Source organism: Acinetobacter johnsonii CIP 64.6 (assembly GCF_000368045.1).
GTDB classification, from domain to species: domain Bacteria; phylum Pseudomonadota; class Gammaproteobacteria; order Pseudomonadales; family Moraxellaceae; genus Acinetobacter; species Acinetobacter johnsonii.
In genome coordinates this window covers 115,344-173,014 of record NZ_KB849230.1, presented here as the reverse complement: position 1 = coordinate 173,014, position 57,671 = coordinate 115,344, and the positions used below count along the sequence as shown (strand labels likewise).

Sequence of the window (57,671 nt, the reverse complement as noted above, 5' to 3'; positions counted from 1 at the left end):
GCAGACTTTAAAGAATATGCTGAGCTGGTAAATAACCGTCCAGTGGCAACAATTCGCGACCTATTAAAGTTAAAAACTGATAACTCGATTGCTCTAGATCAAGTGGAGTCTGTAGAAGCGATTTTACCGCGCTTCGACTCTGCAGGCATGTCTTTAGGTGCATTGTCTCCTGAAGCGCATGAGGCGATTGCGATTGCGATGAACACCATTGGTGGCCGTTCAAACTCGGGTGAGGGCGGTGAAGATCCAGCGCGTTATGGCACCATTCGTAACTCGAAAATCAAACAGATTGCATCAGGTCGTTTCGGTGTAACACCTGCGTATTTAACTTCTGCTGAAGTCTTGCAGATTAAAGTAGCGCAAGGGGCTAAACCGGGTGAAGGTGGTCAATTACCTGGGGGTAAAGTGAATGGCTTAATTGCACGTTTACGTTATTCAGTACCGGGTGTGACCCTAATTTCTCCACCACCACACCATGACATTTACTCGATTGAAGATTTATCACAATTGATCTTTGACTTAAAACAAGTCAATCCTCAAGCGATGGTTTCAGTGAAACTGGTGTCTGAGCCGGGTGTAGGCACCATTGCTGCAGGCGTGGCAAAAGCCTATGCTGACTTCATTACCATTTCAGGTTATGACGGTGGTACAGCAGCATCGCCATTGTCTTCAATTCACCATGCAGGTTCACCTTGGGAACTAGGTCTTTCTGAAGCGCATCAAGCACTTCGTGTCAATGACTTACGTGGTAAAGTCCGTGTTCAAACCGATGGTGGCTTGAAAACAGGTCTAGACGTGGTAAAAGCTGCGATTTTAGGTGCAGAAAGCTTTGGCTTTGGTTCTACACCAATGATTGCTTTAGGTTGTAAATACCTGCGTATTTGTCACCTGAATAACTGTGCAACGGGTGTTGCAACTCAACAAGATCATTTACGTCAAGAACATTATATTGGTGAGCCACAAATGCTCATTAACTTCTTCACATTTATTGCTGAAGAAACACGTGAGTGGTTGGCAGCGTTGGGTGTTTCAAGCCTCAAAGACTTGATTGGTCGCACAGACTTGCTTGAAATGCTTCCAGGTGAAACGGAGAAACATGCGCACCTTGATTTGAGTGCATTACTGGAGTCACATCCTTCTGCGCAAGGTAAGGCGCAGTACTGCGAAGTTGAAGGTAACGCACCGTTTGATAAAGGCTTGCTTGCTGAGAAAATGGTGGCAGAAATGTTGCCAGCAATTGAAGCTGGGACCACTGGTGAATATCACTTCACCATTGGTAACTGTGACCGTTCAATTGGTGCTCGTATTTCTGGTGAGATTGCGCGTCGTTATGGCAACCTCAGCATGGAAGCACACCCAGTGAAGATGAACTTGATGGGGACTGCGGGTCAATCCCTCGGTGTTTGGAATGCGGGTGGTTTGCACATTCGATTAGAAGGTGATGCGAACGACTACGTGGGTAAAGGTATGGCAGGTGGTCGTGTGTCGATCTTCCCACCAAAAGGATCACCTTTCCAAACCCAAGAAACTGCAATTATAGGTAACACTTGTTTATATGGTGCAACAGGCGGTAAATTGTTCGCGGCAGGTACGGCAGGTGAGCGTTTCGCGGTACGTAACTCAGGTGCTTTTGCCGTGATTGAAGGTGCGGGCGATCACTGCTGTGAATATATGACGGGCGGTATCGTGACTGTACTCGGTAAAGTGGGGCATAACTTCGGTGCAGGTATGACAGGCGGTTTTGCGTACGTTCTTGACCTTGATAATGACTTCGTTGATCATTACAACCACGAGCTGATTGAGCTGAATCGTATTTCGACTGAATCGATGGAAGAACATAAAGAGTTCTTAAGCCGTATCTTAGATGAACACATTGCTGAGACTGGTAGTGCTTGGGCGTACAAGATCCGTAATGAGTTTGATTTCTACAGTCGTAAATTCTGGTTGGTGAAACCGAAAGCTGCCAACTTACAGACTTTGTTGAAAACCACTCAAGCTGATCCACAATAATTCCACTACTGCTGATACATAGGCAGGTGCAGACGATAGATAAACGGGCTGCACCTACCCACGGAGAGAGACATGGCAGAGCGCCTAAACAATGACTTTCAATTTCTGGATGTAGCACGCCAAGATCCAGAGAAAAAAGAGATTCAGGTCCGCAAAGCAGAGTTTGTGGAAATTTATAAACCTTTTACAGCGGAAGTGGCAGCAAATCAGACCCACCGTTGTTTAGGGTGTGGTAACCCATATTGTGAATGGAAATGTCCAGTACATAACTACATTCCAAACTGGTTAAAGTTGATTGCTGAGGGTCGTATTTTCCAAGCAGCAGAGTTGTGTCACCAAACCAACACGCTACCAGAAGTATGTGGTCGTGTTTGTCCGCAAGACCGTTTATGTGAAGGGGCTTGTACCTTAAACGATGGTTTTGGTGCAGTGACGATTGGTAATGCTGAAAAATATATCAATGACACCGCGTTTGCACTAGGCTGGCGTCCAGATATGTCTTCAGTCAAGTGGACAGATAAAAAAGTCGCGATTATTGGTGCAGGCCCTGCGGGTCTAGGCTGTGCTGATATTTTGGTGCGTAGCGGGGTGAAACCTGTTGTATTCGACAAACGCCCTGAAATTGGTGGTCTATTAACCTTTGGTATTCCAGAATTTAAAATGGAAAAAGATGTGATGAAGCGTCGCCGTGAAATCTTCACGGGTATGGGCGTGGAGTTCCGTTTAAATACTGAAATTGGGACAGATGTCACCATCGATCAACTGCTTACAGAATACGATGCGGTGTTCATGGGTATGGGTACTTATACCTACATGAAAGGTGGCTTTGCAGGTGAAGATCTAAACGGTGTCTATGATGCATTGGATTTCTTGATTGCCAATGTCAACCGTACTCAAGGCTGGGAAAAAGACCCAAGTGAGTACATCAGTGTTGAAGGCAAAAAGGTGATTGTTCTTGGCGGTGGAGACACTGCAATGGACTGTAACCGTACCTCTATTCGTCAGGGTGCAGCAGTGGTGAGCTGTGCATACCGTCGTGACGAAGAAAACATGCCGGGTTCACGTCGTGAAGTGCAAAATGCCAAAGAAGAAGGTGTGAACTTCTTGTTTAACCGTCAACCGATTGAAATCGTCGGTGAAAATGGAAAAGTCACGGGCGTGAAAGTGGTTACGACTCAACTTGGTGAGCCGGATAGTCGTGGTCGTCGCAGTCCAGAACCAATTCCGGGTTCAGAAGAAATTTTACCTGCAGATGCAGTTTTATTGGCATTTGGTTTCCGCACCAGCCCTGCGGATTGGTTTACAAATGTGAATATTAACCTTGATGGTTCAGGTCGTGTAGTTGCGGCTGAACAGCAAACCTATAAATTCCAAACCTCAAATCCGAAAATCTTTGCGGGTGGTGATATGGTTCGTGGTTCAGACCTTGTTGTCACAGCGATTTGGGAAGGCCGTCAAGCGGCTGAAGGTATTTTGGATTATTTAGACATTTAATCTAAATCGTCCAACACAAAAACCCGCTTCGGCGGGTTTTTGTATGATCACTATTTGCCTGAGATGATATGAAAGAGGTGGATCGGGATAAATCGAAAAAGATCTGGTGGAGAGTCTGATAAAAATGGACGAATTTGCAAACGTACTAAGCATTTTTGCCATATGTGAATGGTCTCTAAATTCAGATACTGAAGATCGCTCGGTTAAATGTTAGGAAATGGACATGACTCAAGTGACGACAGAAAAACTATATCAACATCGTCCAAAAGCTCAGGGTATTACGATTCGACGTTTGCAATTCAACCCCAAAGCCATTCGCCGGCATTATTTTGCCAATTCACCAGTCATGTCGCATTTACTGACGGCATTGTCTTCAACTTTTCCCATCGGTGAGCAGTTCTTTGTGCATAGCGTGCGCAATGTACGTGACCAAGTGAAGGATGAAAATCTTCAAGCGCAGATTGCGGCATTTATTGGTCAAGAGGCGATGCATTCTCAAGCACACACTGCATTTAATGCTGCATGGCGCCGTGATGATTATAATCTCGACCGTTTTCAGGCATGGTTGGCACGTAAAGATGATTATGTGAAAAACTTGCATCCTAAAATTCAGCTCGAAATTACCTGTGCTTTTGAGCATTTTACGGCGCTTCTAGGTGGCTATATCTTACGACACCCTGAGATATTGAGCACCTTGGATGATGATGCAGTGAAACTCTGGGTGTGGCATGCCATTGAAGAAATTGAGCATCGCGCGGTTGCTTTTGATGTTTATCAAGCTGTCTATGGTGATGACAAGATTCGCCGTTTAATTATGCGCAGTGTAACAACAGGCTTTGCCAGTTTAACTTTTTATTCAGCCAGCCGTTTATTTTTACAAGACCGTAAAAAGAGTATACCGAAATTGGGCGGGAATCTTTTTGGATTGTATTTATTGGCGAAGATGTTTGTGCAATTACTGCCTGAATATCTGTCTTACTACAAAACCAACTTTCATCCCTCAGATATTGATTACACCCAACTGTTGAAATACTGGAAAACCCGTTTGGTAGACGACTATCAACTAGAAGGTTTTCAGCAGGAATTGCAGGCGGCTATTTAGTTTAAGTATAAAAATAAATAATCAAAACCGAGTGAAAATCGCTCGGTTCTTTCATTTTTAGCTACTTTAACTAAAAGCAACAAAAGGATAATCAAATGTGTTTACAATCAGGTTATTGCAATAAATACAAAAGAAAGAGGATAGCTGAATGAATTTTATGAAAAAAACTGCTGTCGTTGTTGCCCTTGCGAGCACCTTAACCCTATCGGGCTGTGGTTATAATACCTTGCAGGTCAAAGATGAGGCAGTTACAGCTGCGTGGTCGGAAGTACAAAACCAATATCAACGCCGTGCAGATTTGGTGCCAAACTTGGTGAATGTGGTGAAGGGCTATGCTAAACATGAAGAGCAAGTCCTGACCGAAGTTACGCAGGCACGTGCCAATGTGGCAGGTTTAAAAGTCGATAAAAAAGTATTAGAAGACCCTGCATTATTCCAAAAATATCAAGACGCGCAGGCGCAAATGACGGGTGCATTGTCGCGTTTAATTGCGGTCTCAGAAAACTATCCAGACTTAAAAGCCAATGAGCAATTTCGTGATTTACAGGTCCAACTCGAAGGCACCGAAAACCGCATTGCTGTGGCGCGTAATCGCTATATTACTACGGTGCAAGACTTTAACTCCTATTCACGCCAGTTCCCACAAGTCATGACTGCCAAGGTGATTGGGATGGACACCAAACCAAATTTTAGTGCAGAGCAAAGCGCGCAAAAAGCACCAACGGTGTCATTTAACTAGCTGTGACTTAAAGTAATCGCAACCATAGGGTGAATGAATGATAGTACAGCAGCAGTTCTTACGGTTTTCGTATAAATGGGTGCTTGCATTCATTTTATCAGGACTGCTGTGTCTAAGTTCTTTAACATGGGCAGAGGTTGCTACAGCAACAGATGGTGGTGCTGAAACAGTTATCGCTGGAAAAATTATTCAAGGTCAGCAAGCGGAGAGTTCCAATAATGTAAGCTCGACAAATACTGATGCCGTGTCACAACCACCCGTTGCCAATGATATGGCAGAAGGTGAATCGATACGGGTGTTACCAACCTTAAATGAACCCGTGATTGATCAAGCACATATTTTAAGTGCTGAAGATAAGCAAGCCATTGGCCAAAAAATCCGTGCCTTGCATGACACAGGAAAAGCCCAAATAGGCGTGGTGATTGTCCCGACTACAGGTCAAGAGGATATTTTTGGTTTTGCCATGCGTATTGCAGACCAATGGCAGCTCGGTTCAGCAAAGCAGGACAACGGTTTGCTGATAGCAATTGCCGTTAATGACCGGCGTATGCAGATTCTTACGGGTTATGGTTTGGAAGGAGTTATTCCGGACATCATTGCGAATCGCATTATTAACCAACAAATCACACCGTATTTTAAGCAAGCTCAGTATGCTCAAGGGATCAATGCGGGGCTTGCTGAAATTGAACGGATTTTAAATCTTGATCCTGAAGTTGCAGCCCAAGCGGCGCAACAACTAGAAGAACGCCAAGACCAAGCTATTCGAGAGCAGGAAGCCAAAAGTAAAACGTTTAGTACTGCTATATTTATTTTAATTGCTGGCGCAATTGGCTCATTTGTGGTGGGGAAGCGTTTAAGTGCCTCGACGGCTGCAGTTGCTGGAACCGTGGCAGGCTTGGTCAATGGAGCTGGTTTAGTCACCAGTTTACTGATTGGTGGCGGTATTTTCTTTTTACTCATCACGACTTTAGCCCAAACGATATTTCAGCTTTTTCTCTCCTCAGGTGGGGGAGGTGGACGTGGAGGTCGTGGCGGCGGCGGTTTTGGTGGAGGTGGATATAGTGGCGGAGGCGGCGGCTTCGGCGGTGGAGGAGCATCAGGGTCATGGTAACAACAACTGAAACGACGGAAATCGTCACCAAACCAAAGCTAGATGAAGTCGTACAACCTAGTTTTAAACGTTGGCTAAAGCATTTATTACATATGCCAGCGAGTAAACGTTTCTTTAATCAGCAAGATCAACATGCGATTGCACAATCGGTAGCTGCTGCTGAACAGGGTCATGTTGGTGAAATTCAGGTAGTGATCGAAGGGCATATGCCTGCACGAGAAGCCTATTATTTAGATACTCGTGGGCGTGCGAAACAGCTCTTTGCTGAACTTGGTGTATGGGATACAGAGTTGAATAGTGGGGTGCTGTTATATCTAAATTTATGTGAACAAAAAGTTGAAATTGTGATTGATCGCGGAATTCAAAAAGCGACCGAACAAGTGGTTTGGGATCAAATTTGTCAGAATATCATTCAACAACTGGCAGCACAGCACTATAAAGTAGCCGTTATAAAGGGTGTGGAAAGTATTGGAGAGGTATTAATTGAGTTTTATGCACATGCCACAACAGATCGGCAGAATGAATTGAGTAATGACCCGATTATATTGGGCTAGAAAATAGTGTTTAAGTGACAAAAAATGTCATTTTTTTACCAAAAAAAACATTAAAACCACACTGTAACAATTTTATTTTTTTAAAGTGCTGTTTTTTCTGTTAATTTTATTATAATCACTCTTGGCATATTTAGTGCTATACATAAAATAAGCTAAATAAGTTTATAAAGCTTATAAATAAACAATAAACATTTGTGGAGAATGTTATGAAATCTATACAAAAGGGTTTTACTCTTATTGATACTCCATAAGTGTCCATATAAAATGAACATTCCATAAGTAAGCTCATATGGACATCATCGAATAAACGACAGACTCGTTCCCGCTATGAAGCAGAAATATTCCTTTGCTCTTCTTTTGTTTCTTCCTACATTGATTCATGCACAAGCGTTAGACTTAGATCAATATTCAGATATTTCATCAATTACGCAAATTGCTTCAAATCAAAAAATTCAAACAGAACTTCAAAAGCTGTTAAAGCATGATTATCAAAAATTTCAATCTCATTTTGAGCATTACTCAGCGCCTTATTTGTTGAAAACAGATGAGGCTTTGTACTATGAAGGTCGGTCTGCATCCAGTTTAGATGCTTCATCAGCGATTATTTTTGAAGATGGTCGATTGTTTGCTGCTATTTATTTTTATGAAACCAAGATACTAAAATACTTTAGTAATGATGCGAGTTGCTCAGAACAGTTACATCCTGCGATTCAAATTTTTGCTCAGCAGCGTGAAATTCAAAATATCGAGTATGTGACAGCTAGAGTAGATATCGCTTTAAAATATAATCTTGGTTTGCCTCCTCAATGCGAGGCTTATATAGAAAAACTAAAGAAAGGAGACTAATTTTAGTGATTGAACTTACATATATTTTTAAAAATAATTTTTTCTCAGTCCTGAGAGCAAATACTTGTCAGCCAATAATATCCACTAAAATATCTGCCAATTTTTGACCATTTTTACGATCTATCAATCTAGCAGACATGCCAAATGCTGTTGTCCCTGTAAAATCAGCCAAGAGCTGTGTCCCCAATAAATAAAACTTCTGAAGTTTGGCAACGTAGTTGGTCAATTAGCGATTGATAGATTTTCGGTCCAGGTTTAATTACACCAACTTCATAACTCCAAGCATAAGTATCAAGGGGAGGTAATAATGAAGAAAAAAATTTTCCATATGGCATAGCTAAATTTTAGCATAATCCCAATTTAATCCCCAATTTTTTTTAATTCTTCCAAAGTAGTTAAGGTATCTTCATATAGTGCAATAGACCGTAATTCTTCATTTAAATCATGTTCAAGTTCTTGCAGAAACTGGTCTGGAATATTTGCTGCTAATAGCTTTACACGTTCTACCAAATTTAAATTGCGGGATATAATAAATTTAGCATCATCAGGTTTTGGTTGTCACCCATTTTCTTTCAGCTATTTCATTAATTTTCTATATGGGAAACGTCTTTCTCCTATTTTATAAGTGTACCAAATACGTCAAAAGCAATGACTGATGGCTCAACATGACCTGTTTCTATAGATGATTCCATATTTTTAAAATCAATTAAATTAAGTTTCACTTTTAGTTGAGATTACCATAAGAGCATTGTCTCATTCTGAAGTAGATTGATGTAAAAAATTAAAGGAGATATTTATATCTCCCTTTGTTTGTTTTATTCACTAAAGTTTGTAAACATGATTTTAGGAAAATTTTTCATGAAGTGGCGACGAACTTGGTTGAAATCGTTAAGATCATGTTGAATTTTCGAAAAATTATTAACCCAAGCTAAAACGGCATCTTGATCATTTAAATTGGGGTTTACATTTAGAAACAAAGCTAAATCAAATGTCCGGTCAATATTAAACTCTTTGATGAGTGCAACGGCAGTCGAACGGACTTCTTCTGAAACAGATAATTTTGGGGAAAAGTAGTTATTCATCGCTAAAACTCCTTTGAAACAATATATAATGATATTTAAGAAGGTTAATTTGCTTCTTTGATATGTAAAATAACCTGTTGCAGGTTGAAATTAGCATAGATAGAACTTTGTATCAAGTTAAAATAACCTGCTATGGGTTTAAATGTTGTTTTGTGAGTTGTTATGATTAGATGTAGATTATCCGCTCTGATGGGCGAACGCAAAATTTTGAAGCTAAGTGATGTGGCGCATGCCACTAGTATTAACCGTAATACCTTGACGAATTTGTATTATGATCGTGCGATTCGAATTGAACTTTCGGTTGCAGATACCTTGTGTAAATATTTTAATTGTAATATGCAGGACTTGTTTGAATATAGTAATGAACCTGAAAAAAGGAATGACATTCAGTAATACGCCATCGCTATTTTAAAGCTGAATAGGATGCTTTAGATGCAATTCAGGATCATTCCAAATCGTCTGAATGTATTTCTCTTTAGCAAAATCTTGAATTATTCTTGCTCTTAATACATCAAAACCATTCCAATAGTCTAAAATTCCGTCAGGAAGTTTATCTGCTAAATCATCAATCCAAGGAATATGATGTAATTTTTCTACAATTGTTAAGGGATGAACTGTTCCAGTCAAAATAAGTTTAAACTGCTCTTCTGGAAGAAGGTGGCTATGTATAGATACATTGGGGTGGTAATATCGCAGTAACACTTTGGTCAATAAGCAAAAATATAACAATGATCTATATCCACCATCACCATTTACATTGCTAATATGGTATGGAGGTGAAAAAGTTTCAACTGCATAATTTTCATAGATTTTAAGAATAATTAATTGCCCCGTTTCTGACAGTTCTCGAATAAACTTTATTTCTTTCACCCTTGAGTTATTTAAATATTCATTATTAGGATTTGAACCTAAGAGCAGCTTTATATCTTTTTCTAAATACTCATTCAAACGTGTATGTTGAATATCATATGGAGTCTGTTTACCAAAGAGTAACCAGTTTGGATTTACTGAAGTATGTTGCGCTATTTTTTCCAGTTGTCCAAATGTAGGTTCTAATTCTGCCCTAAACCATGCTTCAGCTTCATCAGCCGTATCTTCACGTATCTCAAAAGCTAATTCAGCAATTGTAAATTCTCTAAAATGATAAATTTTTTTTAATTCGCTTAATACGAAATTTAAACGTTTAGCTACTACTTTTTTCCGTTCTGTAGGAGAGTGTGATCGTAAAAATTTTTCAACGATTTTTGCCGCTTCAACTTGGATATTATCATTCATGACGAATGAATCATAAAGCCGAGAAGTTGCTTCAGCATTGATGGAACGTTGATTGGCTTTCGCAGCATCATCCACTTTATTTTTTAACTCTTCTGGAATTCGAAGGTTAAATTGAATGTCTTTTTTACCCATACATTCCATGAATACTAGAAATTTTAGTACTAGCATTATGCTATAAAAAAAAAATTGACATAAGTGTTAGCATATTGCTATGTTAGCAATATGCTAACAAGTAGTTTATTGCATATGAAACAAACAAATCTTCGCTTACCCACAGATTTAGTTTCTTGGGCCAAACAAACGGCAAAGAAAAGACATCAGTCAATGAATGCTTTTTTTATTACAGAATTGGAACGATTAAGAAAGGAGGAACAGAGTGAATTGACAAAAAAGTAATTATTTTCATTCGGCAAAAAGTATAAAAGCCCATGTCGTAACCATGAGCTTTTATGGATGTCTTCATTGCTGATCAGACATTTGTATTTTGATGAATAGGGACATTTTTGTCAATCCTATCTCAAGATCACTTTTTGCCTGTTTTTAATAAACAGGAGGCTCAAAATGAGCACTAAACTTAAAAATGGTCAGTCACGCTACCAATCAAAAGCCAAAGTTGTGACCATTAAAAAATTTCAGTTATCGACGTTGAGAAAGGCAGCTGATCGTTTAAATGATGCAGCGTTCGAAAAACATGGTGATGCGTATCTCGAATTCCCTGTGATTATCCAGGGAGATGGCAACCCTTCTGAAATTTTTAATCTGTATTTGCTGAAAAAACTTGAGCAAACAATACAGTATGATTTTAAAACATTTGCATCTATTGCTCATCAGCTTGTTGATTTTCAGCGCTTTTTAGAAGATGAGCAGCTGGACTGTTTGAAATTTCATAAACTAAAACAGTTAAATGCGATTTTTAAATATCGTACTCGTCTTATTGAGCAGGCAAATGCAGGTCTAATTTCAGCCAGTTCTGCACGTGGTCGAATTAATGCAGTGGTGAACTTTTATCGATTTCTTGTAACGGAAGACTTAGTTGACCATCAACGTTATGGACTTCCATTTCAGGATGTCTATAAATATATTGCCGTGGATAATGAGTTTGGCGCACGTCGAAAAATGGCAATTAAGTCACATGATCTTGCAATTCATGTTCCTGCTAAAGCCCAAAACTCTGAAGCGATTTTAGATGGTGGTGAATTAAGCCCACTTACTGTTGAAGAGCAAGCTGTTGTATTAAAAGCACTGCAAAAATCATCACTTGAATATCAGTTGATGTTCTATCTTGCATTGTTCACGGGTGCTCGCCTGCAAACAATTTGTACTTTACGAATCAAGTGCTTATTCAACCGAGAGTCTGATAATCATGGCTTTATTCGTCTGCCTGTTGGGGCTGGGACAGGTGTGGACACTAAATTTCAAAAGCCAATGACGCTGCTAATTCCGCATTGGTTGGCGCTAGATCTTAAAATTTATATCAATAGTGAGCAAGCTCAACAGCGTAGACAGAAGTCAAACTATGCTGACTCGGATGAAAATTATGTATTTCTCACCAAGCTTGGTACACCTTTTTATACCAGCAAAGCAGAACAGCAAGAGCTGACCGATAAGATTAAAGCTTCTGACTCATTTGGGGCTAGGCTTAAGCTTTATGAAGGCGAAGCGGTACGCAGCTATTTAAAAGGTGTGTTATTGCCTGAAATTCGCTTGATTGATCCGCAATTTCAAAGTTTTAAATTCCATGATTTACGTGCCAGTTTTGGTATGAACCTGCTTGAAAGTCAGTTACAACACCTGCCCGAAGGGCACTCGGCGATGACAGCTGTCGAATATGTGCAAGCTCGCATGGGTCATCGCAACATCAGCACCACTTTACAATATTTGAATTACAAATCTCGTTTACAGTGGCGTAATAAAATTCAGCATGAGTATGAGTCAAGTTTAATGAAGTATGTGATGTCTTCTGTCAATCCAGTAGGAGATTTTTCATGAGCTTCACACGTACCCCATTGTTTGTCCATATCTCCGATATCAACAAACAAATTAATGAATATGAGCGACTTGTTCTCGTCTGCAAAGATAAAACTGCTTCTTTTGGTTTTAAGACATTAGATATTGGAACTCTGTTTTACCGTAAAAGAGTATCTGACGAGATTTTGTCAGAACAGCAGTTAGCTGCATCATTTGATGAAAAAAGGCGTTATTTTTTACAATGTTTGACCGACTATTTGCTGCAAATGAGCGGATCAGATTTGTCAAAAGGACTTTTTTACTATACTAGTAAAATGTTTCTAGATTGGGTGGATCAGCAAAAGAAAGTTTTTGATTTATCGAATCAAGATAGTGTGATTGATGCGTATCGTCGTTACAGTAAATATTTAGTTGATCGCACTTTGCTTGCGGATACTGAAGAGGAAAGTTTGGCTGCACATACAGCAAAGCAATATCAGCGTAATACAGCCAAATTAATCGCATATGTATTTGACTGTCATGAAATTGATATTGTTAGTCAAGCAATGCAAGTACAGTCCCAGCGTTATGATGTGCCTATATTACCGATTGCGGAAGAAGATCATCAAAAAACTTATGCGACTTTGCAGAATGTCTTTCTTGAAATCCATCGTATCGTTGTGCAAGAAGAGAGTTTTCCAGCGCATTTTAAATCGGTTGATGAAGAGAACTTTTATTTTTATTCCGGTTTTCATCATCAAAATGAAAAACAGCATATCCAGTTTGATATACAGAGTTATTTAGTCAAATATCCAGTTATTCCAGCTTTTTCCAAAATGCTAGCTGATTTTGAATTAGAAGAAGATAGTGAGCATCGAAAACGTTTACGTGAGAATCGCAATCAAGCGATTCGTAATCTTGAAAAACGTAATAAAGACAAACGACATACCGAGCGAGAACGACTCGCCTCCTATGGTCTTTGCATTGGCATGTTGTTATTTATTGCACAAACTGGGGCAAATTTAGACACTGCTCAACAGTTAGAACTCGATACGATGGAAATCCTACCAAGTACCCAAGGGCGAAGGTTTTCGGGAACAAAAAGCCGTGCAGGAGGCAAGACAGTATACCCAGAATTTGGGGCGAAATTTGAGCCAGTGTTTAGGAAGATTCTGGAACTTCGTGAATGGTATATTCAAGATGAAGCATGTGATTTCATCTTTCCATTACGCAACGAAATTCAACATTTGGGACCTGTCAGCTACAGCAGATTACAATTAATGAAAAAGCTTTTTCAGCGCATATTCCCACGAATGGTCTGGATTACACCACAACAGTGGCGTAAGCATAAAAGCAGTCAAACTGTTGAGTTTAGCGATGGTGATCTACTGCTTGAAGCTGAAGTAATGGGTCACTCACTCGATACGGCAAGAAATAATTATGCACGTACTTCATTCAAAGATGCAGCCCAGCAAATTTCACAGTTTTTTAATGAGCTGCGAGAAGTTGCGGTCGCAAAAACACGAACACTTGAGAGAATCGCTGTACAAATGTTAGATGAAACTGTTGATGTTCAGACCTTACCTGTCGGTGCATGTATTACAGCAGCTCCACATCCTGAAAAAGCTTTAGGTTTTACCGAACAAGCTCCTAAACCTAACTGTCAGCAATTTGAGCACTGTTTATTTTGCCAACATTATGCAGTTCATGCTGATGACGAAGATGTGCGTAAGCTTTTATCACTGAAAAGTCTGCTCGGCTACGTTAAGCAAAAAGCCACGGACTTAATCAAGTGGGAACAACAGTTCGGCGTTGTACTACATCGTATCGATGAAGTGATCGAAGAGTTATCAAATACTTATGGAAATTTACGTGATCGTATTTTTTTGATTCAGGAAGAAGTTGAAAGTGGTGATTTAGATGCCTATTGGCTCAATCATTTTGAGCTTTTAATCGATTTGGGGTGGGTCGCATGAGTTCATTTAATTCATATTTATACGGTCTTGGTGTTACTGAGCAATTCTTACCTGATGAGTACAACCTACAGAATAATCAGCTGACTGTTGCAAATACTTTTGTATTATCGCGAATGAAAAGCGGTGAAACATTATCAGTTTATTCAGACAATGTGTGGGATCTTTCTCCATATTTACCGAAGTGTCACTGTCGCCTGAATTTTGATAGCTGGCTTGAGAATTCCCGTGAAGATGACTTTCTCTTCTGCCAAATTCGGGCAGAAATGAAAAAAATCAGTTTTGCTTTGCTTTATATAAAATCTGGCAAGTCGATTATTAAAAGTATTGAGAAGCGGCATACTATTTTGCGCCAGTTTGCTGCTATCGCATACCGCAATGGCTGTACATTGCAGCAGTTATTTGGCGATGTTGCTTATATCTCAAAAGTAAATGATGCTTATGTTGGCGTGAGCCATCAAAAAGCACTCCAAATTAAAGCATTTTTAACTGATTGTTTTGCCTTACAACAGCAATATCCATTGCTCATTCCAGCATTTAATACATATCAACCGATTGAGCATTTAGCAAAGTTGGCTGCTCAACTCAAGTTGCAGTCGGGCAAAGTAGGTCCGCAAACTAAGTTGATTCCATCTCGTATTTATATAAGTTTAATTAATGGGTTAGCAGAGAAATTGAATGAGTTTAATCATTATGTACCTGCTTTACATCAGTGGTTTCAGCGCATTCAACAAGAGCCGTTTTTTGCGCGTATGCCACGTGAGTTTAAAGATTATAAAAATGCAGTGAGTTTTGTGGATGCTCGAGATTTGCTTGGCTTAACGGCACTGTTTGAAAATAATCAGATTCAAAAACATGCCAATCTCACCCGTTATATGACGTTGATTCAAGGTATGGCCAAGCTTTGGATTCATCTGTTTACAGGCATGCGGGATAATGAAGTAAATCAGCTGTCTTATGACTGTTACCAAACTGTTCAGAGCAATGAGCACCTAGTGCATGTGTTAATAGGCTATACCTCCAAGTTACATGGTGGCGGTAACAAGTCTACCTATTGGATTAGCTTTGAAGATATCCAGCTTGGGGTACGTGCAGCACAAAGCATAGGTGAAATCTATGCCTTGCTCAATCCGCATTATGATCTGTCTAATCCTGCTGAATACCCATTATTTCCAACCCTGTATTCGCAGAAACATCGGCATAAAAAGAATCAAAATATTGAAAATGAAACGGATTTTATTTCCAATTTTTCAGGTGCTCCGACTAGAACGCAGTCCAACTTTAACCAGTATCTAAACCGCATCTCGGCATCGTTTGGTGATGGATTGAGAATTACTGAAAGTGATTTAGCAGAGCTAGAAGCATTTGATGGTTTTCTTAATTGGCGAGAAGAAAAAGACTGTCAAATTGGTGAGTACTGGAATATCTGTACCCATCAATTTAGACGCTCATTGGCTGTCTATGGCGCTCGTTCAGGCATGATCGGACTTGGTGCCATGTCGGTTCAATATAAACATTTAACCGAAGCCATGACTTTGTATTATCGAGATAATGCGGTGTTTGCTCCAAACATTTTAGCCAGTGATAGCCAGAAAGAATTTATTCAAGAACTAGAATATCAGCGTTTGGTACATTCTTATGAACAATTTGAGGATGGTGTAATTAATAGTGCTAGCCGTTTGCTCGGTGGTGCAGGAAACTATTTGCAGCTGCAAAAAGACCGCGAGCAATTACTCACAGTATTTCCGAATCGTGATGAAACCATCAAGCGTATGAAAAAAGGGGAAATTGCTTGCAAGACTAGCCTGTTTGGTGCTTGTACTAATCCTGATTCTTGCGAAAAAATTTCATTTACTGCGATTACCAGTTGTTTGAATTGTGCCCATGCAATTTTCGATATTGCTAGTGCAGAGAAGATGAATAAAGCGGTTCAACGGCTACAGCGAGTTCGGGATGCGCAAGTGCAAGGTAGTTTGCTATACGGACAAATGGATAGCGATATTTTGGCTTTAAACAAGACCATTCAAAAAATTCAAACGATCAATATTGAGGTTTAAAAAATGAGTGCACTCAATGAATATTATGCTGCTTTGGAGCGATTAAAAGCCAACAAACCGATTATTCTACCGAAAGGCTCTGCCATTAATAACGATACTGTAGCACTGGAGGCAGGGCGTAAGCGGGGTTCTATTAAGAAGAGCCGCCATGCTGCATTGATTAATGCAATTGAGCAAGCTGCGCAGGCTGCGGGGCAAAATATTCTTTCGCCTGCACAACAGATTGAGCAGGCGAAAAACCGTACCAAAGCAGCAAAGACCAACTATGAGCAACTTCAGGAAGATTATGAAAAATTGCTGGAAAAGTGTAATTCGTTGTTGATGGAGAATTTTGAGTTAAGACAAAGTGCTCGAACTCTATAATTGAAACAGCCACTAAATTTTGTAATTTGTAATTTAGTGGCTATTTGATTTTAATTCTTTATTGATAAATGTTATTTAAAGACTGAAATTAAACGATTTTGTATGGCGATCTCTCGTTGCTCAATATCATTTTTTATCCAGTCATTTTGAGTGAGGGTACTTAAATCAAGAACAGTTTGAATTTTTACTGGGCATATCGCGCCTTTTTGATACCAAAATAACCATTCCCAGCTTGAATATTTAGTTTCTTTTCACAAATAACCTTATTCCCTAACTTTTCAAGAAACTCATCTGTATCGGCTCTAGACCAGCCATTATAGTTTGTATCTTGCCATTTTTTAGGAAAAATATGCTCTATATCTAAAGTGGTGGTAATTAATTCGTTTTGGTTTGGGGTTAGATAGGCATCAAGCAACAAGAGACTTCGAGTCAATTTCGATGAGTTATATTGTGATAGCAATGCCCTGAAATCATTTTCATTATGAATGATGAAGTTAAATTTTACGGGCTGTCCTTTGAAATTAATAAGCTATTTATCGTAATAAAAACTCTGCCATAAATGTAGCACTGGAAGCAAGGCGTAAACGGGATTCGATTAAGAAGAGCCATCATGCTGCGCTTATAGAGGCAATTGAGCAAGCTACACAGCAAGTTGGGTAAAATGTTCTTTCGCCTACACAATGGATTGAGCAGGCTAAAACTAAGACCAAAGCTGTAAAAAGTGATTATGAACAGCTTAGGGCTGATTACGAAAAACTGCTGGAAAAGTGTAACTCGCTATTGTTGGAAAATTTCGAGCTAAAAAAACGCATCTCTAAAGATGCGTTTTTTCTATTTAATTAAGCTCCAGTACGACAAGAAGCAGGTGCATATTTCTCCTTATCGGCTGTACAAACCCATTTAACATTAGATACGATGCCATCAGTAACTGTTGCAGTAGGAGTTAATTTAATAGTTACTGCACCTGCTTTAGCAGTAGTAGTTACTGAAACAACACCTAACGCACAAGTTCCAGAAGCTACGTTATCGGTAGCAGTGACTGTAGATATTCCAGAACATGCTGTAGCAGTAAGAGGGCTTGTTACAAGATTATTTGTAATAATATTTTCGCTAACTGTACTTTTCAAAGGAGCGATAGTAGTTAGAGCTTCTGAAACACGAGCACGAATTGTGTAATCCTGATAAGCAGGAATCGCAATTGCAGCCAAAATACCGATAATAGCGACAACAATCATCAGCTCGATCAACGTAAAGCCTTTTTGAGCGTTCATAACATTCTCCACAAATGTTTTGTTAATTTATTTATAAGCTTTGTAAGCTAGTTTATAGTTTGCACAAAGTGTGCCAAAGCATATTATCCAATGATTCAGCATGAAATCAATACATTGTTTAGTAAGTTAAAAAATGTAAAAAAATCATAAAGTAAGTTTTTGTAATTAAGTGACAAAAAACGTCAGTTTTATTGTTTTTATGAGATGCCATAATGCAAATTGTTTGTAGCAGGAAAAGTTAAATTCTTAGCAGCTAAGAAAGCAGATAACAATTGGTTGAGTTATGATTGCTTGTGTGGGGATGAAAGCAATCTGAAATTGAAAGTGCTGTTCTATGCGGAATGTTTCATATATGAGGAAATAATAGAATGAAACGACTAAAAGACTTCAAAGTAACTGAACAAATACCTCGTCCAGCTGTAAAATTTTTGTCTATGCAATTTGATGATGACGAAGCGACTCGTCGTATTGCTATTCATCATGTAAAACGTGTGATTCTTCAGCATAAAGAAGAAATACAGAAGTTGGCTTATAAATGAGGCTGGACTTTTTACTCTATTTTTAGCTTGTCAAAATTTTAAAATATCTCACGACCGGACTACATCTATAAAAATTCATCCTACCGCACTGAGTAAAAGCCATTTTCTGATATGGACAATTTAAAAACTTTTGTCCTTTTAAACCCATGTCCATATGGACAAACTGAATAATGAAGTAAAACAATAAAATTCAATGACTTGATGTATGTCTGTATAAAGTGACTTATGGAATGGCAAATATTAATGATTGTTGTAGCAATTATCGGTATTCTTGCTGCGATTGCTATTCCTGCTTATCAAGATTATATTGCGCGTTCGCAGGTTGCTGAAGCTTTTGCGATGACTTCAGCTCAAAAAACCGCTATTGCAGAATATGCACAAAATAATGGAGCTTATCCTACAACAGCAACCAAACCCGCAGTTGCTGATTTAGCTGTTGGTGGCACATATGCGGACTCTGCTGTAACTACTGCAACTGGTGTAATTACAGTAACTATGAAACCAGCTGGAACTGTAAATGCTAAAGTTGCTGGGAAAAAAATTATTTTAACTCCTCCTGCTGACTTAGCTGCAGCTGGGAATTCTTTCACTTTTGCTTGTACTACAGCTACAGGTGATGCAGGTATGCCTCAAAAATATTTACCTAAATCTTGCGTTGGTCTCTGATTTAGTAATTAAAAAACGCATCTATTTAGATGCGTTTTTATTATTTTTAATAATTTATTTAAACTAAGTTGAAAATTGAGTAAGGTGCTATACCCAAGATATCAAAGAATATTTATGTTAAGTTAAATAGACCTATTGCGTTAGTCAAAATTTAAACAGCCTAAAGCTACATTTAATAAGGTTTTAGCCAATTCAAAAATTAGGCAAAACGATACTTTCGCAAGAGGTCTAATATAATTTGCACTAATATATTTCTTATTTAATACAAGATAGTTGGTATTTAAAATATATTGAAATGAAATTAAGAAAATTTCCTAAGCGAATAAAATATTTTTTAAGTCATTTATTCCTTTCATTAATTGTAGCATTAGTCATTGTAGGTCTAACCTTTTTTATTTGGTATCCATCACCACTTGATGTGGCAGCAGACGTTACACATGTTTTTTTAATGCTGTTGGTTATAGATATTATTCTAGGACCAATCTTAGGATTGTTGATATATAAAGAAGGTAAAAAAAGTCTTAAGTTTGATCTCACTGTGATTATCCTCCTTCAACTGTCTGCTCTTTGCTATGGTATCTATAGTATTGAGCAAGGTCGCCCTGCCTGGTTAGTATTTTATGCAGATCGTTTTGAGCTGGTTCGAAAAAATGAAATTATTCAGGACAATATTGCAAACGCCTTACCGCAATATCAGCAATCCTCTTGGTTTAAACCGCAATATGTAACAGTAGAATTCTCTGAAGATGTAAATCAGCGTAATTATGATATGTTTACAGAGGTTTTTGGAGGTATTTCTCTTGCACAACGTCCAGAGCGTTATGTCGAGCTAAACAAAGCAAAAAAACAAATGCAACAACGCGCACAAAAACTTGAATTATTACAGCAGTACAATAACAAAGCCGATGTGGAAAAAATCTTAGCAAAATATCCACAGGCAACCGCATTTTTACCGATGAAAGCAAATGCTGTAGATATGACTGTTTTGATAGATCAAAAAGCGAATGTGGTTAAAATTGTTGATCTTCGCCCTTGGAAGTAAACCTAAAACCATAATAAAAAAACCTGCATATGCAGGTTTTTTAAATGATAGAAAAGTTTTAAATCTGACTCTGAATATAATTCTCTACACCGACGGTCTCAACCAAATCAAGCTGTGTAGTTGTCCAATCTAACCACTCTTCTTCTTTTTCTAAAATTTCTTGAACAAGATCTCGAGTAACGTAGTCCAACTGCTCTTCGGCAAGCTTGACAGCAGCTTGAATGGATTCAATATTCTCTTTGACTTTACGGACATCACAGTTAAGAACTTCCACTGTGTGTTGACCGATGTAGAGTTTACCCAAGTGTTGTAGGTTTGGTAGACCTTCTAAAAAAAGAATGCGCTCAATGATTTTGTCAGCATGCTTCATTTGACGGATTGACTCTTTATATTCAGCTGAACCGAGTTGTTCAATCCCCCAGTCATTAAACATGCGAGAGTGTAGGAAATTTTGGTTAATGGCAGTTAAATGATGATAAAGCACCTGATTTAACTGATTAATTACATCACGATTGCCTTTCATGAGAAAGCTCCATTCAAACTGCGACTTAAAAATAATATCAATAACTTATGAGAAATATCTTAAACAACAAAGTAGATTTTGGCGAGTAATTTATAGAACAGCAAATGAAAATCGCAATCAAAAGCATACGAGGTGGAAACTTGATTTTTAGACATTTAAAAAAAGAAAACCCGCCTAGAGTCATAAGCGGGGGAGGAGCTACTCATAAAGAGTAAGTTTATAATTATGGTTATTCTAGCAAATGAATCAAATATCTAGGCAGCAATGGCTAAGCGTGATGCAATAGCAGAGACTTCTGCGCTGATGATTGAGCGCGCTTCCGGTGCACAGCGGCCACAGCATGTGCCGAGATCCAGCATCTCGCGAACTTCGCGATAACTGCCCGCACCATTTTCAACAGCGTCTTTAATATCTTGATCTGTAATACCACGGCATAAGCACACGTACATTTCAGCAAGCCACATGAAAGAAATAAGATAAGTGATATTATTGATAATTGTTATCGTTTGTCAATAAAAATCATTTGAAATCTCATTTGTCTTTATTGGAGTTTCGGATAAAAAAAAGCCACTCAATCGGTGGCTTTTCTTAAAAAATATAACTTATTGATTAATAATCACAATACCATCCATTTCCACCAATGCATTTTTGGGTAGACTAGCCACACCGAGTGCAGCGCGTGCAGGGTAAGGTTGTGCGAAATATTCGCCCATAATTTGGTTGACCAGTTGGAAGTTTGAAAGATCGGTTAAGAAAATATTCAACTTCGCGATATCAGCCAGTGTTCCACCAGCAGCTTCACAGACAGCTTTTAAGTTATCAAACACACGACGAATTTGTGCTTCAATGCCTTCAACCAACTCCATACTGTATGGGTCTAAACCGATCTGACCAGAAAGGTAAAGTGTATTGCCGACTAAGATTGCTTGCGAATAAGTGCCGATCGCAGCAGGGGCATTTTCAGTATGAATTACTTGGCGGGACATCGTGTTCTCCTATTATATTCACCATCAATCATAGCCTAGATTGGCATTAAAATGTGTGGATTTAAACAATTAACTCGCAATCGATGTTTCCGCAATACTAACAGGTTGAGCCAATCGACTGATACGTGGGAAGCCAAAATGCATACGTAGATCACGAATGATTTTTGCAATTTGCTTACGGTTGTGCACCACAACATTGACATAAGTCTTATCATCTTGATTACACACCATTTCGACCCCGATTTTTTCTTTACGGCATTGATAAATTAGGTCAGAAATTTGTTCGTCATCCATGGCCATGTTAATCAATAAATATGCAGTAAAACTAATTTCTTCTTCATTCTCGTTAGTCCACTGCAACGGCATGATATTTTCAGGGTGCAGATGTTGTTCATGTAGGAGGTTATGACAACGTGCACGATGCACAATAAGACCGCGGCGTGATAAATGTCCTTGAATTGGGTCACCCAACACAGGGTTACAGCAATGTGCGTATTTAACATCGACACCCTCAGTACCTTGAATGAGTCTGTCAGATTCCTGTGCACTTTGGTCATGCGCAAACAAATGATTCGCAACCAATTGCGGCAGTAAATCGCCCACGGCAATTTGTTCAAAGAGTTGGTCTTTACTTTCAATATGTCGCCATTGTAAAAGTTCTAACCAATCTGATTCGGTTAAATCTTTAATGGATACATTGAATAGCTTTAAAGCGCGATTTAAAGCTTGTTGTCCAACAAGGCGTTGTTCTTCGATGTCTTGCTCACGCAGTATATTTTGTAAGGCACGACGGGCTTTTTGCGTGTTGACAAAGCTGAGCCAATCCGGGTTTGGGGTGGCCAAGACATCAGTAATAATTTCAATCACCTGACCACTGTGCAATGGCGTAGAAAGTGGTTTAGTTTCCCCATTGATTTTCGCACCTACCGCATGGTTACCTAAAAATAAGCTAGCAGAGTAGGCAAAATCGACTACCGTTGCACCTTGTGGTAACTCGTGTAGATGACCTTGTGGGGTATACACCCAAATTTTCTCTTGGTGTAAATAATCGAGCAGTTCGCTAAAAGTGGTTTTAGCACAGGCTCCATCGATCAAGACATTCAAGTTCTGCATCGAGGCTTGAATCGCAGAGCGGCAAGCTTGCGGAGCACTGTCGCCTAGGACTACACCAAAACGCGCAGCTTTGCGCATCAGTTCGGTTTGAATGGTGACTGATAAGGTTGTGTTTTCACCTTTTAAACGTAGTAGTAGCGATTGGTTACCACCTGGGAGTGGTTTACGAATATGGTCTGCAAAGTGTAAAACTTGAAAACTCTCTCGCAACACATCGGCTAAGCGGTCACAGTCAGCAATACTATTTAGAATAATTTCAAAGGCATGACTATGCGTAAGTTCATGTAGATCAATGTCATTTTTTACAAAGTGACGTAACAGTTCGATATTATTATTTTTCTTTTTAATTCGACCTGAGATTTGATGGGTTTTTAATAGCTCGGTCAGATTATTTTCCCATTTGCTTTGATATTCACAGCGTTTGGGTTTAGTTTGGAGAAGGGCTTCTTGGACATTGTTATACATGTCGAGATCAAGATTTTGATAACACAAATGTTCGAGGTTATCGCCCATCTCATTCATACCAACAATACGTGCCATTGGGACAAAAATATCAAAGGTTTCTTGGGCAATACGTGCACGCTTATCAGGACGCAATGCATCCAAGGTGGTCATGTTGTGATAGCGATCAGCCAGTTTAATAATAATGACACGTGGGTCTTGTAGTGTGGCTTGCAGAATTTTTCGGAAAGAAGCGGCTTTGTTATATTCTTTATCGCTGGATTGGCTGAGTTTGGTGACGCCATCGACCAGTTCGGCGACGGTTTTGCCAAATTTTTCTGCAATATCTTCTTTGCTAAAGTCAGTGTCTTCAATCACATCATGTAAAAGTGCCGCCATCAGGGTTTCGGCATCTAGACGCATATGCGCTAAAATGCAGCTTACCGCAATCGGGTGCAAAATATAGGGTTCGCCACTTTTACGGGTAATACCATCATGGGCAATGTCCGCATAATCACAGGCCGCAAGCACTCGCTCGACGTCGCTTTCAGTTAAGTAAGCATCGATAATAGTTTTGAGCTGTTGTTTAGCTTGGCTGACCATTGGGCCTGGCATAAAACACCTTTAAGACGTAGCAATTACAAGAAAATTTTACTGATACTCTAATGAAAAACATATTGCCTGAATTGTCAATTTATTCATTGAGAGAAAAGCAAAAAAGACACACCTAAACCATGATGAATCCTATCTTCTAGTTATAACGTGTATTGCACAAATATAAAAGTTATCCAATAAAAAAGCCTAGTTAAAAACTAGGCTTTTAAACGATAAATTTTTTCTTATTGGAAAGAAAAATTATCTAAATTCAAATTGTTTGCAGACAGTGCAAGATCAAGACTTGAAGTTTGGTAGTCTTGTTCACGTTGTTTCAAAATATCTTTAGAAACATGACCGATTGCGATTTCACGTAATGCAACAACAGTCGGTTTGTCATTGTCCCACTCAACGGTAGGTTCAATGCCTTGACGTGCCAATTGACGCGCGCGTTTGCTTGCCACTAGTACAAGCTCAAAGCGGTTGTCTACATGGTCTAAACAATCTTCAACGGTTACGCGTGCCATAAGAGTTCTCGTTACAAAGGCTAAAATTAAACAGACTGTGCAGTATAAGGTGCTTTGTCTGTAGACTCAAGTTTTAATCACTTTTCAACAGGGGTGATCAGCTCAGAAATCATTTTCTGATGACGGCTCGCTTGCTGTGTAATGACTAAACGATTGGCAATAATCACAGACTCAAGATCGTGCAAAGCTTTGTTAAAATCATCATTAATAATCACATAGTCGAAGTTAACATATTGTTGCATGTCTTCAACTGCACAGCCTAAACGACGCTCAATCACATCAACCGAGTCTGTGCCACGGTTAGACAGACGTTGACGCAGATCAAACTGGCTTGGTGGTAAAATGAAAATTTGTTTAGAGTCAGGAAAAAGCTTACGAACTTGCTGCGCGCCTTGCCAGTCAATTTCTAATAGAACATCATGACCTTTCGCCAATTGTTCTTTTACTGTAGCTTGAGCTGTACCGTAGTAATTACCAAAGACTTCGGCGTATTCAATAAAACCACCTTGTTCAACCAAGGCCAAAAATGAGTCTTTTTCGGTAAAATGGTAATGTACACCATCAAGTTCGCCGGGACGTTGCCCACGTGTAGTATGAGAAACAGAAACGTGAAGATTCGTTACACGGTCAAGGAGGGCTTTTACGAGGGATGTTTTGCCTGTTCCTGAAGCTGCAGAAACGACAAACAAGAGACCCGACATGATATTTTTCCTGATATGATAAAATATCTTGGCTATTGTAGTGTAGCGTGCCATTAAACGAAATAGTTTGGCATAAATATTCAGATGATGAGAGGGGATGTTATGGAAATTGTACTCGCCAATCCACGAGGTTTTTGTGCTGGTGTTGACCGTGCGATTGCCATCGTAAATCGTGCGCTTGAGTGCTTTAATCCACCCATTTATGTACGCCATGAAGTGGTGCACAACAAGTTTGTGGTGGATGACCTACGTCAGCGTGGTGCTGTTTTTGTAGATGAGCTTGATCAGGTTCCTGATGATTCCATTGTCATCTTTAGTGCACATGGTGTTTCCAAGGCTGTACAGCAGGAGGCGGATCGCCGTGGCTTAAAAGTGTTTGATGCAACCTGCCCACTTGTCACCAAGGTTCATATTGAAGTGACCAAGTACGCGCGTGAGGGCACCGAAGCCATTTTGATCGGGCATGAAGGGCATCCTGAGGTTGAAGGCACAATGGGGCAATATGATAAATCTGGTGGTGGAAAGATTTATTTGGTTGAAGATGAACAGGATGTTGAGGCCTTAATGGTGAGACATCCTGAAAAAGTTGCATTTGTCACTCAAACGACGCTTTCGATTGATGATACAGCCAAAGTAATTGATGCCCTAAGAACCAAGTTTCCAAAGATTCAGGGACCACGTAAAGATGATATCTGTTATGCAACACAGAATCGTCAGGATGCGGTACGTGACTTGGCGGAGAAATGTGATGTCGTATTGGTCGTGGGTTCGCCAAACTCATCCAATTCAAACCGTTTGCGTGAACTGGCTGAACGTATGGGTAAATCAGCTTATTTGGTCGATAATGCAGATGAACTTGAAAAAGATTGGTTTAAGCCAGACAGTAAAATTGGTGTGACAGCTGGCGCATCTGCACCTGAAATTCTCATCAAGCAGGTTATTCAGCGATTACAGGATTGGGGTGCGACCCCTCCGCAAGAGCTTCAAGGGCGAGAGGAAAATATTACGTTTAGTCTACCTAAAGAGTTACGGATACAAGTGATTCAGGCCTAATTTGTATAGAAAAATGTGAACTCAAAACGGATGGACGACACTCCATCCGTTTTTTTATGATTCTTATCTGCTTTGTATTGGTTCTGTAAAAAATAAATTTAATATAGAGTAAGGAATTTTAAAAGAGTTGGGTGCAGGGCGATGGGAACAAGTCGGGGATTCACCTTAATTGAATTGTTGGTGACGATTGCTGTATTGGCAATTATTGCGATGATGGCGGCTCCGTCTTTTATCCAAATGGTTCGGAGTAATCAATTGCGAAGCGATACCCGTGATTTTGTGGATTTATTGAGCGAAACGAGATCAGAAGCGATTTTTAAACAAAGTGATCGGGTCGTAGCGTTAGATAGTAGTGTGGCAACACCTTTTAAAACTTGGGTGCCGACGCATGTCACAAAAACGAGTGGGGATAGCAGTGTGACTTTTAATCGTTTGGGGCAGACCAGTGTTTCCACAAACGGACAGTGCTTTATTTTTGAACACAGTAGTGATGCTGCGTTAAAAGCATATGTGTATGTACAAAAGGGTGGAACGGTTGTTTACAATAAAGCGGCAACAAGTTGTCCGACTTGAGGGGAAGGAATAATAAAAATGATGAAACGTCAAACGGGAGTTGGGTTGGTGGAGGTACTTGTGGCTTTAGTACTTCTAAGTATTGCTGTATTGGGGTTTGTGGCATTACAAATTAGAGCCATCACGGCTAGCAACGAAGCGACGATGAATGTTCAGGCGACCAATATTGCCCGAGATTTGGCGGAGCGGATGCGTATGAATCGGGATGGGTTGGTGGGATATGTTGCGAATACCGATACCACGAATTGCGCAACTGCATTTTGCTCCCCTGAAAATATGGCTAAATACGATTTTAGACTAGTAAGCAGCCGTGCAACTGACTTGGGTATGAGTATGGATGTGCTTAATTGTCAAGGGTCTACCTTAGTTCGAAAATGTATATATGTAGCGTGGGAAGGAACAACAGCGACCAATGGTACAAGTAGTTCTGATTGCACCAATGGTGCGGCTTATGTACCAAATGCGAAATGCATCATCATGGAGGTATATAACTATGGCTCATAAGCGATATACCTCAGGTTTCACCCTCATGGAGTTGATGATTGCTTTAGCATTAGGATTGTTAATTGTTGCCGCAGGTTTGGCGGTATTTTTGAGTAGTCAGCGTTCTTTGAGTTTACAGTCTGGCATGAGTGAGTTGCAACAAAATGCTAATTTTGGTTTATCACTGGTTACCCACGATTTGCGACATACCAATTTAAATACCCTTTCTTCACATAGAGTGAATAATTATACCAATGGCTCGGGAATTATTTTTAAAAAAGAAAATCTACCAACTGCATTGCAAGCAACAGCTAATTTAGAAACTGAATTGGTCAGTTTGCAAGACAAAGATACTGATAATACTACAGGTAAAAGTGACCGTATAACTATTCAATATACCCCTGAAACCGAAAGCATTATTAACTGTGAGGGAGCAACAATAGGAACTGCTGCTGCCCCTGCTTCAAATCTGGTAATTGTGCAGCGTTATTATTTGGCTGCTAGTCCACAACAAATTACAGGTGAACCAACGGCTTACTCCTTATATTGTGATGCCGGCTCATATCCTATGAGTGCACCCACTGCAATTGCCGGTTTAGATGTACATGATTCCAATAATGCACAACAAATTATGCAGCGGGTCGATGCGTTTAAAGTACGCTTAGGGGTAAAAAATCCTGCGGGTCGGTTACGCTATATGACGATTAATGAATATATTACTGCGATGGATGCAATTCGTGCAGCATGTGCGACTCCAATTGTTGAAGATACCTGTTCCAAAACTTATTTGAATGTTGTTTCTATGGATATTGGCATTTTGTCTCGTTCTACGGGAACAATTGGTGCAGATGCAAGTTTAAATACTCAAACCAGCTTTAATGTTGCTGGAACTCCAGTCACGCTTTCAGGGGATGTAGCAGTAAATAAGCGATATTTGCGTCAGGCGGTAAATCAAGTGGTCGCTATTCGTAATACTTTGGGAGCATCATCATGAAACAACAAAAAGGCGCAACACTCATTACGGTATTGGTCATTTTGATCGTTATCACATTACTGGGGACTATAGCGGTAAAAATGGGGATTGTGGGTTTAAAAATTGCAACCAATAGTCAGGTGAATGCGTTGTTGTTAGAAAACTCTGATTCAGCGTTGTTTAATATTGAAAATCCTGCTGAGGTTGAAAGACAACTGGCCTTGGATGGTATGTTTGCTTATTTTAACTCGTCTGCCAATGCAAATGACGAATTGGTATTTTGCTATCGCGCATCGGAAAATTCTTTCTTTAAATTATCTAAAGCTAGCGCGATTACAGAGGATGGATCAACGACCAAGATTGGTGTTGATGGCTTTTGTAAAGCCAACCAGTTTGCAATGGGGCGTTCTGCAGTGTTGTCACAAGTGTATTTAACCAAGAGTTCTACGGTTTCTGCCCCTTTTGGTTCAGTTCCCAAGGGGACCAGTATCGGGCAAAGTAATGTTCCTGCAACCAGCAACAATATTGGTGCGACTGTTATTTCAGTCTTACCAAGTTTTGCAGGTGCGACTCCTACGCAAATAGAGAACTGTTTTAAGCAGCGGGCTTCGGCCGTGGGGGCATGTTTTGATGGGTTAGGTATTCCCTATAACATGCAGCATTCGGACTATACCGTTGGCGGTCATCCGAAGTTGATATTACCGTAAAGAAAGAGGATTAAAAAATGAAAACATTAAATTCAAGAAATATACTTTCTACGGCAGTCTCGGCGCTGATGACGATGATGGTTTGTAGTAGTGTCTCTCGGGCGAGTGATATCGAGATCTATCAAAATGCCAAGCCAAGCACGATTACCCTGATGATGCTGATCGATATTTCAGGGAGTATGGACTATATGTCTTATGGTGGTCAAAGTGCATGTGATGCACCGAACCAAAGTGTAAAAAAGTATGCGCTGCAAAAAATTAATCCGCATGCAGATGCTCCAACCTATAGAAGGCAGTGGTGCGAGGTGACCAGTGGAGGGGTAACTACCCAATATCCAGATCGTATTACCCGCGTTAAGGACGGTATGATGGATTTGTTATTTGGAAATACTAGTAAAGGCATAACCGCCTTACCTGATAATAATATCATTGGTTTATCAACGCTAGGCTGGGTTCGGAATCCGCTGTTAATCGATCCTACAGAGTCCGATGGTCGGTTGCTTTGGGATGGAACACAGTCTAGCTCACCTATGAGAAATCAAACTAATATGAATAGTTTGGCTTATGGTAAAACGGGTGAATATAAAAGTGCGCGTGGTGGTAGTGAGTCGGATTGGGATAATATTGGTAATATTGCAGTGCCTGCACGACGACTAGATGCAACGATTACGGTGGATGGTGTTTCGATCACTCAACGTAAATATTTAGCACAGAAAATTGCCAGTCTTGCAGCGGTGACGAATACGCCAACTGCACGTTCGTATGCTGAAACAATAGCTTATTTGCTGGGTGAGACAACTCAGGGGCGTGCTTCAAGCGGGTATAATTTTGCTAATCCAGATGCTTATGACACCACTCGAACAGGATATTATGCGGCGCCATCATCCATGACGCAGGCAGAAGCGGATAAACAGTGTAATGGACAAGGTGTGTATGTATTAACCGATGGTGATCCTTATCAACATACGAATGCGCAAGAGTTGATTCAAAGTGCCTTGGGAAGTACAGGAAGCTCATTTAGCTGTAGTACTAGTGACAGTTCGGCTGGAACATGGGATTGTGTTCGTAATCTTGCAAAAAATTATTTACTTAATGGGAACAATCCTAAAGGTGTGGCAATTAAAACAGCTGTTGTTGGTTTTGGTAAAAACTTTAACAGTGTGCCGTCATATGATAAGACAAAAAGTATTGCGGATAATGTGACATCGATTAATGCTTCCAGTGCGAGCTCCAATCAAAAGAATGCCGCACTGTGGGGGGTTGAAGGCGGTGGTGGGTGGTATTCTGGTAGTAGCTCAGAAGATGTGGTGAATAGTGTTAAAGGCTTTTTAAATGAAATCGAAGTTGAAATTCCTGCGGTAGCAACGGGTTCTCCAACACTTCCTCAAGATGCTTTGAATCCATTGCGTATCCAACCTTATGGTTATTACGCTTCATTTGTGCCGAAACCGCAGGAATCGACCCAGCTTTGGGTTGGGAATATGAATAAATATCATATTTTTAACGGTGAACTATATAATGCAAGCAAAACTATTCGCTTAATTAAGGCAGATGGTTCGCTTGACGCAGCCGCCAAAGGGCTTTGGACTGACGAGGGCATGAAAGGACAATTGCCCTTAGGCATAGGCACTAATGCTGCGAATGAGCAAGTTGCAAACCGTACTATTTATACCAATCGTGAAATTACAGGTACTGCGGCTCCGTATGCAGCAAGTGAAATCGGTTCACTGAAAAAAGTCAATGTGGCGACGCTATTTGGTACAGGTAGCACGGCATTGTTTGTGAACGACCCAGATAAAAATTATTGGTTGAACTTGCTTGGTTACAATGTTGCTGAAACAGGAACGGTGACTTTAGCCGATCTTATAACCAAACCTGAACTACGTCAGGTCGGTTCGGTTATGCACTCCACTCCTATCTTGCTGACCCAGTCAGGTAAAATTTCATACACTTCTGGCACCATTGACACCACTGATCGTGACGATTACTTATTATTCGGTACTACACAAGGATTATTGCATGTCGTACGGGCAGGCAAAAATGCAACTGATGCTGATCGTGGTAAGGAAGTATTTGCCTTTGCACCAAATGAAATGATGCAAAATCAAAAGAATGCTTTTCTATCTGAAACCAGTAGTACCTTGGGCAAAAATAACCTGTTCTACGGTATAGATGCACCGTGGACGGCTTATACCCAGTATGTTGCAAAAGCAGATGGAACATTGACCGTGAAGGATTCAGGTCGTGTTGCACAAAATGCCAGTGGTGATGATATTGCCATTAAAGGTTTGCAGTGGGTCTATGGTGGTTTGCGTATGGGAGGCAAAAGTTATTACGCCTTGAATTTATCTGACTTAGATAATCCAGAGCTCAAATTTCACATCGACCCAGCCAACTCAAAAATTTATAAATCAAGTTCCACAACTACAGGTGTAACCGCTCTAAGCTATATGGGACAAAGCTGGTCTAAACCGACCATTGCTTATGTGAATTTTGGTGGAGTGAAAAAACTAGTCATGTTTGTGGGTGGGGGTTATGACCCTGGTTATGAAAATGCAGCATATGACCAAAATACCACCACAGGTGGTGGTGCGGGTGTCTATATGTTTGATGCCAATAATGGCGACTTACTGTGGTGGACGAGTGCCAATGCAACAGCAGCAGGTGGAGCAGAAGCATTTACCAATGCAAGTGCAGCTACTATTAACATGAAATACAGTGTTGTCAGTCAGATCAATGCGATTGATCGTGATAGTGATGGTTTGGTAGATAATTTGTACTTTGGTGATTTGGGTGGACAGGGATTCCGTGTTGACTTAAATAATGCGGCGACTGGGGCGGATGCAAGTGCGAAAAAAGCGAATTTTGCGAAACGTGTTGTACGCTTATTTGATGAACATGCAACAGGTGGGGCAAGCCCTCGCTTCTATGAAATGCCAAGTGTGTCTATACATGACAGCGATGATGGCTATGTTGCTGCCGTTGCGTTTAGCTCAGGTAATCGCAGTTCACCATTGGTTGGGGCGGCTGGCACGAATCAGGCGGGTTCAGCAACCAGTGCAGTAGATGGCGTATTTGTGGCTTATGATAAAGACGTTGCAAAAATGGATCTTTATGGTACGCCAACATTAACCACCCGGACTGCGCTGTCTTCCTTAAACAGTAACATGAGTACAGGTGTTGCAATTAATGGAAATAGCGGTTGGAAATATACCTATTCAAGTACTGCAGGTGCTTATAAAGGAATGAATGAGCTATATGCCTTAGATGGCATGTTGTATGTCAATGTGTTTCATCGTGATGGTACAGGTATTGGTGGTTCGTGTGGTGCAGGTGTCAAAGGTGACAGCTATGTCTATCAGTTCTGTTTGCCTACAGGAAAATGTCCATTTAATACAACCACATCTGGGGTGCCGAATAGCGTAAAACTTGGTGCGGGTATTTTGGGTGCTGGTTTAGGTCAAGGACGTAGTAGTGCCAATAATACTGGGTTGATTGTAAACCGCCCTAACACGCTCAATTGTACCACTACCCCAAATTTACCTGAATGTCAGGAGTTTACCACCACAGCGAAACTTAGACAGTTACGTTGGTATGAAACTCGGTAGGTAAGAATGATGAAAAAAAATTATGGTTTTACCCTGATCGAATTGATGATTGTTTTAGTGATGATGGCAATTCTACTAGCAATTGCTATTCCAAGTTATCAACAATATATGCGAAAACAGGATTTGGCGATTGCGAAACAGGAGGCCTTGCGTATAGCCAGCGAACTAGAACGCTTTAAATCCAAGAATTTCAGTTATAAGGGCTTCGACGCAAGTTATATCTATAGCTCTTATAATAATTCTACGGGAACCTTGTATCTTCCTGTTGGTTCAGCAGCAGCAGATGGTAAATATGTTTTAACTCTGGTAGATGCTGATTTGAGTACTCCGACAAGCGATACTAAAAAGCCTTTAACTGTTGTAAAAAGTGGGGGGGTTGAAACCGCAGATTCCCAGTCAGTTAAAGGTTTAAATTGGGCAATAAAAGTAGAGCGCTGTAAAGTAGGGGGATGTGCCGCTACCAGTGGTTTTCCGAAAGATCCTCAAAATTATGATTTATTACTGAGAGGTAATGGTCTACGTTGTATGACTAAAAATACAATAACAAATTATGGTGATTGTGGAACCAGTGGTGTGGAGACTTGGTAATGTGGTTACAAAAAGGATTTAATCTAATTGAATTAATGATTGTTGTCGCAATTATTGGCATCTTGGCAGCAATTGCTTATCCATCTTACACACAGTACAAAATCCGTACCAATCGGGCAGATGTGCAAGGTGAAATGATGCAAATTGCACAACGTCTACAGAGTTATTACGTTATCAACCATAACTATACCAGCGCAACACTGGATAATGGTGCAACTACAAAGGATTACCCAACATCTAATCCTGTTTATAGCATTACACTGGTCCCGAATGGTCAAACTTATACGTTAACTGCAGAACCTAAATCTGGTACTGTTCAGGTGGGTAATGGAAGTGTAATTTTAGATAGTCAGGGAAGGAAGTGTTGGACTAAAACAACTACAGATTGCGTTCCCTCAGCCACCTCCAACTGGGACGGACGCTAAATAAATTCAAACCTGTAGATAAACAGATTATTTACTTTCAATCAAAACAAAAATAACGTAAAATACTGCCCTCTATGAAAGGGGTTTGAAGTGTTGCCGATGGTCGGCGCAAGGATAATCCGTAAAAATTATAAGGTTGTTCTCATGGTTGTTATTCGTTTAGCGCGCGGTGGTGCAAAAAAACGTCCATTCTATCAAATCGTTGTAACTGATAGCCGCAATGCACGTGATGGTCGTTTCATCGAACGTATTGGTTTCTTTAACCCAACTGCACAAGGTCAGGCGGAAAAAGTTCGTTTAGATGCTGACCGTTTTGCACACTGGATTTCACAAGGTGCTCAGCCTTCTGAACGTGTTGCTTCTTTAGCTGCTCAAGCTAAAAAAGCTGCGACTACTGCATAAGTATTGTAGTAGGTAGCCCATGACACCAACACAGAATGTACCCGAAGATCGTATTCAGATTGGACAGTTACGTTCAGCTTATGGACTGAATGGGTGGCTCTGGGTTTACTCCAATACTGAACCCATGAGCAATATATTTGACTACCTCCCTTGGTACATTGAGACCAAGGCAGGTTGGCAAATAGTCGATGTAAAACGTTGGAAACCACATGGCAAAGGCTTAGTTGTTGCGTTAAAAGGCGTGAATGATCGCACGGGTGCAGAAAACTTAGTTGGCGCAAATGTCTGGATTTCAAAAGCGCAACTTCCTAAAGCAGGAATGGATGAGTTTTACTGGTCAGATTTGAAAGGCTTAACAGTGTTAGGTTTGGATGATGAAGAACAAGAAGTAAATCTCGGAAAAATCCATGAAATGTTTGAGACAGGTGCCAATGATGTGATGGTGGTTCACGCAACACCAGACAGCATTGATGCTGAAGAGCGCATGATTCCATGGCATAAAGATGTGGTACAACGCGTTGATCTCGAAGCTGGTCGTATCTACGTGAATTGGGGCGTAGATTACTAATTATTTTTGGAAATACGGGGGTCTGCGATGTTTTTTGCAGTCATTACGCTTTTTCCTGAAATGTTTGAAGCGATTACAGCCTACGGTATTAGCGGGCGTGCAGCAAAAAGTGATTTAGTACAAGTGACTTGTATTAATCCTCGTGATTATGCTGAGGGCAACTACAAACGAGTGGATGAACGTCCATTTGGTGGTGGTCCAGGTATGGTGATGATGGCTGAGCCTTTGGCAAAAGCAATTCAACATGCCAAAGAGCTTGCCATGCAAGCAGGTGCAGTTCATGTTCCTGTGGTGTATATGTCACCGCAAGGAAAAACCTTAAATGAGCCTGCAGTACAACAGTTTGTCGACTATGATGGATTGATTGTATTGTGTGGTCGTTATGAAGGGGTCGATGAACGTTTGATCCAAAAATATGTTGATCAGGAATGGTCGATAGGGGATTACGTTTTATCGGGTGGTGAGCTTCCTGCGATGGTTTTATTAGACAGTATTATTCGGAGACTTCCGGGTGCAATGTCTGATGAACAGTCTCATGTGCAAGACTCATTTGTGGATGGTCTTTTGGACTGCCCACAATATACCAAGCCAGACCATTTTGAAGGTTTGGATGTCCCTGAAGTCTTAAAGTCGGGACATCATGCCAATATTGAGAAATGGCGGTTTTTGCAGCGTTATCAACGAACACAACAACGCCGACCTGAGTTGGTGGAACATGTGGAGTTGACGAAGCAGCAAAAGAAATGGCTAACAGATTTGAATACTTAATTCAGAGTATTCTTTTAATAGGCTCTTTGTGCATTGAAGTGGTCAAGCATAAAGAGAAAGATAATCGGGTCTATGCGATTTAGCCTCTATACCCAGCGGATATCAGACCTCTTCTGACCCGCACATATTGGAGATACCCCATGAGCGGTAAGCATCCTTTAGTACAAGCTGTTGAAAATGCACAGCTTAAACAAGACATCCCAGCTTTTGCACCAGGCGATACAGTTATCGTTCAGGTTAAAGTAAAAGAGGGTGACCGTGAGCGTCTTCAGGCATTTGAAGGTGTTGTAATCGCGAAGAAAAACCGTGGCTTGAACTCTGCGTTCACAGTACGTAAAATTTCTAGCGGTGTTGGTGTTGAGCGTGTTTTCCAAACTCACTCTCCAATCGTTGCTAAAATCGAAGTGAAACGTCGTGGTGACGTTCGTCGTGCTAAACTTTACTACCTACGTGAATTGTCTGGTAAAGCTGCACGTATTCGTGAAAAGTTACCAGCTCGTAAAGTTAAAGCTTAATTTTAAGTTTTACACGAGTAAAAAATGCGCCCAATGGCGCATTTTTTATGCCTAAATTTTAGAGTCCTTGAAGCTTCAAACGGTTGGCGTGTTGACGATAAACATCCACAGGGTCTGGAGCAAAAATAGAACGTAGACCAAAGAACTGGTTAATCACATCTAAATGGTTCCAATTATAGTTATCGCGCACGGTCTTACCATATTTGGCACTACAACGTGAGACTAAGCCATCATTATCATTGGGCGCTTGCATGAGTAAGCCTGTCGCACCCAATAATGAGTCTGGATCAAGAATATTGGTTAATGTTGACTTGCCAGAGAAAGAGTAAAAATAAACTCCATTTTCTTTCGCTAAGCCTTCACCACAGCTTGTTTTTGGCATACCCAGTGGATATTTCTGTGCAAAAGCTTTAGAACCAGCTTGACTTAAACTTTTACCAGCACCGAGTGCATCATGTGGGAGTGAGTTCGGATCTTGCTGTTGTGCCCAAACAATAGCCTTGGACCCAAAGTTGATTAAGCCTACCAGCGGTTGTTCTAGCGGCGTACCTTGCGCGGAAATAATCAAATCCGCCACAGGAGAGCCTTTTAAAGGACTAGAAATGGCTGTTGCAGACGCGATTTTATTGGGCATAACATTTGAGACATAGGCAATACTATGTCCGCCGTGACTATGACCAAGCAAATTGACTTTGGGTGCTTCTGTAATCGCTAAGATTTCATCAACTTGTTGCAGCAGTTGTTCACCACGAACTTCAGATGTGTTGAATGGAGAAACGCGTGTTGCCCATGCGTTTGCACCGTTACGGGCTAAATCTGGCAAGATTTGATACCAGTAATCCACACCAAGTTCATCGGTTCCTGCTCGAATCCAGCCACCCATACCATGTGCAAAAACCAAAGGGTATTTGGTCTTTGCATAATTAGAGGCAACGTAGTTTGATTTAATTTGTGAAGCAGCTGCTTGCGTTTGTGTAGCAGCAAGTGTGCAGGTCGACAGCAGTCCAGCTATCAATAATCCATATTTCATTGATCATCCTCGTTTTTTATTTTTTATGACGACAATTTAAGTTGTCAAAAATGAGTATAAAGGTGAGGGAGGAGGAGTGTAGAGAAATCCGATTAAATTAAATACAGTTTGTAACTGGATAATTCTAGGAGGCATCCCTCCGAAACGTTAAAGATTCGAAGGGAAAAACAGAACTAGAGTCCTTGCATTTTTTTAAGCGATTGGCATGTTGGCGATAGACATCAACAGGGTCTGCGCTAAATAGTCCACGTAGTCCCATAACTTGGTTGACCTCATCTAAATGATTCCAGTCATAGTTATCGCGGATGACTTTACCGAAGTGTGTACTACAGCGTGCCACTAAACCATCATTGTCTAAATGTCCATAGGCCAAAGGCCCCAACAGTGAGATCGCACTATCTGCAACATCGAGAATGTTCGTGACTTGAGACGTGCCTGTCCACGAATAGTAATACACGCCATTGCTGGATGTTGCACCGCTCTTGTTACAGTCTGAAGCCAGTGCTGTTGTTGGATATTTCTGATTAAAAACACGGGAACCTTGCTCACTAATTGAGGTGAGTGATGCTGTTAAATTGCTTTTTAATGCAGGGTTACTTTGCCCATAAGCAAGCATAGGACCAATAATATAATCAGCCGCTAGGCTGAGCAGTTGTGTTCCACCTTGATTGGCAAGAAGCTGGTCTGCCACTTTTGAACCTCTAAATGTTGCTCCCACACCTGTCAGTGAGGCCACATATTGCGGTTTAACTGCTTCTACATAGCGAATGGTTGGTCCACCATGACTATGTCCAATCAAATTAACCTTGGGCTTGCCTGTCAGGGCGATGACCTCTTCAACTTGTTGTAGTAACTGTTCACCTCGTACTTCAGTAGACTCAAGCGGGGAAATTTGTGCTGCAAAGGTGGTCGCACCATTTCGAGCCAAGTCGGGTAAAATTTGATACCAGTAATCCAGTCCAAGTTCGGCAACGCCCACTCGGCTGAACCCAAACATGCCATGGGTAAATAGCAATGGATATTTGGTTTGAGCATAATTACTTTTTACGCTTGCAGTCACCGTCTGTAATCCAGCTGTGGCTGTAGTTGCGCTGAGTCCAAGGCTGGTAACCAGACCTACGAGTGACATTGTTTGTATCATTCTTTTCGTTATAAACATTTTTTTCATCCTGAAAAAGTCAAACACGGTATAGCTTTAATCTGCGAACGGAAGTTTTCCTCCCGTGTCATGTGTGGTTTCAAAGGCTCCTAGTCGAAGTTGTTCTTGTGAATTATTAAACTGTTGATCACGTAGTTTTTGAATGGCTTGTTGCTGCGCGTCTTGATTCATGTTGCTTTTGAGAATGCTGTCGCGTTGTTCTAAGTAAGTATTGATCCGAGATTTCCAATTGTTTCGATCTTGGTCGAGTTTTTCTAGGCGTACGGTCGCTTCGGCACCGACAAGATTCTGGCGCATTTGGCGAATTTCTTCGGCAGAGCCGCCGCGCGCTTTAATATCTGAGGTCAGTTTACGCAGATCTTCGAGTTTGGAGAGTTGTTCTAGGTTTTCTTTCCAATCTTCAGGCAGTTGAGCAAACAACTCTTTCAGTTTCTGCGCTTTTTGTACTTCGGTCAGGGACTGATCTGCCATGATGCTCATGCGGTCTAAGGTATATTCATGGTAGGTATTTTCAGCGCCAAAGAGACCTTCGATTTCATAGTCGGAAAAGAATTGGCTGCGTAGGTTTTTCATCAAAGTAAAAATTTTACGATAGTACTCGGGATCTTCTTTATTTAGGCTTGGCTCCTTCAGACTACCCAATTGCACACGATAATCTAAATAACGAGTCCAAAGATCTAAAATTTGCTTAAGCGCAGGTTCTTTATAACCTTGCTGGATATAGGCTTTAAAATCTTGCTTGATCTGGTCAATATTTTTTTCACCATATTGGGTGATAAAATATTCAAAACAGTTACGTGTTTGTTCATTGACAACTAAGCGATTACCTTGGTCGAGCACCAGTTGGCAGTTGATTTCGGTGTCCTGTTGGCTGTTACTGACAAAAGGCAGCCCTGAAGCATGTGGCAAGTCTGACGCTGGGGGTAATAAGCCTGTCGTATTTTGAGCACTAGAGCGAATCGGCTCTTGGTTTGAGCCAACAGTTGCATTGGGTGCGAGCCAAATGAGAAAACCAAGAATGACAACGATGATCACGGCGAAAATGAGCCATAATTTCTTTTTTTGCATATCCTATGCCTAACATCCCTATTGTATTTTTTGTTCGGTTCATATGATTGAACTCGATTTATTCTGAAACAAAAGGGCAAATAAACAACAGAAAAGTTGTAGAACTAGACAAGCGGTTGATAGTATTGCGGCAGCTTTAAGACGTGTCTATGTTATGAAATCATCTGCTTCAAAAATCCAGCGCCGTGCCGTGAATGGTGTATTTTTATTGAATAAGCCATTGGGGATCAGTTCAAATGCGGCATTGCAAAAAGTGCGCTGGTTATACCGTGCGCAAAAGGCGGGGCATACAGGAGCGCTTGATCCATTGGCATCGGGACTGCTGCCGATTTGTTTGGGCGAAGCGACCAAGTTTTCGCACTTTTTGTTGGACTCGGTGAAGCGCTATCAAACCACCATTCAGCTGGGGCACAGTACCACTACAGGTGATGTGGAAGGCGAACGGTTGTTAGAGCAGGCTGTACCTGAGTTAACCGAAGAGTTGATTCAATCCGTTTTGGTTCAGTTTATGGGTGATATTCAGCAAGTGCCACCAATGTATTCCGCTTTGAAGAAAGATGGTCGTCCTTTATATGAGTTAGCCCGTAAAGGGATTGAAATTGAGCGTGAAGCCCGTCCGGTTACCATCTCTGCGATTGAGTTGCTTTCATTCACAGCAGACAGTGTCACCCTCGATATTACCTGCTCGAAAGGTACATATATTCGTGTTTTAGGCGAAGATATTGCGAAGGCATTGGGTACTTATGGCCATTTAACTTATTTACACCGCATTAAAACAGGTCATTTTGATCTGATTCCAAGTTATACCATTGAGTATTTGGAAAGTTTGTCTGAACAAGAGCGCGAAGCACTGTTGTTACCTGTATATGCACCTGTAGATCATTTTCCTAAAGTACAAGTTCCAGAAGGACGCAGTGAATACTTTAGTCGCGGTATGGAAAGTAATATTGAGCATACAGCCGAAGCACAGGTCTTGGTTTTCGATGGGGAAAAATGCTTAGGCTTGGCTGAAATTACCGATAAGAAAAGATTGGTTCCAAAGCGGGTTTTAAATCTATAATCGAAATATATCACGCGGTAAAAAAGGATAAGGCGTGGACATCGACATTATTATCAGTCTGATCTTTTTTGCCTTTTGTGCAGGCGCAATTGACGCTGCCGTCGGTGGTGGTGGGCTGATCCAAATTCCCGCTCTGATGAATGCATTTCCGTCGATGGCACCTGCCACTTTATTTGGCACCAACAAATTAGCGGCAGTGGTGGGTACAGCCACTTCAGCCGTTTCCTTTGCCCGCAAAGTTCGCTTTGAATGGAAACTTTTGGCTGTGGTCGCAGTGTGTGCCACCATCAGTTCATTTGGGGGCGCGGCCAGTGTCGCCATGATTCCAAAAGAAGTTCTCCAACCCTTTGTCTTGGTCATGTTGATTGTGATGGCGGTCTATACCCTCATGAAGAAGCAATTTGGGCAAGTGCATATGGCGCAAACTGTGACGCCTAAAATTTTGCTGTTGGCGGGAATCGGGAGTTTAGCCATTGGCTTTTATGATGGTTTGTTTGGCCCAGGCACGGGCAGTTTCTTTATTTTCTATTTTATTCGCTATTTACGCGTTGATTTTTTGCATGCGGCGGCATTGGCTAAAATTGGCAATGTGATGACCAATCTTGCAGCGCTAAGCTTTTTCATTCCCTCGGGGCATGTGCTCTTTGCTGTAGGAGGCACGATGGCCGTCGCAAATATGATCGGGTCTATTTGTGGGGTAAAAATGGCGCTGAAATACGGCAGTGGTTTTATCCGCATTTTATTTCTTATTTTGGTAACTATTTTAATTCTCAGGTTGAGCTATCAAATGTTTTTGATGTAATCGGGCTACACCTTTAAAACTTCATTACAAAAAACGCGCAGTCTGTGACCTCATTTCTCGTTTATTGCATTTATGATCAATACAGTGCACTCAACGCTGTGCCAAGAAGCTTTTCAATAAAAAATGATGTTTTAAGTTGAATGGAACTGGAGCATAGAATGAATATATTTGAAGCCTTAAGAGAAAGTCACGTTATACAACGAAATTTGGCTGAACGACTACTCCAAACTTCAGGGGATACGCCTGAGCGCCGTGAGCTATTTGAACGGCTTAAAAATGAATTATTTGCCCATGCTGTGGCAGAAGACCGTTATTTTTATATCCCGTTAATGATGACCGATTCGGGCCTCAACATTACCCGCCATGCTTTGGCAGAACACCATAAAATGGATGAGTTATTGGAGCAACTGACGGAGACGGAATTCTCCAATCCGGGTTGGTTGGCAATTGCAAAAAAATTATCGGAAACCATACATCATCACTTACAAGAAGAAGAGCATGGTTTCTTTCAGCAAGCAGGAAAAATTTTACTCGATGCTGAAAAGACTGTACTCGCTAAGCAGTATCAGCAGGAATACAAAAAGTACAAAAAAATTGAAAAAGACAGTTTGGTTTAAGTCCATTTTAAACAAAAGATGGCGAATGCCATCTTTTGTAATTTAAAGCGCGTCATCACTTTGCGGTTTGGCTCTAAAGGTAACACCAACAGAGGCAATCATAATGCAAACTAGCGCCAACGTTTGCCACATACTAATTTGTTCTTTCAGTAATAACCAACCTGCCAAGGCTGCTAAAGCCGGCGACAGACTTGAAAGCGTCCCATAGCTGAGTTTACTTAAACGTTTCAAAGCCATGAGGTCTAGAGCATAGGGAATGGTTGTGGCGAGTAGTGCAATCAATAAGGCTTTGGGCCAGTATTCCGTTTGCATTAGCGCTGTAGGGTTATGCGTGGCGCTAATGGGCAGTAGCACCAAGGCTGAGATCACAATAGCAATACTGAGGGCATGCATGCCGATATTTTGACGGACGACTTTTTGCCCAAAATAAATATACAGCGCCCAGCACGCACCCGCCAAAACCGCAAATGCAGCACCTAAGAAAGAGAAGTTGGTTGCATTCGCTTGATGCCACGGCACCATCAGTGCAATGCCTAAAATCGCTAATCCGACCCAAATATAATCACGACGTTGTTTGATCGAGAGTAGAGCTAAAGTTAAAGGGCCTAAAAACTCTAAACCTACGGCAATACCTTGCGGCAGTTTACCCAGCGAAGCGTAGAATAAAATATTCATGAGGCATAAGGCTGCTGTATAACTGAGTAAATCTTTCCACTTTAAATGCGGTAGGCGTTTCATGATGCTCCATGAGCGGAACATCAGCACAATTAAAATTGCCGCAAAGCACAGTCTAAGGGTCACCACGGTCAGCGGGTCAAGGATGGCAATCAACTGCTTGGCAAAAGAAGCACTGATTTGATAGGACAGCATGGACAAGACCATGAACATCACTGCCATCAGTTGAGAATTAGGCATCATGCACACATCAGGTCATGGCGACCTGTTATTTTAAGACGGTGGATTAGTATAACGATTCAGCACCCAAATTGGATGCTGAATAAGCTGATTTTTTGAAATGCAACAACATGAATTTAAAAGTAATCGATAGAGCCTTTGGATTTAAAAACTAAATTCAAACGCTGGATCAGATCGTTTAAACTGCAGCTTGGCGGTTTTTTTGGGCTGTATAAGTGCAACCAATAGACGCCATGATAATCACGCTGAGCGCAAGCCACTGTGACCACAATAGTTGCTCGCCTAGAAAGACAAAACCGGATAGTGCTGCAATGGCAGGCTCAAGGCTCATGAGCGTCCCAAAACTTAGAGCGGTTAAATTGCGTAGCGCAATCATTTCCAAGCTAAAAGGCAGAGCGCTGGCCAAAACTGCCAAAGCTATGAAATAGACCAAGTTTGAGGGTTCAAACACATTTGCGGGTAAACCATTGAACAGAGCAAGTGGCATTAATATCAGCATACCGACAAACATACCTAAGCACACGGTATGATTGCCCGAAACACCCGATGGGCGCTGTCCCGCCACGATATACAAGGCCCAACATGCACCTGCACCTAGTGCAAATGCGATCCCAAGAGGGTCTAAAGGTTGAGCAGCTTGGTCGAATGGAAACAGTAAAACTAAGCCTAGAATCGCCAGCCCGACCCAAACAAAGTCAAAGCGTTGTTTGGCATAAAACAGAGCAACACTGAGTGGGCCAATAAACTCGAACGATACTGCAATGCCGAGCGGCAGGCGAGCAATGGATAAATAAAACAATAGGTTCATGCCTGCCAAAGCAAAACCATAGCTGAGAATGGCTTTATATTTGACTTGCTTAAAGTCAACCTGCCAAATTTTAAACAGCACGGCCAAGATGATTGATCCCAACAGCAAGCGCATGGCGGAAACGGTTAAAATGGGAAATTGATCGAACAGCACTTTGGCCAGTGAACCACTACTTTGCAAGCTGAGCATTGCAATCAGCAATAAAAAGGTCGCTTGAAGGTGGGGAGTACTTTTTAGATTTGGCATTATTAGAATACTAGATAGAGAAATGAATACTTGCGAAAAGTAGCGGGGAATGTGCTTGGGTCGCACATAAAATTTTAACAAGTATTCAAAAATAAAAAAACCACAGCTTGGCAGCTGTGGTTTTTAAATAGAGTCGAATTAGAACAATACGCGAACGCGGATTGTGCCTTCAACGTCTTGTAGAGTATCTAAAGCTTCTTGAGATGCGGTTGCGTCTACATCCATCACCAAGTAACCAACATCACCTTTGGTCATTAAAGACTGACCAGAAATGTTGATGCCGTGTTCAGCAAACAAGTTGTTGATTTTTGACAACACGCCTGGCACGTTTTTGTGGATGTGAAGTAAACGGTGTTTGCCTTCGGTCAACGGTAATGCGATTTCTGGGAAGTTCACCGCAGATAAAGTCATACCTTTATCTGAATAAGAAACGAATTTCTCAGCCACTTCTAAACCAATGTTCGCTTGCGCTTCCATGGTCGAACCACCTACGTGCGGGGTTAAGATCACGTTTGGAATATTACGTAGTGGAGAAATGAACTCTTCACCATTGGCTTTTGGTTCTTTCGGGAACACGTCAACCGCAGCACCAGCAACATGACCTGATTTCAAGGCATCTGCTAAGTCTTCAATCACGACACATGTACCACGTGCAGCATTGATGAAGATTGCACCTTCTTTCATTTGTGCAAATTTTTCTTTGGTCATGAAGTTACGTGTAGACGGAACATCAGGTACATGCAAAGAAACAACATCAGCATTGGCTAAAAGTTCGTTTAAGCTACCGACTTGACGTGCATTACCTAATGGTAGTTTCGTTACTGTGTCAAAGTAGATCACTTTCATACCTAAGCTTTCAGCAAGGACAGAAAGTTGTGAACCGATTGAACCGTAACCGACAATCCCTAAAGTTTTGCCACGAGTTTCGAACGAACCAACAGCTGACTTGTTCCAACCGCCTGCATGTGTATCTGTCGATTTTTCAGGTACACGGCGAAGAAGAAGGATAGCTTCAGCAAGTACAAGTTCAGCCACTGAACGTGTATTTGAGTATGGTGCGTTAAATACTGGAATACCACGAACCATCGCAGCATTTAAGTTCACTTGGTTGGTACCAATACAGAAACAACCAACAGCGATTAATTTATTCGCTGCTTCAAACACTTCTTCAGTGAGTTGTGTACGGGAACGAATACCAATGAAATGTGCATCTTTAATCGCTTCTTTCAACGCTTCACCTTCAAGCGCTGTTTTACGATAATCGATGTTGGTGTATCCGGCAGCATTTAGTGTGTCGATTGCGTTTTGGTGAACGCCTTCTAACAACAAGAAACGAATTTTATCTTTAGGAAGTGAAAGATGTTGGCTCATTACGGCTCCGCTACAAAGGCCAAATTTAGTGGCGATATAATAGCACGTACCGCGCCCGATATACATTTCCTTTATGCGGACTCTGCTGGGTATTTTTAGCCTCTATAGTGCGTAAAAAAGTCTTTTTGGTCTAATTAAACTAATCATTTCAAAGGTATCCTGAATAAAACAGCTTTTTCTGCGGGAAACAGAAAAAATGCCTTATAATATGACTCCGTGAAAATAAGCCAGTTGTACACTGCTGCTTAAATCCTCACGAACTGCCTGAGCCTTAGGGCATGGAAAGACTGAAATAAAGCGCTTTTCATGCAGAGAACCCTAGCGCCACAACAACTTGTTTACTTCTTGCAAGGTCTGAAAACGATGAATGCTCCAGTCGCTTTAACCCCAGAGTTATTGACTCAATTGACAGCAATTGTAGGTGAAAACCGCATTAAAACCGATGCGGATAGCCTTGAAAATTGGGGACGCGATCATACCAAACATTTTGATCCAAACCCGTCAGTCATCGTTTTTCCATCGAGCACGGAACAAGTGCAAGCGGTTGTGAAACTTGCAAATGAGTTTAATGTTGCGATTACACCATCAGGCGGGCGTACTGGCTTATCTGCCGGTGCAGTCGCTGCCAACGGTGAAATTGTGGTGAGCATGGACAAGATGAACCAAATCTTGGAATTCTTCCCAGCAGACCGTATGGTTCGAGTCCAAGCAGGCGTGGTGACTGAACAGCTGCAAAACTATGCTGAAGAGCAAGGCATGTATTACCCCGTCGATTTTGCTTCTGCGGGTTCGAGTCAAATTGGTGGAAACATTGGCACCAATGCAGGCGGTATTAAAGTCATTAAATACGGCATGACGCGTAACTGGGTACTTGGTTTAACTGTAGTCACGGGTAAGGGTGATGTGCTGCGTCTAAACAAAGGCATGATCAAAAACGCAACCGGTTATGCACTACAACATTTATTCATTGGTGGTGAAGGGACACTGGGCTTAGTGACTGAAGCTGAAATCAAACTGGAGCGCCAACCGCAAGACCTTCAAGTAATGATATTGGGTGTGCCTGACTTTGATGCTGTGATGCCTGTACTGCATGCTTTCCAAGCAAAAATTGACCTGACTGCATTTGAGTTCTTTGGTGAACTGGCAATGCAAAAAGTGTTGGCACATGGTCATGTACAACGTCCATTTGAAACCGAATGTCCATTCTATGTATTGTTAGAATTTGAAGCGCCATTTGAGCCAATTATGGACAAGGCGATGGAAATTTTTGAGCACTGCATGGAACAAGGTTGGGTACTGGATGGCGTGTTGAGCCAAAGCCTCGATCAAGTGGAAAGTTTATGGCGTTTACGTGAAGACATTTCTGAGTCGATTGCGCCATTTACACCATACAAAAACGATATTTCAGTGTTGATTACGCATGTACCTGCATTTATTAAAGAAATTGATGCGATTGTGGCAAGTAACTACCCAGACTTTGAAATCTGCTGGTTCGGTCATATTGGTGACGGGAACTTACACTTAAATATTTTAAAACCGGCTGACTTAAGCAAAGACGAATTCTTTGCCAAATGTCAGGTGGTGAATAAATATGTCTTTGAAACTGTAAAAAAATACGACGGTTCAATTTCTGCGGAGCACGGTGTAGGTATGACCAAAAAGCCATACCTTGACTACACGCGTTCGGCGGAAGAGATTGAATATATGAAGGCATTGAAGCAAGTTTTCGATCCAAACGGAATTATGAACCCAGGTAAATTATTCGACCTTTAAGTTCGAATTGAGTTTTAAAAGCGCATCCATCGTGATGCGCTTTTTTATGGCTGAAGGAACTGAATTACATTTACTAAATAGTGTAATAGGCCTAAAAAAGGCATGATGGACTGATAAATAATGAATTTTGGGTGGGATTTATGTTGCGTCTTATTTTAGCTTCAGCCGTATGTGTGGGATTATTGTCAGGTTGTGTGACGACCAAAGAGTTAGTGAATAAAGTCGGTTCGTCAGATACGCCGTTGGCTCAGGTACTCAAAGAGCGTCCAGATTTGCGTAATGAGTTGGTTACGGTTGAAATCCGTCAGTACTTTAATACGGTTGAGTCCCCGACTGCGGCAGAAGTCAAAGTGACTGAAACAGGTTTGTTAGATGATTCAGTAAAGTCGGTGCGTACCGTGTATAACTTTAAGTTGGTTGATGGCGACTGGGAAAAAACTGCGACGAAAACCTCTTACCAATGTGCGCGCGGTAAAAACACCAAGAACTTCCAAACAGCGAAGTGTGCATAATAAATCTTTGATTTATGGTTGAAATGTAGGCGAGTCTGCCTCATAAAAAGCGTATCAAGTGATGCGCTTTTTTGCGTTCAAGGGAAGAATAAAAATGACGTTAGTGAGTGATTCAGCAATTAAAGGATATCAAGAGGATTTATTAGAAAGGAAAGATTTTGCTTATAATATTGCAGATATAGTCGCAAAAAGGACAGAAAATGATGCTTTCACTATTGGACTAATGGGTGCATGGGGGAGTGGGAAAAGTTCAGTTTTAAATTTAATAGAAGAACGGTTTCAGAAATGCCATAGAGATATGATAACAATCTTTTTTAATCCTTGGAGATATAGTGGAGAAGAAGAGTTATTAATTTTTTTCTTTAATGAAATTGCTAGAGCCTTAGATAGTAAATTAGAAACAAATGGTGATTTAGTACGAAATTTTTTTAGAACACATACTGAAAAAGTTGGTACTTTAATCAGTGCTGCATCAGGGGATCCAAGTAATACAGGGCAAAAAGTTGCATCATGGTTAAGTAGTTTTTTAAAAACTTCTGACTTAGTGGATTTTAAAGAAAGAGTTCAGAAGTTATTAAAAGAGAAAAATAAGAAAGTTGTAATTTATATTGATGATATTGATAGATTACCCAATGAAAATATACAAGAATTATTCAAAGTTATTAAATTAATGGGTGATTTTAATTATGTGACTTATATACTGTCCTTTGATAGAGATGTAGTTACACAGGCTTTAGCTCAAACTTATTCTTATCAAAAAAGTTCTACTTTTTTGGAAAAAATAATTCAATTACAAATTGAAATTCCATTAATAAATAAAAAAATACTAATCAAGTTATGGCAGGAAAGTATAGAAAGAGTACTGAATAAAAATGAAATAAAGTTGACGGAAAAGGAATGGTTGGATTTAGATAAATTAATTACTGATGGATTTCTACATAATAGACTTCCGTCATAAATCAAAAAACGTACAATTTATTTGATCTTAAATTAATCAGCAAAATTATTTAATTCAAGAGATAATCCTTGGATGAAATTCAAAGATATTCAAAAATTATCAGACGTTAAGTTTCGTAGGCTTACCGGTGTTAGTTGGGCTACATTTAACCTCATGTTGGCCGAGCTAAATAAGCAGTTACCTCGTCATATTGGTAAAGGACGACCGCATAAATTACCGTTGGAAGATCGTTTGCTCTTATGTATAGAATATTGGAGAGAATATCGAACATTTTTCCATCTTGGTATGAGTTACGGTGTATCTGAAACGAGTGCAATTCGTATCACACGTGTTATTGAAGATACCTTAATCCGTTCTGGAAAATTTAACTTGTCAAAACAACTTCCTAATCGAGATGAAGTGGATTGGGAAGTTGTTGTGATTGATGCAACTGAAATATTAGTTCAACGTCCAAAAAAAACAGAAGAAATGGTATAGCGGTAAAAAAAAGCGACATACCTTTAAATTTCAGCTATCTATGCACTATACAACAGGTGAAATACTAAGTGTATGTGGAAGTCATGGAAGCATGCATGATTTTAAAATATTTAAAAAAAGTATGAGGAAATTAAAATTTAAGCCCTTTTTTATCGTTGATAAGGGGTATTTAGGGATAAAAAAATTGGGTTTTGGATGCCTCATGCCATCTAAAGCAAAGAAAACTGAAAAATTAGATTCTGAATTAAAAAAGTTAAATAGAGAGATTGGTCGTAGACGAATTCAAGTAGAGCATGTATTTGGAAGGATGAAATGTTTTAAGATTTTATCTTGTGTATATAGAAATCGTCGTAAAAGATTAAACCTGCGGTTTAATTTACTTGCTGGCATATACAATTTAGATTGGGTGAAAGATAAACAATTAAATTGATTGAAAAATGATTTATGAAGGAAGTCTAATATAGTTGATTATATAAATTCTTATGATCTAATAGGAGATTTTTTTATAAATTATGATTTTTTAGATGATTTGGATAATGGTTTGTTTGTGAATTTTTATTATAGATTTTCAGAGTATAATAAATTTCATGAAAATGAAGAGGTTTTAGATAAATTTTCAAAAAAAGCACTTTTAAAGATAAATCATGGAATGAGTTTAATAGATTTTCCAAATAAGTTTATAATAAGTCAAGTTTTAAAACTTTTGAAACTACAAAATGATTTTAATAGCGAAATTTATCTAAATAAAATTATAAATAGTAAAGAGGATTTGGAAGTTTTTTTAACAGCTTTTTGTACTATCTCCCATCCAGGGGGCAGAAAAATTAAGTTTGATAAAAGTATTATAGAATTCATCCATACATTTTATCCTATTGATAAAATTACTTATAAGATTAATCAATTTTGTCCTGGTACGCAGAGTAAATCATATGAAGATTTACATTTGGACAATGGTGTTGTTGAAAAATATCTAATTTCATTAAAAGAGATTGAATTAGAAAATTAGCAATACAGCGTGGTATATTCTTGCTAAACTACACCCACTTGACCTAGTGGGTGTACTAGCTTGAGTGATAAAAATCTCACAACTGAAATAGCTTGATTTGTCTTAGACACCTTGTGAATACGGTGTATTAAGCTGCTAAACCTTAGCGCATTCAAAAAAACGTAATTTAAATAAATCTCTCAGTGCTGGTCATTGGGCTGACGTTTATCTCCCGAAAAATAGCGTAAGACCTCGACCAGACCATCATGATCTGTAGAAAATAATGCAAAAAGTTCAAACGACCACGTTGAACCGCACTACGCTGATGTTTCCTTTAGCTTTGGTGCTGTTCGAATTTTCGGTCTATATCGGTAATGATTTAGTCCAACCTGCCATGCTCGCCATTACCCAAGATTTTGGGGTCAGTAGTGCATGGGCACCATCGTCTATGTCCTTTTATTTACTGGGCGGGGCTTGTGTCGCGTGGCTGCTTGGACCACTCTCAGACCGTTTAGGCCGTAAAAAAGTGTTGCTCGCAGGTGTGGCATTTTTTGTGCTGACCTGCCTCGCGATTTTACTCACTCAAAATATTGAGTCTTTTTTGGCGCTCCGCTTTTTACAAGGCATGGGGTTGTCGATGATTTCTGCTGTGGGTTATGCCGCAGTACAGGAAAGTTTTGAAGAACGTGATGCCATTAAAGTCATGGCACTCATGGCCAATATTTCTTTGCTGGCACCGCTGCTTGGTCCCGTTGTGGGCGCATTTATGATTGACCATGTGTCATGGCATTGGGGCTTTATTGGCATCGCCTTTTTGGCTTTTTTAAGCTGGTTTGGTTTAAAAGCCAAAATGCCTGCGACACAACAGCGTCATTCTAAAAAGCCATTGAGTTATATATGGGATGATTATAAAACGGTCTATAAAAATAAGACTTTTTTGGCGCTTACCTTTGGTTTGCCTATGGTGGCCATGCCATTGATGTTGTGGATTGCACTATCACCCGTAATCTTGGTCGAAGAACTTGGCTTAAGCAGTATGCAATACGGCTTAGCGCAGTTTCCAGTTCTGGGTGGTCTCATTCTGGGTAATATTGTGCTGATTAAAGTCATCGACAAAATGGCACTGGGTAAAACCGTGTTACTAGGCTTACCTTTGATGTTCGTCGGTACGCTGTTGGTGGTGCTCGGCACCATTTTCCAAAGCTATTTCTTGCCGTTACTGATTGTGGGGATGACTTTGGTGAGCTTCGGCGAAGGTATCAGTTTTTCGGTGTTATATCGCTTTGCTTTGATGTCATCGGAAGTGTCCAAAGGGACGGTTGCCGCAGCCGTTTCGGTACTGATGATGTTTACGTTCTTCTTTGTGATTGAACTGGTTCGCATGGCTTATGTGGCATTTGGTCTTTGGGCCTACAGTTTGGTCTGCCTCATTTTGATTGCACTTTGGTTTAGCTTTCCACGTGCGACCGTGAAAAAAGTGATGCAAAAACGTCTTGAGCGTGGTGTTTACTAAGATTTTATTCACTGAATTCAGCGAGGTTCACATCAAAAAAAGCGCGCATTCATTTGAATGAGCACTTTTTTATTACTGCTTTACAAAATCCTTTTTAAAGCCAGTTTTTTAACTCAGGCTTCAGCTTGCTCAGGTTCTAATTTTTTAATTTTGGCATCAAACACAAAAGGCCCAAAAGGTAAGATTGAAGCGATCAAACCTAGAATAAACATCTTCAAAGACCATTTTTGCTTTTCACAGACCACAAACAGCACGATGAGAAACAAGATAAATAATACGCCATGCCCCATACCCACGTATTTGACTAGGATCGGGTTATCAAAGATGTATTTCATTGGCATCGCAACGAATAACAACAGTAAAAAAGAAATCCCTTCTAAAAATCCTACAACACGTAATGTCTGAATGTTCATGGTCAAAAAATCTATGAGAATGAAGCTCGAGTGTACGCAAGAACCAGATAAAAATGAACCACAATACACCCGTACATCATGAACCATTTAAAGATCGTCGTTGTGTAGTCCGTTTTATTTAATGTCTCGGGCCAGTAGTTCAGTTTTTAACTTCAGCAATTCAGGCAAGGTTTCCAGTAGTAGACTGATTTGTTTGAGGACCAAGTGTAAATTCTGACTCATGGTTTCTTGAGCATTTAAACGTTTAATCTCTGCCAGTTTCTGCTGGATGTCGAGTTCAGGTAATGCCTGCTGATGGAGCAGTACATGATTTAGCGTATTTTGACACCACAGCATGAGTTCCAGCACTTGCGTATCCTGCACCAATTCTCGGTGACTTCCCAAAGCAGAAATATAACTGAGTTGACTGTGGCTATATACCAAGTAGCGAAAAGCATGATGCACCAGTTCTGGGTTTGGATTGGGCTCGGTACTGAGACTGGAGATCATGTTCGCCAGTTCGGTTTGGGCATTATGCGCAGTACGTCGTGCACTGCGGTAAGCCAGACTATTATTTTTGCCGTGTTGATATTGCTCACAGATGGCATTGAAATAGTTGAGGGTTGCATCGGATGCTTTTTTTATGGTGTTGGAAATATTGCGGAAGTCCCAATCGGGCCAAATAAAACTCACTGCGAACCAAGCAATGGCACAGCCAATGAGGGTGTCTATAATTCGTGGTAAAATAATGGCATAGCCTGCACCTTTTAAATTAAAAATCAGCAGCACCATGAGTGTTGCCATTAGGGTCGCCATGGCATATTTCTTGGAACTGAGATAGAAAAAACACACGCCAAAAATAATGGTTAGTAGCAGTTGTCCTTCAATACTTGGGACGAAATACAGCAGTGGAATCCCTAAAACAACGCCCAAAATAGTGCCCAAGGTTCGCATTTTTAAACGGTTTTTGGTGGCGAAATAACGCATTTGGCAAACAAATAAACTGGTGAGCAAAATCCAATAGCCATGTTGCGCAAAGGGCAGAAGCGAGATGCCATAACCGACAGCAAAGACAAAGGCGATACGCACCGCATGGCGAAACAGTGCGGATTGGGGGGTGAGATGTTGGTTGAGTTTGAGCCACAGATCATGCCAATCATGAATATCATCATCATATAAATTGAGGTTATCAATATGCTGTTGATAACGCTGTTCTTGGCGCGATTGTAGTTCGTTGAGGTGCTGAAAACGTTCATGCACACTGTCCAAATTATTTAAAATCAGTTGTAGATTTTTGACTTCAATATTGTGTGGATGATCTCGAATCCAGTCCTGCATGGAACTGTGTAAATTCAGCAACGCCTGAGTGGTCGTTGGATCGGATACATAGGTTTGATTGGCTAAGATACACCGTGCCAAAGCCTGACAGGCAAGGGCTTGCAGCCGAATATTTTTTTGAATACGAAAAATGAGGTCAGTACGGCTAAAGTTTTGATGTAACTGCTCATAGTGTAAATAATTAGAGCTGGCTTGTTCATGAATGTCTTGAACGAGAAAATAGAGGTTGAGCCAATAAATCGTGTTTTGGTTAGCGCGAGACGCTTTTAGTCGCGTCAGTAGTGAACTTTTGGTGTGGTTAAAACTTTGCACCACAGTACTGTTTTGTAGGGATAAATCGTAGAGCAGCACTTCTACATTGTCTCGATTGTCTGGGTCGAATAGACGTGCTTTTGCGTTGAGCAAATCGGCAACTTGGTTAAAACAGCGGGCTAAGTTGTCTTGAACGGCCAAGGTGGGTTTAAGGATATAAAACACAATCGCGGTACAGCCATACCATAATGCTCCCAAGACAAAACAACTGGGTTGAAAGTACCAAACCGAATATTCACCTAGGCCAAACATGCTGTATAAGGAAAGTAAAATGGTACCAAAGCTCATTGCTGCATAGCGTTGCCCCAGTGCCCCCAGTAAAATAAAACAAGCACTAGACAGTGATAAATATAAGATGAAGAAGAATTTATAAGGATGTAAAAAATCTAAGATGCTACTGACGCTAAAGAACAAGACACAGACATAGGCAAGGTTTCTGAGACGAATACTGAGTCGGTCGTCGAAGTCAGTCAAGGCAGTTGCAATTGCACCTAATGTGGTCGGAACGATGAGCTGTTGCAGTCCTAAAAAATATAAACCTAAGGTTGTGCCACTCAGCACAATCAAGATTTGCAAGCAATACATAAAAATTGCATTGGACTGAAAGGACTGAAACCACTGACGAAAATTGTTCACGATGTAATAGTCTAGGCTTAGTTTTATTTTGGTTTTAGCCTGAACTTTTTTCAGGGCACTGTCAATTTAATGCGGTGCTCCATTGCATGAAAAATTCACCTATGACAATAAAAATGCAGCGGAGCATGGCTCCGCTGCATTGTGTGTATAAGTCGAAACTTATCCACAGGTGTGCGGTCAAAACACTGCTTTATTCACAGTGCACGGGGCGATAGAGTTACTTAATCACGCCACACGCAATACGGTCACCGCCACCGCCAAGTGGTTTAGGGGTGTCTGAATAGTTATCACCACCTGCATGTACCATCACCGCTAAGCCCTCAACGTCAGCTAAACTTAAGCGAGGAGCGAGTAAATTGACTTTTGCATTACCTGCTGAGTCGACATTCAGAATCGGTAAATCACCCATATGGCCATTGAGTGGTGTGCCGTGGTTTGGTGCTTTTTCTGGGTTAAAGTGTCCCCCAGCCGCTAAAGCAGCCACAGGTTTTCCTTCTTTTTCAGCCACATCACACGAACCTTTTTCATGGATATGAAAACCGTGTGGGCCGGGTGGAAGTTGAGTCAAATTGGTTTGAATCGCTAAACCAACAGGGCTATCAATAAAACGAATGGTGCCAATTTTTTGTCCTACACCTGCAGTTGAAACAGCGTGTACATCGACGTTTTTGACCATCGTATTGGTTTCAGTGGGTGTAGTGGTACATGCCACAGTCCCTAAACCGATTAAAGCCACAAGTGCGCTTAGTGTGAAAGCAGAAGACAACATGTTGGATCCTTTTTTCCTTAAAATTCAGAACCAGTCAAACAAAGGCAGGGCCTCGGTTCAATGTTGTCCGTAGAGTGTTTTTGTATCTGACATAAAAAAACGCATACTTTCGAGGAAAGTATGCGTTCAAGTCATTTCACTGAACTTATTTTTTGGGCGTATCTAAAGGCTCTTCAGGTGGATCATAAGCCAATGTCGCTTTCGGCATCATTAGGGGTTCATTGATTTGTTCATGTAGCCATTCGCGCCAAATGGCTAACAGTACCGCTAGAATCACGGGTCCGACAAATAAGCCGACCATACCAAAGCTGGCTAAACCACCCAATACACCAAACATGATGAGTAAGAACGGAATTTGCGTTGCACCTGAGATCACCAATGGGCGAATTACATTGTCTGCCGTGCTGACCACACAAACCCCCCATACCATCACTCCAATCGCTTCAATAGTCTGCCCTTGAGAGAATAACCATAAAGACACGGCGCTATATGCTACAGGAGGGCCAAAAGGAATGAGTGCAAAGATAAAGGTTACAATGGTCAGTACCATTGGGTTTGGGACACCAGCAACAAAATAGCTTAGGCCTGCCAAGAGTGCTTGCGCAATTGCAGTCAGACCAACCCCATAGACCACAGCACGTGTTGTTTCAGAAATGGTGTCTAAATAGTGGTGGATACGTGGGCCAATCACCATTTCCAGCGCTTTACTGACCTGATTTAAAATGGTTTGTCCGTCACGATAGAAGAAGAATAACGACATCACCGCAAAACAGAGTTTAAAAATATTCTTACTGATTTCACTCAGCACCAAACGACCATAATTTAAGTGGCTTTGGAACCAGCCCGAGACATTTTGTACAATACTGTTCGGATCGGTATTGATTTCTTTTAAAGTACGAGTGACTTCTTTACCAATAATGGGCAAGTCCCGAATAAATTGCGGAACATCTAAATGACCTGAGAACACTTGTCTTTGCAATTCATAAAACAGATTACGACCTTCATGCTGTAGCATAAAGATGGCAAAGGTCAGCGGGATACCGACAACTAATACGACCATACTGATCATGATGGTGGCGCTTAAGGTTGGACGTGGTCCACAGAGTTTCTGCACTGAATGATATAAAGGCCATGTGATGTAGGCAATAATCGCAGCCCAAAGCACAGGTACAATAAAGTATTTCAGGACTTGAAAGCTCAAATAGAACAGAATAAAAATCAGTCCAAATAACAATACTTTTTGTAAGGCTGGTGCGTATCGTTGCACGGTATTCACTGCTATATCTCTAAGGTCAAAGTCATATTAACTGAAAAAAATGCGCACGAGAACGTACCCTTAGTAAGTTCTCGTGAATAACCGACTATAAATAGGGAATAGCCCCGTTTTATCTATAGCAAAATATTTTAGAACCAAGCACTTGGGTCATCGACAATGGCGTTCAGCAGCGGTTGCCATTGGCTTTGAATGGAGAGGTAATTCTTTTGTGTTTTATCAAATACGCTTAAACCTTGCATTGCCAATTGGCCATACGCAGTACGTTCTGAAATCCATGCTACAGGTTGTTGTTCAATTTTCGCAAAAAAATCTTGGATGTCTTTGGCACTGGCGCTGTTGGCCTTGACCCGATTGGCCAAAAGCAAAATTTGCACTTTGCCTTTACGAATGCGTTTAATGTCTTGTAAATGCTTTAAAAAACGACGGGTACTGTCAATATCAAAAAACGAGGGTTGCAGTGGCGTCACAATCGCGTGTGCTTCACTGATCAGTTGTTCGGCATGCTCACCAGACAGTGCACCTGGTGCATCGATAATTAAATATTCAATATTTTTAGGCACTTCACCAATCGATTTCTCATGGCGCCAATCTAAACTTTGAATATGCGCCACTTGCTCTGGACGCTGTTTTAACCACTGACGAGCAGATTTTTGATTATCGGCATCGGCCAAAGCCACTTTATAACCTTTTTGTGCGAGTGCCGAAGCTAAATTGATTGCGGTTATCGTTTTGCCACAGCCACCTTTTTGGTTGGCGATTAATATCGTTTTCATGACCTTAAATGATTTTATTCTGCTCACCCCTAGCATATCATTCTTTTGTGTGTCGCATATGACACCAAACCAAAGTTGTAAGTTTAAATCTTGCTACCTGTAGCACAAAATTAGGAAAGAACCATGTCCATATGGATGGCAATGTTGATCGGTGCAGCAATTGGTGTGGTCTTGACCACCCTTATTTTAAGTCACAGCCGAAATGGACGCATCAAAGCAGAATATGAGCGCTACATTGCCGAATTAGAACTAGAGCATCAGCAGGCTTTGGCTCAAGCACAAAAGCGCAGTGTCAATACCAGTCGTGCAGTGCTCAAAGGTAAAATGGCAGAGCAACTGGCACCGATTATGCCCCAGTTTGAATACTTACCCAGCGATGCCAAGTTTTTGGGTGATCCTGTCGACTATGTGGTCTTTGATGGCTATACCGACCTGCGTGATGGTGAGGGGAGGGCGGAAGATATTGAAATTGTTCTCATTGATATTAAAAGCGGTGGGGCGAGGTTAACCAAAGGACAGGTTGCCATTGCGCAAGCGATTCAAGCAGGACGGGTTCGTTTTGAAACGGTTCGCATTGACTTCGATACGATCGAATAAGCTTGATAATGTCTACCTATGAAAGTATCTTGCTTGATATAGAACAGATACCTTCTACATGACTATCATGACCCATCGCTTGAGTGTGGCTTTTGAGCACGTGCAAAAAACATCAGTTGTCCGAGTTTCGGAATACCTTCGGCATAAAAGTAGTGTTGTTCTATCATATTAAATCCTGCCATTTTTAAGGCCTGTTCAATGTTTCGATTGAGATGGCAGCCATCGGCTAAACGCTTTTGCACAGGCGTGAGTAAGTGTTGTAGGCGCTGAATATAAAGGTTATTTGTATTTAATACATGTTCCACCACATGCAAGGTGCCACCCGGTTTGAGCACGCGTAATATTTCCGCCAAAGCCAGTTCTAGCTCAGCAATACTACACAGTGTCCATGTACTGACCACATGCTCAAGGCTCTGGTCAGCAAAAGGCAGCTTTTCCGCACGGGCTTGTACATGATGCACTTCAAATGCTGCTGCTTGTACCCGCTCTAAAGCCAAATGATAAATTTCAGGACTGGGTTCAAGGGCAAAGACAGTATCGACATTTTGATAAAAGGGTAGATTCAGCCCTGTACCAAAACCAATTTCCAATACCTCTCCTTGAATTGGCAAAAGCAGTTCGCGGCGCTTGTCCATTAAGCTTGGTACTTGCATGACCTGATTCAG

59 protein-coding genes and 3 pseudogenes (2 of these 62 cut by a window edge) are annotated in these 57,671 nt (G+C 40.7%); 39 read left to right on the top strand and 23 right to left on the bottom strand.

The features are described from left to right. The 7 genes from gltB to F986_RS01925 form a co-directional block, all read left to right on the top strand. Positions 1-2,010, top strand: partial view of a glutamate synthase large subunit gene (gene gltB / locus F986_RS01955; protein ID WP_171057620.1) — the final stretch only. Its footprint begins 2,466 nt before the window's first position; only the last 2,010 of its 4,476 coding nucleotides appear in the window; its start codon lies off the left edge, out of view; its stop codon occupies positions 2,008-2,010. A gap of 72 nt (positions 2,011-2,082) precedes the next feature. After that, positions 2,083-3,504 (top strand): FAD-dependent oxidoreductase, encoded by a 1,422-nt coding sequence (locus F986_RS01950; protein ID WP_004691490.1) that lies wholly within the window; start codon positions 2,083-2,085, stop codon positions 3,502-3,504. A gap of 223 nt (positions 3,505-3,727) precedes the next feature. Then, positions 3,728-4,606, top strand: a complete 879-nt coding sequence (locus tag F986_RS01945; RefSeq protein WP_004691489.1) for a metal-dependent hydrolase — start codon at positions 3,728-3,730, stop codon at positions 4,604-4,606. A 148-nt stretch (positions 4,607-4,754) separates the two neighbouring features. Continuing rightward, positions 4,755-5,345 carry a LemA family protein gene (locus tag F986_RS01940; protein WP_004691488.1) on the top strand — a complete coding sequence of 197 codons (591 nt, stop codon included), beginning with the start codon at positions 4,755-4,757 and terminating at the stop codon, positions 5,343-5,345. A gap of 37 nt (positions 5,346-5,382) precedes the next feature. After that, positions 5,383-6,456, top strand: coding sequence for a TPM domain-containing protein (locus tag F986_RS01935; protein ID WP_004691487.1), 1,074 nt, complete (start codon positions 5,383-5,385; stop codon positions 6,454-6,456). Then, complete coding sequence (locus F986_RS01930; protein WP_004691486.1) at positions 6,450-7,010, top strand: TPM domain-containing protein; 561 nt, start codon at positions 6,450-6,452, stop codon at positions 7,008-7,010. The genes F986_RS01935 and F986_RS01930 overlap by 7 nt, the downstream gene beginning before the upstream one ends. A gap of 327 nt (positions 7,011-7,337) precedes the next feature. Continuing rightward, positions 7,338-7,856 carry a hypothetical protein gene (locus F986_RS01925; RefSeq protein ID WP_004691485.1) on the top strand — a complete coding sequence of 173 codons (519 nt, stop codon included), beginning with the start codon at positions 7,338-7,340 and terminating at the stop codon, positions 7,854-7,856. A gap of 67 nt (positions 7,857-7,923) precedes the next feature. On the opposite strand, the pseudogene F986_RS17690 reads toward F986_RS01925, so the two are convergent. Together F986_RS17690 and F986_RS01920 are read right to left on the bottom strand one after the other, a co-directional pair. Next, positions 7,924-8,548: pseudogene (locus F986_RS17690) on the bottom strand (HAD family hydrolase). 123 nt (positions 8,549-8,671) lie between these two features. Further along, on the bottom strand, positions 8,672-8,938 hold the full coding sequence (locus F986_RS01920) for a hypothetical protein (RefSeq protein ID WP_004691484.1): 267 nt from the start codon (positions 8,936-8,938) through the stop codon (positions 8,672-8,674). A gap of 162 nt (positions 8,939-9,100) precedes the next feature. On the opposite strand from F986_RS01920, the gene F986_RS01915 reads away from it, so the two are divergent. Further along, positions 9,101-9,331, top strand: coding sequence for a helix-turn-helix domain-containing protein (locus tag F986_RS01915; protein WP_004691483.1), 231 nt, complete (start codon positions 9,101-9,103; stop codon positions 9,329-9,331). Positions 9,332-9,346: 15 nt separating this feature from the next. Here the strand turns inward: F986_RS01915 and F986_RS01910 are convergent, their stop codons facing one another. After that, the gene (locus F986_RS01910; RefSeq protein ID WP_017397242.1) at positions 9,347-10,345 is read right to left on the bottom strand and encodes an Arc family DNA-binding protein; all 999 of its coding nucleotides are present in this window, start codon (positions 10,343-10,345) and stop codon (positions 9,347-9,349) included. 429 nt (positions 10,346-10,774) lie between these two features. Here F986_RS01910 and F986_RS01900 point away from each other — a divergent pair, with 429 nt between their 5' ends. From F986_RS01900 to F986_RS01885, 4 genes are read left to right on the top strand one after another with little or no spacing between them, the layout of a single operon-like run. Continuing rightward, positions 10,775-12,202, top strand: a complete 1,428-nt coding sequence (locus F986_RS01900) for a tyrosine-type recombinase/integrase (RefSeq protein WP_004691481.1) — start codon at positions 10,775-10,777, stop codon at positions 12,200-12,202. Beyond that, positions 12,199-14,136 carry a hypothetical protein gene (locus tag F986_RS01895; protein WP_004691480.1) on the top strand — a complete coding sequence of 646 codons (1,938 nt, stop codon included), beginning with the start codon at positions 12,199-12,201 and terminating at the stop codon, positions 14,134-14,136. The genes F986_RS01900 and F986_RS01895 overlap by 4 nt, the downstream gene beginning before the upstream one ends. After that, the gene (locus F986_RS01890) at positions 14,133-16,190 is read left to right on the top strand and encodes a hypothetical protein (RefSeq protein WP_004691479.1); all 2,058 of its coding nucleotides are present in this window, start codon (positions 14,133-14,135) and stop codon (positions 16,188-16,190) included. Before F986_RS01895 ends, F986_RS01890 begins: the two co-directional genes overlap by 4 nt. Positions 16,191-16,193: 3 nt before the next feature. After that, positions 16,194-16,553 carry a hypothetical protein gene (locus tag F986_RS01885; protein WP_004691478.1) on the top strand — a complete coding sequence of 120 codons (360 nt, stop codon included), beginning with the start codon at positions 16,194-16,196 and terminating at the stop codon, positions 16,551-16,553. A gap of 184 nt (positions 16,554-16,737) precedes the next feature. Here the strand turns inward: F986_RS01885 and F986_RS01880 are convergent, their stop codons facing one another. Further along, positions 16,738-17,013 (bottom strand): HNH endonuclease family protein, encoded by a 276-nt coding sequence (locus tag F986_RS01880; protein ID WP_004691477.1) that lies wholly within the window; start codon positions 17,011-17,013, stop codon positions 16,738-16,740. Between the two features lie 83 nt (positions 17,014-17,096). Between F986_RS01880 and F986_RS18500 the strand changes: the two are divergent. Beyond that, positions 17,097-17,396, top strand: a pseudogene (locus tag F986_RS18500) (hypothetical protein); the annotation flags it as partial. Here F986_RS18500 and F986_RS01875 read toward each other — a convergent pair. Further along, the gene (locus F986_RS01875; protein WP_004691476.1) at positions 17,393-17,824 is read right to left on the bottom strand and encodes a pilin; all 432 of its coding nucleotides are present in this window, start codon (positions 17,822-17,824) and stop codon (positions 17,393-17,395) included. The pseudogene F986_RS18500 and the gene F986_RS01875 overlap by 4 nt on opposite strands. A 368-nt stretch (positions 17,825-18,192) precedes the next feature. Between F986_RS01875 and F986_RS18340 the strand changes: the two genes are divergently transcribed. The 3 genes from F986_RS18340 to tfpZ all read left to right on the top strand — a co-directional run bounded on the left by F986_RS18340 (position 18,193) and on the right by tfpZ (position 20,071). Continuing rightward, positions 18,193-18,363 (top strand): hypothetical protein, encoded by a 171-nt coding sequence (locus F986_RS18340; RefSeq protein ID WP_004691475.1) that lies wholly within the window; start codon positions 18,193-18,195, stop codon positions 18,361-18,363. Between the two features lie 225 nt (positions 18,364-18,588). Then, complete coding sequence (locus F986_RS01870; protein WP_004691474.1) at positions 18,589-19,029, top strand: pilin; 441 nt, start codon at positions 18,589-18,591, stop codon at positions 19,027-19,029. A 295-nt stretch (positions 19,030-19,324) separates the two neighbouring features. After that, positions 19,325-20,071, top strand: coding sequence for a TfpX/TfpZ family type IV pilin accessory protein (gene tfpZ / locus F986_RS01865; protein WP_004691473.1), 747 nt, complete (start codon positions 19,325-19,327; stop codon positions 20,069-20,071). A 58-nt stretch (positions 20,072-20,129) separates the two neighbouring features. Here the strand turns inward: tfpZ and bfr are convergent, their stop codons facing one another. The 6 genes from bfr to gmk all read right to left on the bottom strand — a co-directional run bounded on the left by bfr (position 20,130) and on the right by gmk (position 24,956). After that, complete coding sequence (gene bfr / locus F986_RS01860; protein WP_004691472.1) at positions 20,130-20,594, bottom strand: heteropolymeric bacterioferritin subunit Bfr; 465 nt, start codon at positions 20,592-20,594, stop codon at positions 20,130-20,132. Between the two features lie 254 nt (positions 20,595-20,848). After that, entirely contained in the window at positions 20,849-21,043 is a 195-nt protein-coding gene (locus tag F986_RS01855; RefSeq protein ID WP_010327639.1) for a bacterioferritin-associated ferredoxin, read from the bottom strand. A gap of 153 nt (positions 21,044-21,196) precedes the next feature. Then, positions 21,197-21,580 carry a RidA family protein gene (locus tag F986_RS01850; protein WP_004691470.1) on the bottom strand — a complete coding sequence of 128 codons (384 nt, stop codon included), beginning with the start codon at positions 21,578-21,580 and terminating at the stop codon, positions 21,197-21,199. 69 nt (positions 21,581-21,649) lie between these two features. Next, positions 21,650-23,749: a RelA/SpoT family protein gene (locus tag F986_RS01845; protein ID WP_004691469.1), complete on the bottom strand. Its 2,100-nt coding sequence runs from the start codon at positions 23,747-23,749 to the stop codon at positions 21,650-21,652. A gap of 224 nt (positions 23,750-23,973) precedes the next feature. Further along, positions 23,974-24,255 (bottom strand): DNA-directed RNA polymerase subunit omega, encoded by a 282-nt coding sequence (gene rpoZ, locus F986_RS01840; protein ID WP_004691468.1) that lies wholly within the window; start codon positions 24,253-24,255, stop codon positions 23,974-23,976. 77 nt (positions 24,256-24,332) lie between these two features. After that, positions 24,333-24,956: a guanylate kinase gene (gene gmk / locus F986_RS01835; protein ID WP_004691467.1), complete on the bottom strand. Its 624-nt coding sequence runs from the start codon at positions 24,954-24,956 to the stop codon at positions 24,333-24,335. Between the two features lie 102 nt (positions 24,957-25,058). Between gmk and ispH the strand changes: the two genes are divergently transcribed. From ispH to rplS, 12 genes are all read left to right on the top strand, one after another. Beyond that, the gene (gene ispH, locus F986_RS01830; RefSeq protein WP_004691466.1) at positions 25,059-26,009 is read left to right on the top strand and encodes a 4-hydroxy-3-methylbut-2-enyl diphosphate reductase; all 951 of its coding nucleotides are present in this window, start codon (positions 25,059-25,061) and stop codon (positions 26,007-26,009) included. A gap of 141 nt (positions 26,010-26,150) precedes the next feature. Continuing rightward, entirely contained in the window at positions 26,151-26,582 is a 432-nt protein-coding gene (locus tag F986_RS01825; protein WP_004691464.1) for a pilus assembly FimT family protein, read from the top strand. Positions 26,583-26,600: 18 nt separating this feature from the next. Then, entirely contained in the window at positions 26,601-27,086 is a 486-nt protein-coding gene (gene pilV, locus F986_RS01820; RefSeq protein WP_004691463.1) for a type IV pilus modification protein PilV, read from the top strand. After that, positions 27,076-28,059, top strand: coding sequence for a PilW family protein (locus F986_RS01815; RefSeq protein WP_004691462.1), 984 nt, complete (start codon positions 27,076-27,078; stop codon positions 28,057-28,059). Before pilV ends, F986_RS01815 begins: the two co-directional genes overlap by 11 nt. After that, positions 28,056-28,745: a pilus assembly PilX family protein gene (locus F986_RS01810; RefSeq protein ID WP_004691461.1), complete on the top strand. Its 690-nt coding sequence runs from the start codon at positions 28,056-28,058 to the stop codon at positions 28,743-28,745. Before F986_RS01815 ends, F986_RS01810 begins: the two co-directional genes overlap by 4 nt. A gap of 17 nt (positions 28,746-28,762) precedes the next feature. Continuing rightward, positions 28,763-32,353 carry a pilus assembly protein gene (locus tag F986_RS01805; protein WP_004691459.1) on the top strand — a complete coding sequence of 1,197 codons (3,591 nt, stop codon included), beginning with the start codon at positions 28,763-28,765 and terminating at the stop codon, positions 32,351-32,353. Positions 32,354-32,362: 9 nt separating this feature from the next. Continuing rightward, on the top strand, positions 32,363-32,941 hold the full coding sequence (locus F986_RS01800; RefSeq protein ID WP_017397237.1) for a type IV pilin protein: 579 nt from the start codon (positions 32,363-32,365) through the stop codon (positions 32,939-32,941). Then, a complete protein-coding gene (locus F986_RS01795; RefSeq protein WP_004691457.1) occupies positions 32,941-33,366 on the top strand; it encodes a type IV pilin protein in 426 nt (141 codons plus the stop codon). The genes F986_RS01800 and F986_RS01795 overlap by 1 nt, the downstream gene beginning before the upstream one ends. A gap of 144 nt (positions 33,367-33,510) precedes the next feature. After that, complete coding sequence (gene rpsP, locus F986_RS01790; protein ID WP_004678724.1) at positions 33,511-33,768, top strand: 30S ribosomal protein S16; 258 nt, start codon at positions 33,511-33,513, stop codon at positions 33,766-33,768. 19 nt (positions 33,769-33,787) lie between these two features. After that, positions 33,788-34,336 (top strand): ribosome maturation factor RimM, encoded by a 549-nt coding sequence (gene rimM, locus F986_RS01785; protein WP_004691456.1) that lies wholly within the window; start codon positions 33,788-33,790, stop codon positions 34,334-34,336. A 27-nt stretch (positions 34,337-34,363) separates the two neighbouring features. Beyond that, positions 34,364-35,104: a tRNA (guanosine(37)-N1)-methyltransferase TrmD gene (trmD, locus tag F986_RS01780; RefSeq protein WP_004691455.1), complete on the top strand. Its 741-nt coding sequence runs from the start codon at positions 34,364-34,366 to the stop codon at positions 35,102-35,104. Between the two features lie 140 nt (positions 35,105-35,244). Continuing rightward, entirely contained in the window at positions 35,245-35,619 is a 375-nt protein-coding gene (gene rplS, locus F986_RS01775; protein ID WP_004691454.1) for a 50S ribosomal protein L19, read from the top strand. A 58-nt stretch (positions 35,620-35,677) separates the two neighbouring features. Here the strand turns inward: rplS and F986_RS01770 are convergent, their stop codons facing one another. The 3 genes from F986_RS01770 to F986_RS01760 form a co-directional block, all read right to left on the bottom strand. Next, on the bottom strand, positions 35,678-36,649 hold the full coding sequence (locus F986_RS01770) for an esterase/lipase family protein (RefSeq protein WP_004691453.1): 972 nt from the start codon (positions 36,647-36,649) through the stop codon (positions 35,678-35,680). A 124-nt stretch (positions 36,650-36,773) separates the two neighbouring features. Then, on the bottom strand, positions 36,774-37,778 hold the full coding sequence (locus F986_RS01765; protein ID WP_017397236.1) for an esterase/lipase family protein: 1,005 nt from the start codon (positions 37,776-37,778) through the stop codon (positions 36,774-36,776). A 66-nt stretch (positions 37,779-37,844) separates the two neighbouring features. Then, complete coding sequence (locus F986_RS01760; RefSeq protein WP_004691449.1) at positions 37,845-38,876, bottom strand: lipase secretion chaperone; 1,032 nt, start codon at positions 38,874-38,876, stop codon at positions 37,845-37,847. Between the two features lie 154 nt (positions 38,877-39,030). Here F986_RS01760 and truB point away from each other — a divergent pair, with 154 nt between their 5' ends. The 3 genes from truB (at position 39,031) to F986_RS01745 (ending at position 41,355) form a co-directional block, all read left to right on the top strand. Further along, positions 39,031-39,936, top strand: coding sequence for a tRNA pseudouridine(55) synthase TruB (gene truB, locus F986_RS01755; RefSeq protein WP_004691447.1), 906 nt, complete (start codon positions 39,031-39,033; stop codon positions 39,934-39,936). Between the two features lie 34 nt (positions 39,937-39,970). Next, positions 39,971-40,738, top strand: a complete 768-nt coding sequence (locus F986_RS01750; RefSeq protein WP_004691445.1) for a sulfite exporter TauE/SafE family protein — start codon at positions 39,971-39,973, stop codon at positions 40,736-40,738. Between the two features lie 158 nt (positions 40,739-40,896). Then, positions 40,897-41,355 carry a hemerythrin domain-containing protein gene (locus F986_RS01745; protein ID WP_004691442.1) on the top strand — a complete coding sequence of 153 codons (459 nt, stop codon included), beginning with the start codon at positions 40,897-40,899 and terminating at the stop codon, positions 41,353-41,355. Positions 41,356-41,397: 42 nt separating this feature from the next. Here the strand turns inward: F986_RS01745 and F986_RS01740 are convergent, their stop codons facing one another. The 3 genes from F986_RS01740 to serA form a co-directional block, all read right to left on the bottom strand. After that, positions 41,398-42,270 carry an EamA family transporter gene (locus F986_RS01740; RefSeq protein ID WP_017397235.1) on the bottom strand — a complete coding sequence of 291 codons (873 nt, stop codon included), beginning with the start codon at positions 42,268-42,270 and terminating at the stop codon, positions 41,398-41,400. A gap of 178 nt (positions 42,271-42,448) precedes the next feature. Beyond that, the gene (locus tag F986_RS01735) at positions 42,449-43,324 is read right to left on the bottom strand and encodes an EamA family transporter (protein ID WP_004691439.1); all 876 of its coding nucleotides are present in this window, start codon (positions 43,322-43,324) and stop codon (positions 42,449-42,451) included. 138 nt (positions 43,325-43,462) lie between these two features. Further along, positions 43,463-44,695, bottom strand: a complete 1,233-nt coding sequence (serA, locus tag F986_RS01730) for a phosphoglycerate dehydrogenase (RefSeq protein WP_004691438.1) — start codon at positions 44,693-44,695, stop codon at positions 43,463-43,465. A 363-nt stretch (positions 44,696-45,058) separates the two neighbouring features. Between serA and F986_RS01725 the strand changes: the two genes are divergently transcribed. The 7 genes and pseudogenes from F986_RS01725 (at position 45,059) to craA (ending at position 50,913) form a co-directional block, all read left to right on the top strand. Then, the gene (locus tag F986_RS01725; protein ID WP_004691437.1) at positions 45,059-46,468 is read left to right on the top strand and encodes an FAD-binding oxidoreductase; all 1,410 of its coding nucleotides are present in this window, start codon (positions 45,059-45,061) and stop codon (positions 46,466-46,468) included. 140 nt (positions 46,469-46,608) lie between these two features. After that, entirely contained in the window at positions 46,609-46,980 is a 372-nt protein-coding gene (locus F986_RS01720; protein WP_004691436.1) for a hypothetical protein, read from the top strand. 94 nt (positions 46,981-47,074) lie between these two features. Continuing rightward, a complete protein-coding gene (locus F986_RS01715) occupies positions 47,075-47,938 on the top strand; it encodes a KAP family P-loop NTPase fold protein (protein WP_004691435.1) in 864 nt (287 codons plus the stop codon). A 72-nt stretch (positions 47,939-48,010) separates the two neighbouring features. Continuing rightward, positions 48,011-48,415: a transposase family protein gene (locus F986_RS01710; protein ID WP_004691434.1), complete on the top strand. Its 405-nt coding sequence runs from the start codon at positions 48,011-48,013 to the stop codon at positions 48,413-48,415. Positions 48,416-48,452: 37 nt separating this feature from the next. Further along, positions 48,453-48,845 (top strand): annotated as a pseudogene (locus F986_RS17680) (transposase family protein); the annotation flags it as partial. 117 nt (positions 48,846-48,962) lie between these two features. Further along, positions 48,963-49,421 carry a hypothetical protein gene (locus F986_RS01695; RefSeq protein ID WP_227555149.1) on the top strand — a complete coding sequence of 153 codons (459 nt, stop codon included), beginning with the start codon at positions 48,963-48,965 and terminating at the stop codon, positions 49,419-49,421. A 262-nt stretch (positions 49,422-49,683) separates the two neighbouring features. Further along, positions 49,684-50,913, top strand: a complete 1,230-nt coding sequence (gene craA / locus F986_RS01690; protein WP_004691424.1) for a chloramphenicol efflux MFS transporter CraA — start codon at positions 49,684-49,686, stop codon at positions 50,911-50,913. Between the two features lie 113 nt (positions 50,914-51,026). Here the strand turns inward: craA and F986_RS01685 are convergent, their stop codons facing one another. The 5 genes from F986_RS01685 to F986_RS01665 all read right to left on the bottom strand — a co-directional run bounded on the left by F986_RS01685 (position 51,027) and on the right by F986_RS01665 (position 56,409). Continuing rightward, a complete protein-coding gene (locus F986_RS01685; protein WP_004977999.1) occupies positions 51,027-51,326 on the bottom strand; it encodes a DUF3817 domain-containing protein in 300 nt (99 codons plus the stop codon). Positions 51,327-51,440: 114 nt separating this feature from the next. After that, the gene (gene yccS, locus F986_RS01680) at positions 51,441-53,591 is read right to left on the bottom strand and encodes a YccS family putative transporter (RefSeq protein ID WP_026056413.1); all 2,151 of its coding nucleotides are present in this window, start codon (positions 53,589-53,591) and stop codon (positions 51,441-51,443) included. A 217-nt stretch (positions 53,592-53,808) separates the two neighbouring features. After that, on the bottom strand, positions 53,809-54,360 hold the full coding sequence (gene sodC, locus F986_RS01675; protein ID WP_004691417.1) for a superoxide dismutase family protein: 552 nt from the start codon (positions 54,358-54,360) through the stop codon (positions 53,809-53,811). 145 nt (positions 54,361-54,505) lie between these two features. Beyond that, complete coding sequence (locus F986_RS01670) at positions 54,506-55,627, bottom strand: AI-2E family transporter (RefSeq protein ID WP_162182433.1); 1,122 nt, start codon at positions 55,625-55,627, stop codon at positions 54,506-54,508. Between the two features lie 137 nt (positions 55,628-55,764). Then, positions 55,765-56,409, bottom strand: coding sequence for a ParA family protein (locus F986_RS01665; RefSeq protein WP_004691415.1), 645 nt, complete (start codon positions 56,407-56,409; stop codon positions 55,765-55,767). A gap of 123 nt (positions 56,410-56,532) precedes the next feature. Here F986_RS01665 and F986_RS01660 point away from each other — a divergent pair, with 123 nt between their 5' ends. Beyond that, positions 56,533-57,006, top strand: coding sequence for a Holliday junction resolvase-like protein (locus tag F986_RS01660; RefSeq protein ID WP_004691414.1), 474 nt, complete (start codon positions 56,533-56,535; stop codon positions 57,004-57,006). Between the two features lie 65 nt (positions 57,007-57,071). Here F986_RS01660 and F986_RS01655 read toward each other — a convergent pair whose 3' ends face one another. Further along, on the bottom strand, positions 57,072-57,671 hold the 3' portion of the coding sequence (locus tag F986_RS01655; protein WP_004691413.1) for a class I SAM-dependent methyltransferase. 42 nt of this gene lie beyond the right edge of the window; only the last 600 of its 642 coding nucleotides appear in the window; the start codon falls outside the window, past its right edge; it ends in the stop codon at positions 57,072-57,074.

What these genes read in the sequence shown, in the direction of transcription:
- F986_RS01950 (WP_004691490.1), top strand. Translation starts at nt 2,083, where the DNA reads ATGGCAGAGCGCCTAAACAATGACTTTCAATTTCTGGATGTAGCACGC.
- F986_RS01945 (WP_004691489.1), top strand. Translation starts at nt 3,728, where the DNA reads ATGACTCAAGTGACGACAGAAAAACTATATCAACATCGTCCAAAAGCT.
- F986_RS01940 (WP_004691488.1), top strand. Translation starts at nt 4,755, where the DNA reads ATGAATTTTATGAAAAAAACTGCTGTCGTTGTTGCCCTTGCGAGCACC.
- F986_RS01935 (WP_004691487.1), top strand. Translation starts at nt 5,383, where the DNA reads ATGATAGTACAGCAGCAGTTCTTACGGTTTTCGTATAAATGGGTGCTT.
- F986_RS01930 (WP_004691486.1), top strand. Translation starts at nt 6,450, where the DNA reads ATGGTAACAACAACTGAAACGACGGAAATCGTCACCAAACCAAAGCTA.
- F986_RS01925 (WP_004691485.1), top strand. Translation starts at nt 7,338, where the DNA reads ATGAAGCAGAAATATTCCTTTGCTCTTCTTTTGTTTCTTCCTACATTG.
- F986_RS01920 (WP_004691484.1), bottom strand. Translation starts at nt 8,938, where the DNA reads ATGAATAACTACTTTTCCCCAAAATTATCTGTTTCAGAAGAAGTCCGT.
- F986_RS01915 (WP_004691483.1), top strand. Translation starts at nt 9,101, where the DNA reads ATGATTAGATGTAGATTATCCGCTCTGATGGGCGAACGCAAAATTTTG.
- F986_RS01910 (WP_017397242.1), bottom strand. Translation starts at nt 10,345, where the DNA reads ATGGGTAAAAAAGACATTCAATTTAACCTTCGAATTCCAGAAGAGTTA.
- F986_RS01900 (WP_004691481.1), top strand. Translation starts at nt 10,775, where the DNA reads ATGAGCACTAAACTTAAAAATGGTCAGTCACGCTACCAATCAAAAGCC.
- F986_RS01895 (WP_004691480.1), top strand. Translation starts at nt 12,199, where the DNA reads ATGAGCTTCACACGTACCCCATTGTTTGTCCATATCTCCGATATCAAC.
- F986_RS01890 (WP_004691479.1), top strand. Translation starts at nt 14,133, where the DNA reads ATGAGTTCATTTAATTCATATTTATACGGTCTTGGTGTTACTGAGCAA.
- F986_RS01885 (WP_004691478.1), top strand. Translation starts at nt 16,194, where the DNA reads ATGAGTGCACTCAATGAATATTATGCTGCTTTGGAGCGATTAAAAGCC.
- F986_RS01875 (WP_004691476.1), bottom strand. Translation starts at nt 17,824, where the DNA reads ATGAACGCTCAAAAAGGCTTTACGTTGATCGAGCTGATGATTGTTGTC.
- F986_RS18340 (WP_004691475.1), top strand. Translation starts at nt 18,193, where the DNA reads ATGAAACGACTAAAAGACTTCAAAGTAACTGAACAAATACCTCGTCCA.
- F986_RS01870 (WP_004691474.1), top strand. Translation starts at nt 18,589, where the DNA reads ATGGAATGGCAAATATTAATGATTGTTGTAGCAATTATCGGTATTCTT.
- tfpZ (WP_004691473.1), top strand. Translation starts at nt 19,325, where the DNA reads ATGAAATTAAGAAAATTTCCTAAGCGAATAAAATATTTTTTAAGTCAT.
- bfr (WP_004691472.1), bottom strand. Translation starts at nt 20,594, where the DNA reads ATGAAAGGCAATCGTGATGTAATTAATCAGTTAAATCAGGTGCTTTAT.
- F986_RS01855 (WP_010327639.1), bottom strand. Translation starts at nt 21,043, where the DNA reads ATGTACGTGTGCTTATGCCGTGGTATTACAGATCAAGATATTAAAGAC.
- F986_RS01850 (WP_004691470.1), bottom strand. Translation starts at nt 21,580, where the DNA reads ATGTCCCGCCAAGTAATTCATACTGAAAATGCCCCTGCTGCGATCGGC.
- F986_RS01845 (WP_004691469.1), bottom strand. Translation starts at nt 23,749, where the DNA reads ATGCCAGGCCCAATGGTCAGCCAAGCTAAACAACAGCTCAAAACTATT.
- rpoZ (WP_004691468.1), bottom strand. Translation starts at nt 24,255, where the DNA reads ATGGCACGCGTAACCGTTGAAGATTGTTTAGACCATGTAGACAACCGC.
- gmk (WP_004691467.1), bottom strand. Translation starts at nt 24,956, where the DNA reads ATGTCGGGTCTCTTGTTTGTCGTTTCTGCAGCTTCAGGAACAGGCAAA.
- ispH (WP_004691466.1), top strand. Translation starts at nt 25,059, where the DNA reads ATGGAAATTGTACTCGCCAATCCACGAGGTTTTTGTGCTGGTGTTGAC.
- F986_RS01825 (WP_004691464.1), top strand. Translation starts at nt 26,151, where the DNA reads ATGGGAACAAGTCGGGGATTCACCTTAATTGAATTGTTGGTGACGATT.
- pilV (WP_004691463.1), top strand. Translation starts at nt 26,601, where the DNA reads ATGATGAAACGTCAAACGGGAGTTGGGTTGGTGGAGGTACTTGTGGCT.
- F986_RS01815 (WP_004691462.1), top strand. Translation starts at nt 27,076, where the DNA reads ATGGCTCATAAGCGATATACCTCAGGTTTCACCCTCATGGAGTTGATG.
- F986_RS01810 (WP_004691461.1), top strand. Translation starts at nt 28,056, where the DNA reads ATGAAACAACAAAAAGGCGCAACACTCATTACGGTATTGGTCATTTTG.
- F986_RS01805 (WP_004691459.1), top strand. Translation starts at nt 28,763, where the DNA reads ATGAAAACATTAAATTCAAGAAATATACTTTCTACGGCAGTCTCGGCG.
- F986_RS01800 (WP_017397237.1), top strand. Translation starts at nt 32,363, where the DNA reads ATGAAAAAAAATTATGGTTTTACCCTGATCGAATTGATGATTGTTTTA.
- F986_RS01795 (WP_004691457.1), top strand. Translation starts at nt 32,941, where the DNA reads ATGTGGTTACAAAAAGGATTTAATCTAATTGAATTAATGATTGTTGTC.
- rpsP (WP_004678724.1), top strand. Translation starts at nt 33,511, where the DNA reads ATGGTTGTTATTCGTTTAGCGCGCGGTGGTGCAAAAAAACGTCCATTC.
- rimM (WP_004691456.1), top strand. Translation starts at nt 33,788, where the DNA reads ATGACACCAACACAGAATGTACCCGAAGATCGTATTCAGATTGGACAG.
- trmD (WP_004691455.1), top strand. Translation starts at nt 34,364, where the DNA reads ATGTTTTTTGCAGTCATTACGCTTTTTCCTGAAATGTTTGAAGCGATT.
- rplS (WP_004691454.1), top strand. Translation starts at nt 35,245, where the DNA reads ATGAGCGGTAAGCATCCTTTAGTACAAGCTGTTGAAAATGCACAGCTT.
- F986_RS01770 (WP_004691453.1), bottom strand. Translation starts at nt 36,649, where the DNA reads ATGAAATATGGATTATTGATAGCTGGACTGCTGTCGACCTGCACACTT.
- F986_RS01765 (WP_017397236.1), bottom strand. Translation starts at nt 37,778, where the DNA reads ATGTCACTCGTAGGTCTGGTTACCAGCCTTGGACTCAGCGCAACTACA.
- F986_RS01760 (WP_004691449.1), bottom strand. Translation starts at nt 38,876, where the DNA reads ATGCAAAAAAAGAAATTATGGCTCATTTTCGCCGTGATCATCGTTGTC.
- truB (WP_004691447.1), top strand. Translation starts at nt 39,031, where the DNA reads ATGAAATCATCTGCTTCAAAAATCCAGCGCCGTGCCGTGAATGGTGTA.
- F986_RS01745 (WP_004691442.1), top strand. Translation starts at nt 40,897, where the DNA reads ATGAATATATTTGAAGCCTTAAGAGAAAGTCACGTTATACAACGAAAT.
- F986_RS01740 (WP_017397235.1), bottom strand. Translation starts at nt 42,270, where the DNA reads ATGCCTAATTCTCAACTGATGGCAGTGATGTTCATGGTCTTGTCCATG.
- F986_RS01735 (WP_004691439.1), bottom strand. Translation starts at nt 43,324, where the DNA reads ATGCCAAATCTAAAAAGTACTCCCCACCTTCAAGCGACCTTTTTATTG.
- serA (WP_004691438.1), bottom strand. Translation starts at nt 44,695, where the DNA reads ATGAGCCAACATCTTTCACTTCCTAAAGATAAAATTCGTTTCTTGTTG.
- F986_RS01725 (WP_004691437.1), top strand. Translation starts at nt 45,059, where the DNA reads ATGAATGCTCCAGTCGCTTTAACCCCAGAGTTATTGACTCAATTGACA.
- F986_RS01720 (WP_004691436.1), top strand. Translation starts at nt 46,609, where the DNA reads ATGTTGCGTCTTATTTTAGCTTCAGCCGTATGTGTGGGATTATTGTCA.
- F986_RS01715 (WP_004691435.1), top strand. Translation starts at nt 47,075, where the DNA reads ATGACGTTAGTGAGTGATTCAGCAATTAAAGGATATCAAGAGGATTTA.
- F986_RS01710 (WP_004691434.1), top strand. Translation starts at nt 48,011, where the DNA reads ATGAAATTCAAAGATATTCAAAAATTATCAGACGTTAAGTTTCGTAGG.
- craA (WP_004691424.1), top strand. Translation starts at nt 49,684, where the DNA reads ATGCAAAAAGTTCAAACGACCACGTTGAACCGCACTACGCTGATGTTT.
- F986_RS01685 (WP_004977999.1), bottom strand. Translation starts at nt 51,326, where the DNA reads ATGAACATTCAGACATTACGTGTTGTAGGATTTTTAGAAGGGATTTCT.
- sodC (WP_004691417.1), bottom strand. Translation starts at nt 54,360, where the DNA reads ATGTTGTCTTCTGCTTTCACACTAAGCGCACTTGTGGCTTTAATCGGT.
- F986_RS01665 (WP_004691415.1), bottom strand. Translation starts at nt 56,409, where the DNA reads ATGAAAACGATATTAATCGCCAACCAAAAAGGTGGCTGTGGCAAAACG.
- F986_RS01660 (WP_004691414.1), top strand. Translation starts at nt 56,533, where the DNA reads ATGTCCATATGGATGGCAATGTTGATCGGTGCAGCAATTGGTGTGGTC.